This is a genomic window from Hymenobacter plasmatis, assembly GCF_020711255.1.
Taxonomy (GTDB): Bacteria; Bacteroidota; Bacteroidia; order Cytophagales; family Hymenobacteraceae; genus Hymenobacter.
The window spans coordinates 57,672-106,288 of the sequence record NZ_JAJFAW010000022.1; the positions used below are offsets into that span (position 1 = coordinate 57,672).

Genomic DNA, 48,617 nt, shown 5'->3' on the forward strand with positions numbered 1-48,617 from the left:
AGCTTCCACGAGGAGCACGACGTGAAGCTGCACTCCGGTGCCGGCGTGGGCATGGCCCGCGTGGCCCAGTTCATCCTCGGCCAGACCGACATCCGCGAGTGCGTGCCCTTCCTAATTAACCGTGACAACGTAATTTAAGGGAATCCTTAGCTGGTGCGCCAGCCGAACATCACCCGCAGCGGTCCTTGGGCAGTTGCGGGTGATAGTTCGTTTTTGTTATTTAAGAACAAGCTATGAAACTAGGCGCCATTACGTTACAAAATTCCGTGTGCTTGGCCGCCGCGCCCTGGGACCTCGACGGCCCGGGCTACGAGCAGCTGGGTGCCATTTTTACCAAGACCGTGACCATGGAGCCCCGCGCCGGCCTGCCCGGCGACGAAGGCATCCTGCAAGTGGCCGACCAAACCCTGCTCAACCGCACCGACCTCCGCACTGAGGGAGCCGAGGGGCTGGTGCAGGAGCACCTGCCGCGGCTGCGGCGCTTTGGCGTGCCCGTGTTTGTGAGCATTACGGCCCCGGGCGTGCCGGGCTTCCGCAAGATTGCGCGCTACCTGCAGCGCGAGGCCGGCGAGCAGCTGGCGGGCGTGGAAGTGTATATCACGGCCCCCAATTCGGGAGCCGGGGCCGACATCACTGCTCGCCACGTGCGCGAAGCCACCGAGGCCGTGCGCAACGAGCTGCGCGACGACGCGGCCGTGATTGTGAAGCTGCCGCCGTGGCCCGACCACATCCGGGGCCTGGCCCTGGGCGCCCAGGAAGGCGGTGCCACTGCTTTGGCCGCCACGAATACCTTGAAAGTGCTGCACCTGCCCGCTGACCCCAACGCCGCGCCGCTGGTGGGCGGGCTCTCGGGCGAGGCGCTGCGGCCACTGGCCCTGCGCTGCGTGTGGGAGTTGGCCAACGACGAGAAACTGCAGCTTCCCATCTTCGGAACGGGTGGCATTTTCACCCTTCGTGACGTGCAGGATTACCTGCGCGTGGGCGCCCAGGCCGTGCAAGTGGCCAGTGGCGAATGGTTGTCGCCTGGCCTCACAGCACGACTTGCTTCTGAGGTGGCTCAACTAGCATCTATTTCTCGCTAAACTCGCGCTTCTGTTTCATCAACTCTTCCCACCCATACCGATGCAAAAGCTCCTCGCCCGTGTTCAGACCGCCAATTCCCTGCTCTGCGTAGGCCTAGACCCTACCGGCGACGACGCCACGGCAACCCAGCGCCTCCAAGAAGTAGTAGCTCAAGCGGCGCCCTACGCCGCGGCGTTCAAACCCAACCTGGCGTTCTTTCTGAGCCGTGAAAACGGAGTGGCCCTGCTCCAGCAAACCGTGCGCAGCATCCCCACGGACATTCCGGTGATTCTGGACGGCAAATTCGGCGACATCGCCAACACCGCCGAGCAGTACGCGCGCTTCGCTTACGACATCGTGGGAGCCGACGGCGTGACGGTGAACCCCTACATGGGCGACGATACCATCCGGCCCTTTGCCCGGCCCGGCAAGCTAGTCTTTACATTGGCCAAAACCTCCAACAAGCCCCAGCACGGCCTGCAGGACGCGGCCATGACCCGCGGCGGCTCCATCAGCGACTGGGCGGCCCGCCTGGCCAAGCTCATGGACGAAGAGCTCACCGAGGCCACCATCGGCCTGGTGGTGGGCGCATCGGAGCCCGAGACGGTGGCCAAGCTGCGGGCCACGTGCCCGGACCAATGGTTCCTGGTGCCCGGCATCGGGGCGCAGGGCGGCGACTTATCGGCCACGCTGCGCGCCGGTCTGCGGGCCGACGGCAGCGGCTTGCTCATCAACTCCTCGCGGGGCATCTGGCAGGCCGCCGATGCCGGCGCCGCTGCCCGGGAATTGCAGGAAGAAATCAACCAATTCCGGACGGTAACCAGCCCCGCTCACACCTGACCAAAAAGCCGCTGTGAAGCGGCTTTTTGCATCTTAGATTTTCCGTAAGAAATGACTCCATCTCCCGAAATCCATTCTTCCGCCACGCTCGACGCCGGCTTGCTGGAACAGCAGTTGCGGCAGGAAGACGCGCTGCTGAGCGGGCACTTCCGGCTGTCGTCGGGCCTGCACTCCGATACCTACGTGCAGTGCGCCCGCTTCCTGCGCCGGCCCAATTTGGCCGCACCGGCCGCGGCTGCGCTGGCCGCTCAAATTCAGGAAGCCGGCCTGCAGCCCGACGTGGTGGTGGGCCCGGCCATGGGCGGCGTGGTGATAGGCTACGAGCTGGCCCGGCAGCTGGGCACGCCCGGCATTTTTACCGAGCGCGACACCGACGGCCAGATGACTTTGCGCCGCGGCTTCACTATTGAGCCGGGCGAGAAAGTCATCATCGCCGAAGACGTGGTGACGACCGGCAAAAGCACGCTGGAAGTCGCCCGGGTGCTGCGCGAGCTGGGCGCCGAAGTCCTGGCCGTAGCCTCCCTAATCGACCGGACAGGCGGAAAAGGTGGGCTGAATTTCCCGCATTTCGCCCTGCTTTCGGTCACAGCCGCGACCTTTGCGCCCGATACCTGCCCCTTGTGCGCCGCTGGCGTGCCGGTGGTGAAACCCGGCAGTCGGCCGGAAAAAGCGTTTTAGGCGTTGTGTGTTTGAGTCTTCAGAAAAGGAAAAAAGGTCGTCATGCTTCATCTAGCGTCCGCGAAGCCGAAGCATCTCTACCGCGAGAGTAATCCAATCGACTGAGTTAGTTGCGCGGTAGAGATGCTTCGGCTTCACTCAGCATGACAGACGAGTTGTTTTAGTTGCCAATTCACTAAATGACCGATACCCACACCATCCAGCTCACGCTGAAACCCGGCCAGCACGACGGCGACGGCCAGCGCGTGGCCGAGGCCGCCGCCCGCCACCTGGGCCTGGCCACCGGCCGCATGCGCAGCGCCGCGCTCTACACGGTGCGCTACCCGCTCACCGAAAATCAGCTCAACGACTTTGCCACCCGCTGCCTCGCCGACCCGGTGCTGCACGACGTGCGCCTGAACGAGCTGACCGCCGCACCCGGCTTTGCCACCTACATCCTCGTTGCTCGCCGCCCCGGCGTGACCGACGACGAAGGCACCTCCGCTCAAAACGCCCTGGCCGACCTGCTCAACGAGCCGCTGGATACCCACACCCAGCACATCTTTAGCAAGCGCCTCTTCCTGCTCGAAAATGACCTGCCGGCCGCCGACCTGCGCCGCATCGCGGAAGAGCTGCTCGGCAACAAGCTCATCAACTGGCTGGAAGTGGGCCGGGTGGCCGATGGCATCCGCGACTACACACCGCGCCCGGGCGGCGGCGCCGAAGCCATTACCGAAATCATTACCCTGACCGGCCGCAGCGATGCGGATTTGGTGCAGCTGTCGAAAGAGAATATCTACGCGCTGAACCTGGAGGAAATGCGGGCCGTGCGCGATTACTTCGCCGCCTCCCAAACCCAGGCCGAGCGCCAGACCGCCGGCCTGCCCGCCGACCCCACGGATTGCGAGCTGGAAATCATTGCGCAGACTTGGTCGGAGCACTGCAAGCACAAGGAGTTTTCGGCTCTCATCAACTACAAAGACCTGGAAACGGGCGAGGAGAAGCAGGTCGATTCGCTCTTCAAAACCTACATCAAAAACGCCACCTCCGAAGTAGACCGCCAGTTGCGCGCCAACGGCAACGACTGGCTGGTGAAAGTCTTCTCGGACAACGCCGGCGCCGTGCGCATCAACGCCGACTCGCTTTTTGTGTGGAAGGTGGAAACGCACAACTCGCCTTCGGCCATTGACCCCTACGGCGGGGCCATCACGGGCATTCTGGGCAACAACCGCGACCCGTTGGCCACCGGCATCGGCGGCGCGCAGCTACTGTTCAATACCAACGTGCTCTGCTTCGGCAATCCGGAGTATGACGGGCCGCTGCTCACCGGGCAGCTGCACCCGCGCCGCATTCTGGAAGGCGTGCGCAAGGGAATCGAAGACGGCGGCAACAAGTCAGGGGTACCCACGGTCAACGGCGCCATCGTCTTCGACGACCGGTACGCCGGCAAGCCGCTGGTGTACTGCGGCACCGGCGCCGTGATGCCCATGCAATTCGCGGGCAAAGACTCCTGGGAGAAAATCATCGACGCCGGCGACCGCATTATCATGGCCGGTGGCCGGGTGGGCAAAGACGGCATTCACGGCGCCACGTTCTCGTCTATTGAGCTGGACGAAACCGCACCCGCCACGGCCGTGCAAATCGGCTCGCCCATCACCCAAAAGCTGGCCATGGATTTCCTGCTGCTGGCGGCCCGCCGCGGCCTGCTCAAGTGCAGCACCGACAACGGCGCGGGCGGCCTCTCGTCGTCCGTAGGTGAGCTGGCCGGCATCAGCGGCGGCGCGGTAGTGGAGCTAGAGCGCGTGCCCCTGAAGTACCCCGGCCTGCGGCCTTGGGAGATTTTCGTGAGCGAATCGCAAGAGCGTTTTACGCTAGTGGTGGAGCCCGGCAAAATGACCGAGTTGCTGGCCCTAGGCCAGGAAATGGAAGTTGAGCTAACCGACATCGGCTACTTCACCGCCGATGGCTTTCTGGACGTGCGCTTCGATGGCGCGCCCGTGGCGCGGCTCAACATGGAGTTTCTGCACGAAGGCGTGCCGCGCAAAATTCTGGAAGCGGAGTGGACCAAACCCGCCGCTTCCGAGCCGGAAATTCCGGCCGCTGCGGACTACACCGCCACGCTGGGCAAGCTGCTGGGCTCGCTCAATATCTGCTCACGCGAGTCGGTCATTCGCCAGTACGACCACGAGGTAAAAGGCCGCACCATTGTGAAGCCCTTGATGGGCGCGACCGGCCAGGCGCCGCAGGACGCGGCCGTTGTGCGCTTCAATTTCGAGAGCTGGGAAGGCGTGGCCGTGAGCAACGGCATCCTGCCGCGCTATGGCGATTTGGACGCCTACCACATGTCGGCCGGCGCGTTCGACGAGGCGGTGCGGCAGATTATCGCGGTAGGAGGGAAGCTGCCCAACCTGACGCCCGGCGACGGGATTTTTTGGTCGGTGAACGACAACTTCTGCGTGCCTGATTCGGTGTACGACCCCGTCATCAACCCCGACGGCAAGCAGAAGCTGGCCAAGCTGGTGCGCATGTGCGAGGCCCTGCGCGACGCCACGGCGGCTTACTGCATCCCGCTCACCAGTGGGAAGGACAGCATGAAAAACGACTTCAAGGCCGACGGCGTGAAGATTTCGGTGCCGCCCACCGTGCTCTACTCGATGACGGCCAAGATGGAAGACGTGCGCCGCGCCATCACCTCGGACTTCAAGCAGGCCGACGACGTGGTGTACCTGCTCGGCGAAACCCACGACGAACTGGGCGGCTCCGAGTTCTACGCCCTGCACGGCCAGCTGGGCGCCAACGTGCCCAAGGTTGATTTCGAAAAGGCCAAAGCCCTTTATACCCTAGTGGGCCAGGCCAACGACCAGCACCTCATTCAATCCTGCCACGACCTGAGCGACGGCGGTCTGGCCGTGGCGCTGGCCGAATGCACCTTTGGCTACGACTGCGGGGCCACGGTTGAGCTGTCGGAAAGTGGCTTGCCGCTGCCGGTGCAGCTGTTTTCGGAGTCGCATTCCCGTTTCCTGGCCACGGTAGCGCCGGAAGACGTGGTGGCCTTTGAGCAGCTGCTTGGCAGCCTTGCCAACCGCCTGGGCACGGTGACCAAAGAGCCGCGCCTGGTGGTGCGCCACGGCGGCCGCGAGGTGATTTCGGCCGACTCCGATGTACTTCGGAGTATATGGACCAACGGGCCTGTAAATCAATTGCTCGGCGTTGGCGACGTGGCCAATGTTTCACACTCAACTTCACTGTAATGGCACAAGACTCATTTCCTCCGGCCCAAAAGCCCTTTGAGATGGTACAAGATGCCACTCGGGTAGCACATAAAGTTCAAATCGAGGCACAAGCTGGCGAGCCCCGGCGTGTGGGCGCCGTGCAGGCACTGATTCTGACCGGCTTCGGCATCAATTGCGAAGAAGAATTCGCGGCGGCTTATCGGCTGGCGGGCGCGCAGGCCACCATCGTGCACCTCAACCAGGTGCTGCATGGGCAGGTAAGCATCCACGATTTCGACATTCTGAACTTCCCCGGCGGCTTTTCCTTTGGCGACGACCTGGGCTCGGGCGTGGTGCTGGCCAACAAGCTGCGCTACCGCCAGACCGGGCCGGGCGGCCGCACCCTGCTCGACGACATCAAGGAGTTCATCGCTGCCGGCAAGTTTGTACTTGGCATCTGCAACGGTTTTCAGGTGCTGGTGAAATTGGGCTTGCTGCCCAACCTAAGCGGCCACGTCACGCCCGAAGTCACGCTGACCCACAACGCCAGCGGCCGCTACGAAGACCGGTGGGTGACGCTCCGCGTGAACCCCCTCGCCCAAACGCCCTTCCTGAAAGGCATCGACACGCTGGAAGTGCCCGTGCGCCACGGCGAAGGCCGGCTCGTGATTTCCGACCCTGCCATTCAGCAGCGCATTGAAGCCGCGGGGCTCAACTGCCTGAGCTACCTCGACGCCAACGGCGACGGCACCGGTGTGTACCCCTTCAACCCCAACGGCGCCGCCCTGAACTGCGCCGGCCTCACTGACCCCACCGGCCAGGTATTTGGCCTGATGCCGCACCCCGAAGCCTTTCTCTCGGCCTACAACCACCCGGACTGGGCCCGGCGCCGGCGCCAAAACCCCAGCGCCAGCGAGGAAGGCGAGGGGCTCCAGATTTTTAAGAACATCGTGGCGCACATTGCCCACTCGCGTACCGCCGCCACGGCGGCGGAAAATGAATTTGCCACTCGGAGCTAGTCTCCTGTACAGTCGCTAATGAACACGCTCACCCAGTTCGCTTCTCCCCAACTTCCTTTGCTGCACCGCGGCAAAGTCCGCGACAGCCTGCGCGCGCCTTCCGGCGACCGGCTCATCATCGTCACCGACCGCCTTTCGGCGTTTGATTCGGTGCTGGAAACGGCCATCCCGCACAAAGGCGCCGTGCTCAACGGCCTGGCCAATTTCTGGTTCGACAAAACCCAGCACATCATTCCGAACCACGTGCTCAAGCTCGTGGATGCCAACGCCATGCTGGTGAAGGAAGCCGAGCCCATCAAGGTGGAAATGGTAGTGCGACAGTACCTCACCGGCTCGATGTGGCGCGGCTACCAGGCCGGCCAGCGCACATTTTCGGGCGTAACGGTGCCCGACGGGCTGACCAAAAACCAGGCGTTTCCGCACTCCATCGTGACGCCCACGACCAAGGAAGAATCGGACCGCGAAATCACCCCCGAAAACCTGGTGAGTGAAGGCTGGGTGACCAAGGAGCTCTACGACCAGATGGCCGTGAAGTCCCAGATGCTGTTTGCCGTGGGCTCGCAGCTGCTGGCCGAAAAGGGCATTATCCTGGTGGATACCAAGTATGAGTTTGGTCTGCTGAACGGCAAACTAATTCTCATTGACGAGATGCACACGCCGGACTCGTCCCGGTTTTGGAGCGCCGAAGACTACGCCCGGAACCCCGAAACGGCCGAGCAGATGGACAAGGAGTATGTCCGCCAGTGGCTCATTGCCAACAAAAAAGACGGCCAGTACCCCCGCGCCCTCACCCCGGAAGTGGCCCAGGAGGCCAGCCGCCGCTACCTCGACATCTACCAGCGCATCACCGGCCAGGCCCTGCCCACCGTCGAAACCGAAGCCGCCGACGCGCCCCACACCGGCCGGCACGATGCCCGCGCCCGCCTGCTCGCCAACCTGGTGCAGGCTGGCCTGGTGAAGGACGCCTGGGTAAACATCGTGATGGCCTCGCCCGACGATAAGGAGCACTGCCTGAAAATCCGGGCGCAGTTTGAGGGCTACGGCATCTTCACGCAACTGCGCGTGACGTCGGCCCACAAAAACGGCGAAGTCATTGCCGACATGGCCGAAATCTGGAACAACAGCATCGAGCCCGGCGTCATCATCGCCGCAGCCGGTCTCTCCAACGGCCTCGGCGGCGCGCTGGCGGCCAACGTAAACGTGCCCGTCATCAGCTGCCCGCCGTGGAAGGATTACGCCGAGCTGGCCATGAACCTCAACTCGTCGGTCATCATGCCCAGCGGCACCCCCAACCTGACGGTGGTGCGCCCCGACAACGCCGCCCAGGCCGCCCTGCGAGCTCTGAATCTGCCCCGCCTGCGCGAACGGCTCAACCAGGACATCAAAGCCACCAAAGCCAAGCTGAAAGCCGACGACGCTGAACTGTGCGTGCTGTAATCTGCCCTCCGGAAACGCATGGAAACCACCGAGCCGAAACAGCTGATTGCCGTCTACATCGAAGCCTACAACCGCTTCGATGTGGAAGGCATGCTGGCGCCCTTGCACGAAGCTGTGGTGTTCCGAAACATTGCCAACGGCGAGGTAAACCTGACCACCACCGGCAAAGAAGCCTTCCGCCAACAAGCCGAGCAGGCCACGCAGTACTTCTCGCAGCGCGAACAGAGCATTACGGACTGGCAGGTGGACGGCAGCCGGGTTAAAGTCGCCATCGACTACACGGGAGTGGCGGCCATTGCGTTTCCCAACGGGCTGCAGCCGGGCGACACCCTGCGCCTGCAGGGCAAGTCCGTTTTCGGCTTCCAAGACGGCAAAATCATTTCCATCGAAGACATTAGTTAAGGCCTGACCTAGGCTCCTCTCTATTTTGACTACATCCCAAACCGTTTTGCTCCTGGGCTCCGGCGCACGCGAGCACGCGCTAGCCGAAAAGCTGACCCGCGACGGGGCCACGGTGCACGTGCTGCCTGGCAACGCCGGCATTCCGAACAGCCACCCCGACGTCAACCCGCTGGAATTTGAAGCGGTGCGAGCCTTTGCCCAAGCGCAAGAGGCCAAGCTAATTGTGGTGGGCCCCGAGGCGCCACTGGCGGCCGGCATCACCGACTTTTTTGCCGGCTCCGACATCAAGGTGTTTGGCCCAACCCGCGCCGCGGCCCGGCTGGAAAGCTCCAAGGTGTGGAGCAAGGACTTCATGCGCCGCCATGGCGTGGCCACGGCCCAGGCCTGGCAGTTTCGCAGCGACAACATCGCGGCGGCCCGCGCCAAAGCCGCCGAGCTCGGCGGGCACGTGGTGGTGAAGTACGACGGCCTGGCAGCCGGCAAAGGCGTGTACGTGTGCTCGTCGCTGGAAGAAGCCGAAACGGCCCTGAGCGAGCTGCAAACGCAGTTTACGGGCTGGTTCTCCTTCCTGCTGGAAGAGAAGCTGACCGGCCCCGAAATCAGCATCATTGGCCTCACCGATGGGCGCGAAATCAAGCTGCTGGCCACCTCGCAGGACCACAAGCAGCTGCTGGCCGGCGACCAGGGCCCCAACACCGGCGGCATGGGCGCTTACTGCCCCGTGCCCTTCGCCAACGACAACGTGCTGGCCGCCATTCGGCGCGACATCATCGACCCCACGCTACGCGGCCTGCAAAACGAGCAGTTTGCATTTCACGGCTTCCTGTATTTCGGCATCATGCTCACGCCCAACGGCCCCAAGCTGCTGGAATACAACGTGCGCCTCGGCGACCCCGAGGCCGAAGTATTGCTGCCCGCTCTGGATAGCAGCCTGCTCAAGTTGATTGAAGCCACGCTGGATGGCACGCTGGCCCTGCAAACCGTGCGGCAGCGCCCCGGCGCGTTTGTGGGCGTGGTGCTGGCCTCGGGCGGCTACCCGGCCGCGAAATTTCCTACCGGCTTCCCCATCACGGGCCTCGACCAATTGCCGGCGCACGTGCGGGCCTACCACGGCGCTACCCGGCTCGACGCCGAGGGTCGGCTCGTGACCAACGGTGGCCGCGTGCTGGTGCTCACCGCCCACGGCCCCGATTTGGAAACGGCCACCGCCCGCGCCTACGAGGCCTGCGCCAAGGTCACCTTCCAGGATGCCTACTACCGCCCCGACATTGCCCAGCGCCCGGCGCCCGTGCTAAGCGCCAGCGCCGTAAATTGAAGTTGAATACTCAACCATGAGCAGCCAAACTCCCGCCGAAGCGAATCATCAGGCACCCCACTTGTCGGGCGGCGCGGGCGTGGCGACGCTCGGCGAAGGGCCGCGGAAAGCCCGCTTGGTCATCCTGCTCTCGGGGCGCGGCTCCAACATGCTGTCATTGGTGCAAGCCACCAAAACCGGCGCGCTACACGGCCTGGCCGAAGTAGCCGTAGTGTTCAGCAACAAGCCCGACGCGCCCGGCCTGGCACTGGCCGCTTCCCAGGGCTGCCCGGTAGCCTCGCTGCCCAGCCAGGGCCGTAAGAGGGAGGCTTTTGATGCCGAAGCTGCGGCGCTGCTCCAGCAATATTCCCCCGATTTTGTGGTGCTGGCGGGCTACATGCGAATTCTCTCCCCGGCGTTTATTCAGCCGTTTGCAGGGCGCATTCTCAACATTCACCCCGCCGATACGCACCAACACCAGGGCCTGCACGCCTACGAGTGGGCCTTCGATAACAAGCTGGCCGAAACCAAAATAACCGTGCATTTGGTTGACGAAGGTCTCGACACTGGGCCCATTTTAGCTCAAGAACCAGTGGACTTGCGCGGGGCTGATACCCTCGCCGAAGTCGAGCGCCGCGGGCTGGCCGTGGAGCACCGGCTCTATGCTGAAACGCTGGCGGAATTAATCAAAAAAGCACATCATGCAGAGCGCAGCGAAGCATCTCGCATGCAGCAATAACCAAGTTAGCTCAACGAAGCGAGCAAGATGCTTCGCTGCGCCCTGCATGACATACAATATTTAGTAAGACTTAATACCCCAATCCAATGTGTGGAATAGTAGGTTTTCATGGCCCCGACGACGTCGTAGCTGATATGGTAGTTGGCCTCACCGCCCTGCAGCACCGGGGGCAGGACGCGGCCGGCATCGCCACGTTCGACGGCTCCTCGTTCCACCTCCACAAGGGCCAGGGCTTGGTGAATGACGTGTTTAAAAAGAAGCACGTGAAGAAGCTCAAGGGCAACAGCGGCATTGGCCACGTGCGCTACACTACGCAGGGCGCCAACGACTCGAATCTGGCCCAACCCTTCACCACGAGCTACCCGTTTGGCCTGGCGATGGTGCACAACGGCAACGTCATCAACTTTCGCGACGTGGCCAAGCGCCTGCACGAGAAGTACCACGTGCTGCCCAAAACCACCAACGACCTGGAGCTCATCATGTACACCTTCGCCTCGGAGCTGCGCGTGAAAGACCTCGACCACCTCTCGGTAGTCGACATTTTCGACGCCGTGGAGACCACCCAGGAGCTGGTAAAGGGCGCCTACGCCACCATCACGCTTATTGCCGGGCACGGCTTGCTGGCCTTCACCGACCCGCTGGCCATCCGGCCGCTGGTATTGGGCCGCCGCGATACGCCCGCCGGGCCAGTGTATGCCTTTGCGTCGGAGAGCACGTGCTTTGACTTTCTGGGCTTCGAGTTCATTGAGAACGTTGGCCCCGGCCAAGCCATCTTTATCGACAACAACTTTCAGGTTCACTACAAGAACCCGTACGAACTGCCCAAGAACTTCTGTGCCTTCGAGCAAATCTATTTTGCCCGCGAAGATTCCGTTATCCACGGCCGCTTGGTGGCCCGCGAGCGGGTGCGCTTGGGCAAGGTACTGGCCCGAAAAGTGGCCGATGCTGGCATCAAGCCGGACATGGTGATTGACGTGCCGTCGTCAGGCTACTTCGCGGCCTCCGGCCTGGCCGAGGCCATCGGCGTGCCCTACCGCCGCGCGCTGGTGAAGAACAACCACATGGGCCGTTCCTTCATCGTGGCCACTCAGGCCGGCCGCGAAGACGTGGTGAAGAAGAAGCTCAACCCCATCCGTGAGTTTGTAGTGGGCAAGAAAATCGCCGTGGTCGACGACAGCATCGTGCGCGGCACTACCTCGCGCCGCATCGTGCGTTTGTTGCGCGATGCCGGCGCCACCGAGGTGTACTTCATTTCCAGCGCGCCACCCATCGTGTCGCCCTGCATCTACGGCATCGACATGGCCATGAGCACCGAGCTGATTGCGGCCAACTACACCGAGGACGAAATCTGCCGGTACATCGAAGCCGACAAAGTCATTTACCAGGATTTGGAGGACTTGCAGGAGCTGTTTGCGGAAGAAAAAGGCCACGGCGGCAGCTGCTTCGCCTGCTTCTCGGGCAAGTACCCCACCGGCGACGTGACCCACTACCTGCGCCACGTGCAGGAAGAGCGCGCCAGCCACCGCCCCGAAAAAGGCAAGAAAAACCTATCGGTAAGCGCCAAAGCGCCCGAGCCGACGGAGCACTAGAAGAACGACAACTCCCCTCAGAGGAGGAGGGGATGTGGCCGCGAAGCGGACGCTGGGGTGGTTGAAGCCGTCCGCGCCGTTAGGGGCCGTTGTTGGTTCTGCTTCGTTCCGCCATCGTTCAACGAATTCAACCACCCCCGTTTGAGCCAAGGGCTCAAACATCCCCTCCTCGTCTGAGGGGAGTTGTCGTTCCAATACCATGTCCACCACCTCCGAAAACCCCGCCGGCTATTCCATCCAAGAAGGCAACGCCGCCTCGCGTAACGCTTACAACTGGTCGAAAAAAACCTTCCAGAACCGCAAAGGCAAGCCCGGCGAGCCCGCTCAGGACCTCGATGGCGGCTTCTCCAACGAAATCCGCTTCGGGGCCGAGCGCCTCGGCATCAGCTCCGACGGCATTGGGACCAAGATTGAAGTAGCCGAGCGCATGAACAAGTACGATACCCTCGGCTACGACCTCATCGCCATGACGGCCGACGACCTCATTGCCGCCGGCTTCGTGCCCACCAACCTCTCCAACATCATCGACGTGAACCACCTCGACTACGACGTGGTGGACCAGATGATGCGCGGCCTGCACGACGCCGCCAACTTTACGAAAATGGCCATCACGGGCGGCGAAATCGCCGAGTTGGGCAGCCGCATCGATGGCTGGCCGGGGGCCAAGATGAATTTCAACTGGTGCTCCACGGCCATCGGGGTGCTGCACCCCAGTTTGGCCCAGCCTCTGAGCGGCAAAACCGCCCAGGCCGGCCATGTGGTGGTGGCCCTGCGCTCGCCCTCGTTCCGTTCCAACGGCTACTCGCTGGCCCGTAAAACCCTGCACAAAGCCTTCGGCAAAGACTGGCACGAAGCCCCCTACGACGGCACTGATGGTGCCGAGTATCCCACCTGGGGCGACGCTATGCTTGCGCCTTCGCTCATTTACGCGCCCGGCGTGGCGGCCCTGCTCGATGCTGGCTTGCCGGTGCACGGCATCGCCCACATCACCGGTGGCGGCCTGGCCGACAACTTCAAGCGTGTGCTCAAAAACGGCCTCGGCGCGGTACTCGACAACCTGTTTCCGCCCCTGCCCGCCATGCAGCGCCTGATGGAAATCGGCCATCTCAGCCCCGAAACTGCCTATCTCTACTGGAACATGGGCACCGGCATGCTGCTAGTGACTGAAGAAGTATCAGCCGCTGCCGTAGTGGATTCGCTGCAAGCCAGTGGGTACGATGCCCAAGTGGCCGGCCACCTTACCGCTGAGAGTGGTGTGACGCTGCGCGTGGGTGCGGGAGAGCTGCGGTACGCGTAGGATTCAGAATACGAACGGGAATAGTACATCCCGCTCAGTGAAACCGAAGTGGTTCTACTGCAAGGATAATCTAAAGCGTCTGTCATGCTGACGAAGGAAGCATCTTATCACCGCTGAACGAATTGAGCTAACCTGATAAGATGCTTCGCTACGCTCTGCATGACAGACGATTTGTAAAGAAGCCAGAGAACTGAAATAGGAGAGATGCTGCTTCGCTCAGCAGAACACCCTGCTCTAGGTTCCGAATTACGCCCCGCGCACCGGCCGCTTCTCCAGAATCAGCTTGGTACGGTAGTCATTCAGCCCCATTTCCAGCCCAACGGGGAAGGTGTGGGGGTTGAGGAAGCGGCGGACGCTGGGGTCCAGGCTTTGCACTTCGCGCTGGGCGTGGGCGCGGCTTTCGACCAGGGTGGGCAGGTCCAATACCCGTTTGCCCTGGCGGAATACGGGCTCCAGCAGCTCGCGGAACTTGGTTTCGGGCTTAATGGCTAAGCGGCGGGTGATATCGGCCGGGTCGATGATGGTGAGCTGGTCGGGGAGGGGCTCGGCGGTGTTGTAGAGCATGTCGGCGCGGGGCTTGCCGTACTCGTTGAGGTAGCGGCGCACCTGCAGGATACCGGGGATACTGGTTTTGGCCACCTGCTCGGAGAGCTTGAGCGTGAAGTCCCAGCCCGAATCGTCGGCTTTGCGCAGGGCGGCCAGCTTGTACACGCCTCCCAGGGCCGCTTGGTTGTAGGCCGTCACGAGCTGGGTACCCACGCCCCAGGTGTCGATGCGGGCGCCTTGCTGCTTGAGGCTGGTGATGAGGGTTTCCTCCAAATCGTTGCTGGCCACGATGTGCGTTTCATTAAATCCGGCCTCGTCGAGCACGGCCCGGGCCTCGCGGCTGAGGTAGGCCAGGTCGCCCGAATCGAGCCTAATGCCGGCCAGCTCGTGGCCGTTGGCGCGCATCGCCCGGGCTACTTTGATGGCCTGGCGCACGCCCTCGATGGTGTCGTAGGTATCGACCAGAAACACGGAATCATCGGGGAAAGCCTGTGCGTAGGCCGAAAATGCCTGTGTCTCGTCGGCAAATGCTTGTACCCAGCTGTGGGCGTGGGTGCCGCGCACCGGAATGCCGTAGCGCTGCCCCGCCAGCAGGTTAGAAGTGGCATCGGCGCCGCCCAGGTAGGCCGCCCGGCTGGCCCCCAGGCCGCCATCGAAGCCCTGCGCGCGGCGCAGGCCAAACTCCAGCACCCGGTCGTTGGGGCCGGTGGCTTCGCGGATGCGGGCGGCTTTGGTGGCAATCAGGGTCTGGAAATTAATCAGTGTGAGCAGCGCCGTTTCCAGGAGTTGGGCTTGCAGTAGCGGGCCGCGCACCCGCAGCAGCGGCTCATTGCCAAACACCACGGTGCCTTCGGCCACGGCGTCGATGTCGCAGCTGAACTTCAGGTTGCGCAGGTACTCCAAAAATTCGGGCGGGAACAGCGCGGCGCCCTTGCTGCCGGTCAGGCTGCCCAGGTAAGCCAAATCCTTGTCGGAAAAATGAAGATTCTCGACCCAGTCGACGGCCAGCGCCAGGCCGGCTGCCACGGCGTAGCCGCCCGCGAACGGCGCTTTGCGGAAGTACAGGTGAAACACCGCCTCGCGGTCCTGCATGCCCTGCTGCCAATAGCCGTAGGCCATGGTGAGCTGGTACAGGTCGGTGACAAGGGCGAGCGAAGGAGCGTAAAGCCCGGATAGGGGAGCAGAATTCATGAGCGCGGCAAAGGGGGTAAGCGCTTGCTTACGGACAAAAACAACAATTGGCTCAACTCCAAACCGCAACTCAACGCCGGGTTCTGAGCGAGTGCCCTTGGCTAACGGTTGGGGTTTACCCGCTTACTTTGCCAGCCGTGCCACAACCCTCTGCTCTTTTTCGCTACACCCAACGCATAGGCCAGCTTTCGGCCACGTATCGGCTCCTGATTGGGCTGGGGCTGGGAGCCGCGGCCTGGTTTCTGGCTCCGCCGGATGCGGGCCCCATCAGCCGCTGGGTGGCGTCCTGGGATGTGTGCGCTACTGCCACGCTGCTGCTCATCGCGGCGGCCATGTTCACGGCTGATGCCGCCAGCATCCGCAAAGTGGCCAACAGCGAAGACCCAAGCCGGACGTTAGCTTTCGGGTTTGTGCTGGTGGCGGCCCTGGCCAGCTTGCTGGCCGTGGTCGCGTTGCTGGGTACCATGAAGTCGCTATCGGGCAGCATACTGGCCCGGCACATTGTCCTGAGTGCTGCGGCCGTGTTGGAGTCGTGGCTGCTGGTCCACACGGTGTTTACGCTGCACTACGCCCACATTTACTACGATGCCGACGATGCTCGGTCGGGTGCCGATACCGGCGGCCTGGGTTTCCCCGGCGAACCGCCCGAGCCCGATTACCTCGATTTTGCCTACTTCGCCTTCACCATCGGCATGGCCGCCCAAACGGCCGACGTTACCATTCCCGGCCGGCGGCAGCGCCGCACGGCCCTCCTGCACGCGCTCATCTCCTTCGGCTTCAACACCGCCATTGTAGCCCTGAGCATCAGCGCGCTGGGCAGCCTTCTATAGTCAATTAACAGTTGTCATTTAACAATTAACAGCCGTTACATCAGCTCAATTAGGGCAGATATAACGGCTGTTAATTGATAACTGTTAAATGATTAAGATATCAGGCCCCGGCTCACGGCGAGCTTGATGAGGGCGGCGGTGTTCTTGGCCTGGGTTTTGGCGATGATGTTCTGGCGGTGGGTTTCGATGGTGCGCTTGCTGGTGAAGAGCTTGTCGGAAATCTCGCCGTTGGTGAGGCCTTCGGCGATGAGCTTGAGCACTTCCAGCTCGCGAGCCGTGAGGTCGGCGCCGTGGTGGTCTCCGGATTCGTCGGTGTGGCCCGCGATATTAGGGGTAGAGGACTGGGCCACCGCTTTGTAGAGCATGCTCAGGCCGATTTCGGTGCACAAGAAGGGGTTGCCCTGCGCTACCGTGCGGATGGCGTAGGTGATTTCGCTGATGGCCGCATTCTTGAGCACGTAGCCCAATGCGCCGGCTTCCAGCATGCGGGTCACGTAGTTTTCGTGGTCGAGCATGGTGAGCACCAGCACCTTCACGTCGGGGAAGCGGCGGCGCAGCTCGGGCACCGTGGCAAAACCGTCGAGGACGGGCATCTGCACGTCCATCAGGACGACGTCGACGGGCGTGTTTTCGAGGATGGAAAGGACTTCGGCGCCGTTGCTGGCTTCGCCCACTACGTCAAGGTCGGCGTCGGCGGAGAGCAGCGCCCGGATGCCGTCGCGCAAAATGGTGTGGTCATCGGCTAGCAAAATACGGGTCATAGCGAATAAGATTTAGGAGCATCAAGAACGAATGGCAGCCCGCAAAGTTGGGCTAATCCCGGTATACGGCAAAGCCTTGTCCGTATTTATACTAGGATACTTATATTAGCCCCTGCTTTTGTAGGGATTAATACGGCTTTTACTGTGGAGCTCCCCGCTAAGATGGCCGGTGTCTTTAATTTTGGGGTGTTCAAAACCGATTTAATGGATAGCGACCAGTAAATTAATTAGGTTTCTCACCGGTCTGCTCCCTGTTTTATGATTCGCCTATTACTCACCGACGGCCACCCTCACGGGCGGGAGGCCCTGCGCATCGGGATGGAGCCGGCGGCCGAAATAAAGATAGTGGGCGAAGCAGGTACCGGCGACGAGCTGCTGGCCGAACTGGCCGCAGCCGCGCCCACCGTGGTGCTACTCGACCTAAACCTCCCCGGCCCCGATGCCTTTGCGCTGCTGCCGGCGCTGCGGCGCCAGTACCCCCAGCTGCGCGTGCTGGCCCGGGGCGAGCTGACCAATGAGCACTACGTGACGCGCGCTTTTGACCTGGGCGCGCACGGGTATGTCCTGAAAAGCTCGCGGCCCGCGGAGCTGGTGCAGGGCGTGAAAACCGTGGCCGCGGGCCGGCCTTTCCTGTGTTCGGCCATTGGCCTTGCTCTCCTGACCCGGCTGTTTGTCCACAGCCCGGTAGTTAGCGATGCAGCCCGCGAGGCCCTGGGCCTGAGCAAGCGCGAAATGGAGGTGCTGGGCTTGGTGGCCGAGGGGCTGACCAATGCCGAAATTGCCGATAAGCTCTTCACCAGCAAGCGCACCGTGGAAACCCACCGCCAGAACATCATCGCCAAAACCCAGGCCAAGAACACCGCCGCCCTCATCAAGCTCGCCGCCCGCCAGGGCCTGTTGCCGGAATAAAGAGTGACTGAGTGGGAGCGTGACTGAATGAATAGTTAGGACCTCACTCAGTCACGCTCCCACTCAGTCACTCTTTTCAGCAACTGCGTTATTGGGCTGGCTTACTGCTGCGCTGCAATGATGAATTCGGCCAGCTCGCGGAAGCAGCCGTGGCCGCCGGGCGTCTGGCAATGAAAGTCGACAACGGCACGGGCAAAGGAGGTGGCATCGCCGGGGCACGCCGACAGGCCCACCAGGCTCAGGATATCCAGGTCGTTGGTGTCGTCGCCGATAAAGGCTACTTCCTCGGCGGCCAAGCCGGTGCGGGCCAAGATGCTGTGCAGGCAGGCCGGCTTGTCTTTGATGCCCAGGTGGAGCTCTTCAATCTGAAGCTTGGCAGCCCGCGTACGCACCGAAGGCGAGGTTTCGCCGGTGACGATGCCCGTGGCAATGCCGAACTCGCGCAGGCGCACCACGCCCATGCCGTCGCGGATGCTAAAGCGCTTCATTTCTTCGCCCCGCTCCGAGTAGTACACGCCGCCGTCGGTGAGCACCCCGTCGCAGTCGGTAAGTACCAGGCGAATGCGGCGGGCGCGGGCGGTGAGGTCGGCTAGTTTCATAATAACAGTAAAGGCAAAACGGGGAAGCCGCCGAAACCGGCCGGCAAGGTTCAATTCGGCCGCAAGAACGGCACTGCGGCGCACATGTAGATTTTGTGGTAATTGTGATTATCCCGGAAAGCGTATATTGGCATAGCGAAACTATTAGACTAGTATCTTATGAAGAATCATTTTACTATCGGGGCATTTGTTGCCTCATTGCTACCCTTTAATTCCCAGGCGCAAGCGCCGCACGCCGCCGTAGTGGCCGCCGAAACCGCTTTTGCGGCGCAGGCCATGCAGGAGAGCACGCCGGCCGCCTTTCTGGCCAATAGCGCCCCCAAAGCCTGGGTGACCGAAAACGGCAAATGGGCCAATGCCCAAGACGTGTGGCGGTCTCGCCCGGCCCGGCCGGGCAGCCGCCTTACGTGGTACCCAGTGCTGGCCGATGCCGCCCAATCCGGTGACCTGGGCTACACCACCGGCCCCTGGACGGCCCTGCTGAACGACAAGCCGCAGGCCTCCGGCGAGTACGTAACGGTGTGGCGCAAGCAGCCCGATGGCAAGTGGAAATTTGTGGTGGACATGGGCGTGGAGCGCATTGGCACTGCCCCCGCCAAGGCAGCTACCGTGCCCCAGCCGCGCCTGCTCGCGGCGGCGGCCACGCCCAGCACGGCCCCGTCCAACATCGTGCTCGAAGTGGACCGCAAGTTTGCCGCCGCCCAGCTACTCAAGCCCGGCGCCGCCTACCAGCAACACCTCAGCACCGAGGCCCGGCTCTACCGCCCCGGCCTCTCGATGATGCAAGGCGCCGCCGCGGCCGCCAACATGAAAAACCTGGACGGCGGCTACCAGTTTGTGCCCGTGGATGGCTACCTGGCCGCCGCCGGCGACTTGGGCTACGTGGTGGGCACCCTGCAGCGCTCCAGGGGCGCCAAGCACCCCGAGGAAAACGGCAGCTACCTGCGCATCTGGCGGCGCGAAGCTGTGGACGGCTGGCGCCTGGTGCTGGAGGTCTTCAACTTTGCACCCAGCCCAACTGCCGCGGCCGCGGCACCCGCAGTGACTCCCGCCGCTGATGGCGCTGCGGGCGCTACCAGCAAGCGCCCGCAGTAGTTCGGGCGCTGATTGTGGCTTCGCCATTGGTTTTGGAACGGCCCCGGCTACTGTTAGCCGGGGCTTTTTTTGCTCAATAAAATTGAGCTAACTTGATGGGGGCTTGGCGGGTAGTTCAGCAGAGTTGCCCCACGTGTAAGGGGGTGATGCGGGGGCCGTCTGCCGCTTTACCTATTGGTTTTGCCAACTTCTTCGCCCACCCTATGAAAAACGCTGTTCTGCTGACGTTGCCGCTCCTTGGTGCCATGGCCGTACTGGCCCTGGCCCAGCCTACTGCCGTAAATCCAGGCGGTCCCGCGGCTCGGGTGCCGGTGGTAGTGGAGCTGTTCACCTCGGAAGGGTGTTCGAGCTGCCCGGCTGCCGATGCGGCCCTGCGGCAGCTGGAAACAGCTCAATCCGTGCCCGGCGTGGAAGTTATTGCCCTCGGCGAACACGTCGACTACTGGAACCGCTTGGGCTGGAAAGACGGCTTTTCCTCCGCCGCTTTTACTGCGCGCCAGCGGCAGTATGCATCGGGCTTTGGCTCGGGCGCCTACACGCCGCAAGCGGTGGTGAATGGCCGCTACGAATTTGTGGGCAGCCACGCCGCCGAGTTGGCCCAAACCGTGGCCAAAGCCGCCACGACCCCGCGGGCCACGGTCACGCTTACCACCGCGGGCAATGCCGCCCGCGTACAGGTGGCCAATGTGCCGGCCGGCACCGCGGCGGCCGAGGTGCTGCTCGTCGTTACCGAAAGTGGGCTGGCCTCGCAGGTGGGCGGGGGCGAGAATTCGGGGCGCCTGCTGCGTCACGCCCCCGTGGTGCGCCAGCTCATTTCGTTGGGCAAAATGGGGCCGGCGGGCACCTTCAGCGGTGCCACCGAGCTGAAACTGAATGCCGGCTGGAAGCGGCCCAACCTGCGGGCCGTGGCCCTGGTGCAGGAAACGGCTTCGCACCGGATTGTGGGAGTGGCCACCGCGGCGCTGTAACCTGGTCAAAACAAGCGCCTCCTGTTTGATTGTTTACACTTACCTGCTGCCGACGTAATCTTGCGGTGCGACCTTTTCTGGCTTAGCTCCCGTCCCGCATGATTTCCACCACCCCAGTGCCGGCGCAGTGGCCCGACCGCTACGGCGACGAGCTGTACCGCTTTGCCTTGAGCCGCGTTTCCGATGCAGATGCGGCCGAGGAACTGGTGCAAGACACGTTTCTGAGCGCCCTCAGCGGGTTGGCCACGTTCAGGGCCGAGGCGTCGGAGCGCACGTGGCTGTTTGTTATTCTGCGTCGCAAAATCATCGACTACTACCGCCGGCAGGCGCGGACCAACCACGTCAGCCTCGACGAGCTAGGCGAAGCCGGCCCCACCGAGGCCGATTTCTTTAACCCCGAAAACGGCCACTGGAACGCGCAGCAAGCCCCCGTGAGCTGGCTCAATGCCGATGCCGCCCTGGAGCAGCAAGAGCTCCATGACATCCTGCAACGGTGCCAGCAACGGCTGCCCACGCAGCAACATGCGGTATTTACCCTGCGATTCGTGGAGGAATTATCAGCCGAGGAAATTTGTCAGGAGCTCGGCTTGAGCTCTGCTAATTATTGGGTTATCGTGCACCGAGCCAAGCTGCAGCTGCGCCGCTGCCTGGAAAAGCACGGCTTAGGCAAAAATTAATTATCCGCTATGCTTCGTCTTATTACCTGCCAAACCGCTACGATGCTCCTGGACCAGCAGGCCGACCAGCCCGTGCCCAAAGAAGCCCGCACCAGCCTGTGGCTGCACCTACGCTACTGCCCCTATTGCAACCGGTACGCAAAGCAAACGGTGAAAATAGCGGAGTGGGCCAAGGCTGCGGCCGCCGCCCGCGCCAGCGCCGGGCCAGCATTGCCCGAGGCCGCAAAAGAGCGGATGCGGGAGCGGTTGGCAGCAGCGGGATAATAAATTGAGCTGTCATTGCGAGCGCAGCGCGGCAATCCTTCCTATGCCTGCGACCAGCCCTGAGAAGTAATGAAGCCTTTTATAGAAAAAGCCCCGGCACTGCGCAGTGCCGGGGCTTTTTACAGTATTAGGCTGGTCGCTGAGACCAGGACAGATTGGGTCGTCCTGCGTCCTCGCAATGACAGATGGTTACGCGCCGGTGGGAGCGAGGCGGACCACTAGGCCATCGGTTTGAGGGGTGAGGCGAATCTGGCAGCTGAGCCGGCTTCCGGGGTGTACTACGGGCAGGGTTTCGAGCATGTCCAGTTCGTCATCGTTTGGCTCAAACAGGGCGGGGCCGGCCAGCACTTCCACGTGGCAGGTGGCGCACAGGGCCATGCCGCCGCAAGTCGCCATGATGTCGTAGCCGCTGGCTTTCAGCACTTCCATCAAACTCAGGCCCATGTCGGTGGGGGCGATAATTTCGCGGCGCTGGCCGGGCGCTTCTTCGACGTAAATGCGGATATCTTCTTCCATAGGTTGAGTTGAAAGGACAAAGAAAGAGGAATGAAGAATAAGCGACGAGCTAATTCTTCATTCCTCCCTTTTTTATTCCCGGATTTTACAGCGTGGGTACCCCGTTGACGGTGGTGTACTTCAGGGTGTACTTTTTGTCGGGGTAGATGTATTTGAACGCGCCCTGGCACATGAGCGCGGCCTCGTGGAAGCCGCAGAGGATGAGCTTGAGCTTGCCGGGGTAGGTGTTGATGTCGCCGATGGCAAACACGCCGGGCAGCGAAGTGCTGTAGTCCAGGGTGTCGACCACGATGGCGTCGTCGGTTAGCTCCAGGCCCCACTCGCCGATGGGGCCGAGCTTGGGTGTGAGGCCAAACAGCGGGATGAAGTGGTCGAGCGGCATAGTCTCGGCGGTGCCGTCGTTGCCGGTGATGGTCACTTCGGCCAGCTTGCCGTTGCCGTGCAGGTGCGTCACGTTGGAGCTGAGCACGAGCTTGATTTTGCCGGCTTCGGCCAGCGTTTTCACTTTCTCGGCTGAGTCGGCGGCACCGCGGAAGGTGGTGCCGCGGTGCACCAGCGTCACGTCGGCCGCCACGTTGGCGAGGAAGTTGGTCCAGTCCAGGGCCGAGTCGCCGCCGCCGGCGATGACGATTTTCTGGTCGCGGAAATGCTCGGGGTCGCGCACCATGTAGTGCACGCCTTTGCCGCCCTCAAACTGCTCGAGATTTTCGACAGCCGGCTTGCGCGGCTCAAACGAGCCCAGGCCGCCGGCAATGGCCACGGCTTTGCACTGAATCTCGGTGCCGTCGGTGGTGTAGAGCTGAAAAGAGCCGTCGTCGAGCTTGGCAAACCGCTCCACCCGCTCGCCCAGCGTGAAGGTGGGGTGGAAGGGCTCAATCTGCTTCATCAGGTTGGTGACGAGGTCACCAGCCAGGATTTCGGGAAAGCCCGGAATGTCGTAAATCGGCTTCTTGGGGTAAATCTCGGAGAGCTGGCCGCCGGGCTGGGGCAGGGCATCCACCACGTGGCAGCGGAGCTTGAGCAAACCGGCTTCAAAAACCGCAAACAGACCAACCGGGCCGGCCCCGACAATACAGATATCCGTGGAAATTACGTTGGGCATAATAGCAATAAGTGCCTGAATAGGCACCTGGTGAAAAGCGGCCGCAAAGGTACGGCCCGCAGCCGGGGCCGCCAACGGCAGCCCGTTTTATAACAACGGGACCGCCCAAAACGTTGGCCGAGGCCGGCCGGTTACCCCCAAAATTCTATAAGCCGGACGCGCCCGGCGCAAGCTCCGGCGTGAGGTCGTCGAGGAACTGCTCGGCTTCCCAGATGTTCAAAAACTGCCGCACGGGCATGGCCTGGCTGGTGGTTATTTCGTCGGTGCAGCGGCGGGTGGGCAGGCCGGGTACGTGCACTTCGGCCACCATGCTCACGCCGCGCTGCACAATGAGCTGCTCAACGGCTTGAAATTCGGCCAGCAGGTCTTGGTTGACCTGGTTCACGACCTGCATGTCGCTTAGAATGCTGAACCCCGGCCGCACCTGCAGCAGCGCCGCAGCCCAATCCTCGCGGTAGTTGGGCAAGTTGGTAGCCTGCTGCATCTGCCCAAAATTTTGGTAGAAAAGCCGGTTTTTCTCGTCTTCAACAGTAAGCTGGTATTCAGGTCGGAAAGCAATAAGACGCATAGGGCAAATAACTCATAGCAAAGCGAGTCCGGATAAATACGTAGGGCTCGGAAGGGTTACAATATTAATACGTAGCCGGTTTCTATTGCTAATCCCGGCAACTTAAAACGAAAGCGCGAGGCTCGACGTGAGGTTGCCGTAGCTGTCGGCTGTGGGGTCATCGGCGCGTTCAAACACCGGGGCGCGGCCGCGCAGGTAGCGGCCTTCCAGCCGCAGCAGCACATTGGTAGCGGGCGCATAGTCGAGGTTGAGCGAGCCACCGCCTGCCCGGAAGTCGGGGCTCCCGGGGTTCGGCGTAATGCCGTGGATGACGACACCCCGCTCGGCGTAATAATATTCGGCGCGGGCCGTGGCCGTCCAGCGGTCGGCCAGTTGGTAGCGCACAAAGGCCGCGCCAGTGTGCCACGTGTCGTACTTGCCGTACACGGCGGTTTCCTGCTTGCCCACATCGAAAACGCCGGCCACGCTCAGCCGGTCAGTCGCGGCATAGGTTAGGTAGAAGTCGTGAAAATAGCGGCGGTACTGGGCAGTGCCCGTGGGCCCCTCTATTCCATAAAACGTGCTGCTGTTGAGGAGTAGCTTGGGGCTGAGTTTCCACTGAATCTGGGTGCCGAGGGCCTTATTTCCGTTGGTTTCGCGGATAATCTGCCAGCCATTGAGCACCAGCGCCGTGAGAGTCAGCTTGGGGTCAAGCTCGTACGTGAAGCGGGCGCCGGTCTCGTAGTAGGGCGAGTTTTCGGCCATAATGGAGCGGGTCAGCGTCCAGTTGTCTTTGCTGATGGCCGATTCAAACCCGATGTGCGAGGTGAAAATGCCCGCGTCGAGCCAGGCTTTTTTGAAAGGCCGGAAGCCGGCGTATGCCTCGTAGAGGTGGCGCATGGTCAGGTCTTCGCTGGCGTAGTTAGCTTCTACATAGGAGCCGGCGTGCAGGCCGATGGCGCCGCGCACCTGGTCGTTGTTGTAGCGCACGCCCACCACCGCCTGGTTCACACTGAACTCGTTTTGGCGGTTGTGGGAGTACAGGAAATTGGGCCGAAAATTGGAGCCGTCATTCCCAAAGTCGTAGCCGTAATACGCATCCACGGCGCCATAATAGCTCAACGGATTGGGCGCTGCCGCAGCGGGCATCTGGGTGGGTGTGGTGCGGGCCGTGTCGGGCGTGGGGGAGGTTTGGCCCTGGGCCGCTGCTGCCAATGCCAGTAGAAAAGGGAGTAGAACGTGTTTCATGCGGCGACAAAGGTGGCAGGTTTTACGTGCTACTTATTCGCCGGCATCCCGCCAAACATTACAAGCAAAAATATGCGGCCGGGGGAGCCGGGTTTGTACTAGAAGCCGCAGCGGTGCGTTTAGCGTTTAGGTTTTCGGCCGTGGGGCATTTCGCTGCGTAATGCCTATACTTCGCCCCAAAACCTTGCCTAGCGCTTTACCTATGCCGATATCCGTTTCCGTGGGGCTGCCCGCTTCACGTTTTTTTCGATGCTTCCGGCTCGCCGGAGTGCTTTTTGGGACGATTTCGCTGCTGAGCAGCTGTAGCTCGGAGCCCACCGAAACCAAATCGGCTAGTTCCACCAAAGGAACCAAACCCGTGGCCACGACCCCGGCAGCTACCGAAGCGGCTCCGTTGCGGGTCAGCGTTTTTCTGGAGTATTCGGGCGGCATGAAGGGCTTTGTGCCCCGCGGTGGGGCCGATAAGCCGCCCACGGAATTTCAGCAGCGCATCGGCGCGCTCATCACCGAAACCCAGGTGAGCGGCGCCATCGCCGACCGCAAGTACTACCTCTGCGAAAACGCCGCACCCAAGGCCGTTCCCTTCCAGCAGTTGCGCGACGTGGTGCAAGGCGAAGTCAATCAGGCTGCCCTCGGCACCGAGCTGCCGCAGATGCTCGAAGGCATACTCAACATGCCACAGGCCACCCAGCAGGTGAGCGTGGTGATTTCCGACTTCATCTACGGCCCGGCCCGCAAATCCGACTTTTCGCAGCTGCCCAACCTGATTCGCACGTCCATTGCGCCGGTGAGCCAGAAGCAGCTGGCGGTGGCGGTGTTCGGGGAGGCTTCCCGCTTCTACGGCAGCTATTTCCCGGCCGTGAAGACGCCCGTGCAGAAGCGCACGCTCAACGGCGAGAAGGTGCCCTACTACGTGTGGGTAATCGGGCCGCCCGCGCTGGTGGCCCGCTACACGGCCGAGGTGTTTAAGAACGCGCCGGCCCAACAGGCCTTTTATGGGCTGAAAACCGATACCCCAGCCTTCGCGCCTCTGCTCACCAAGCTCACAGAACCTAAAATGAAGCCCAGCGGCAGCGTGTATGGCGAAGGCAACGGCCTCACCATGAACGTGTCGGACGACACGGCGGAGTTTACGGTGGGGCTTAATTTGAAAGAATTGCCGGCTGCCTGGCAGAAACCGGAGTTTTTGGCCCAACATGTGCGGGTACGCCTGCCCAACGGTCAAGCTTCTTTGCTGCCCAACTCGGTGCGCCTGCTCACCGACGACGAGCAGAGCGGCCAGCCGGTGCTGGCCCCCTTCACCCACGTAATGCGGCTGCGGGTGAGCAAACTGGCGGCGCCCACCGCCACGCTCAGCCTCGTGCTGCCCGCCCCGGAAACGCCGGAATGGGTGGCCGCCTGGTCGACCACCAACGACAACACCCCGGCACCGCGCACCTTCGGCCTCGACCAAATCCTGGCCGGCGTTCGCCAATCGTATCCAACTCCGCTACCGCCCGTATTCACGGTTCAGCTTCCGCTCAAAAACGACAAATAACCCGCTTGCTCTTCTATGCAAACTTTCTTCACCAGCCTGTACTCGTCCCTGATTTCCATCTTCCAAAGCCAGCGTCCGGCCGACTATGGCTTGTATAAAACCGATTTGTTTTCGCTCGTGGGCTGGAGCACTTTGGGCGTGGCTTTGTTGTTGGTAGTAGCGTTTTATTATCTGTTCAATTCGGCCCTGCGCACGGGCATGTTCCGCACCACGCACTGGGTGCTCACCCTGGCCCTGGCGGCCGGTCTGGGCACCCTGCTGGCCAACACGCTCAGCAAAAGCCACGGCGCCGAAAGCAGCAGCTACTTGGGCTACTTTATGGTGGTAAACATGGTGGTGGCTTCGCTGTGGTTCCTGCTGTTTTCGGTGCTGCTCAAGCGCTGGAGCACCTACGCCCGCACTACCCCGTTTGTGGGGCCGTTTTAATATCCTTTTGTTCCGCCTGTCATCCTGAGCGGAGCGAAGGACCTTATCATGTACATGCAGTTAGGTTTTACTGCACTTTGTTCTGGCCTGATAAGGTCCTTCGCTCCGCTCAGGATGACAGACGTTAGAAACATGTGTTTCTCCAATAGCTAGAAAACTATGTCCAAACTATTCATTTTTGCCGTGGGCGGCACCGGGGCCCGCGTGCTGCGCTCGCTCACCATGCTGCTGGCCTCGGGGGTGCGCATCCCCAATTGCGACCAGGTGGTGCCCGTCCTCATCGACCCCGACACCCAGAACGGCGACGTGACCCGCACCGTGGCCCTGCTCAAGCGCTACGCCCGCATTCACGAAGCCCTGTACGGCGATGGCCAGAAAGAGAAAACCGGTTTCTTCAGCCAGCCCATGAATACGCTGGCCCACCTGAACACCGGTGGCTCAGAGGAACTGCGCGACTCGTTCGTGTACGACTTCGGCGGCATCAGCCAGCCCTTCCGCGACTACCTGAAGTACAATGACCTCTCGGTGGAAAGCCAGGGTCTGGTTGATTTGCTGTTCACCCAAGACAGCCTCGCGGCCAACCTCGACGTAGGCTTCCGCGGCTCGCCCAACGTGGGCTCGGTGGTGCTCAACGCCGTGGTGCAGTCCAAGGAAATGCGCTACCTTGCCCAGAGCCTGCAAGAGGGCGACCGGGCCTTCTTCATCAGCTCAATTTTCGGGGGCACCGGCGCCGCCGGCTTCCCGCTGCTGGTGAAAAACCTGCGCGATTCTAACTCCGCACTGGCCCATCCCGAAGTGCGCCGCCGCATGAAAGCCGGCGCCTTGGTGATGCTGCCCTACTTCAAGCTGCAGGAGCCTTCGCAGGATGAAAAAGCCGCCGGCCAGGACTTCATCGATTCGAATACCTTCATCACGAAGACCAAAACGGCCCTCTCGTACTACGCCGACAACCTGCAGGGCCTGGAGGCCATGTACTACCTCGGCGACCAGCCCGGCCAGCCGCTGGCCAACCACCCCGGCCGCGCCGAGCAGCGCAACCAGGCCCACTTGCTGGAAATGCTGGGTGCCCTCTCCGTAGTGCACTTCATGGAAGTGCCCGACAACCAACTCGACAGCGGGCAGCCGCTCTACCACGAGTTTGGCCTGAAGTCGGATGCCCCCGAAGTGGACTTCGGCCAACTGCCCACCGACATGCGCCAGGAGGTGGCCCGCCCGCTCATTCAGCTCCACTACTTCGCCCGCTACTTCCTCAAGCACACGCCCGAGGATGCGAAGGCCCCTTACTACGAAGCCGGCAACCTCTCGGCTCAACTGCGCAACAACCGCGCCCTACGCGAGCTGAACGACTTCTTTGGCGAATACAACGAATGGATTCGGGAGCTGGGCGTAAACCAGCGCCGCTACACGGCCATCCGTCCCGAGGAAATGGACTTCAACAAAATGGTGGCCGACAAAACAGTCGAAACCGGCATTTTCAACAAAGGCATCACCCCCGGCTACTTCCGCGACGAGCTGACCAAGGCCGTGGGCAAAGCCACCCTGACGAACCCGACCGAAAACGAGGCCCTTCGCTGGGTTGTAAAGGCCTTTGAAGAGGCTACGAGCGAGATTCTGGACAAGAAACTCCAGTATTCGTAGCCCCGGAACCTCACCCCCGGCCCCTCTCCATAAGAGAGGGGTGCCACGGCGGTATTTTGCTTTAAACAAACTTGAAACGACAATAGAGGTCATTCGCAGCCAATCGAGATTCCTCTCGGCTCCCCTCTCTTATGGAGAGGGGCCGGGGGTGAGGTTCTCCCTGCACCGTGCTTCTCTCAATCCAAAAAATGGCTAAAATCCTGCGTTTGCACGATACCGGTTCCAGCACCCACGAGGGTTGGGGCCCGACTGGTAAAATTGGCCCCCACGAAGTGGAGCGCCTGCTGGACCCGCAAGGCGGCCGCGCCGCTAAGGTGGCCGTCTCCATTCCTTCTCCGTTTGCCCGTATGCACCTGGTCGAAACCGCGCTGCGCTTTGTGGGGCAGGGTGGGGGCCACCAAGATTCGGTGTACCACCAGCTCGTGAGCCATTTCTGGGACGTGTGGGAAATGGTTTTCAACTACCATCAGCGCAAGCTGGCCAGCCAGCGCCTCCAAATCCGGGCCTGGCGCAAGGACGAGGAACTGGCCAAGCTGCGCGCCAACCCCGGCACCCGGCCCTTGGCCGACGTGCTGAGCCTGTACCTCGACGGCCGCTTCGCCAAGCTCACGGAGATGCACCTCATCTACTTCCCGGGGGCCAATGGCGTGCCGCAGCTCATTGGCGGCACCTCGCCGCTCACGCTGTTTTTCCCGGCGCCCAATGTGCGGCCTCTGCCGGTGCAGCGGCCCCAGGGCGGTGGCTATTATTTTGATAACCAGTACGTGTCGCTGGCCAACCGCGAGGCCGCGTTCCGCGACTTCGTGTACCAGCAGTTTGTGGGCGACCCGGTCCTGATGGCGCTCGCCCCGCTGGTGCGCGACACGCTCGACCGCAGTATCCTGCAGAAGTGGGCCATGGAAGGCAGCGCCAATCTGAGCAACTTCCCGGTGCTCACCGACGGCTCCAACAACCAGATTGACGTGGCCGGCGTGCTGCTGCGCGTGCGCCCCGACGAGGGCACCGTGCGCAATTCCGACTTGTTCATCCGGCCCAGCAAGCCCGGCGTGGCGGGCCCGCTGCCCATCGTGCTGCGCCCCGGCCTGAAGGCGGTGGGCAAGCGCTACTTCAACGAAACGATGTTTGCCGACAGCGGCGCCATTATCCCGGCGGCCGACCCTCGCCCCCTGAAGGAGCGCACGCTGCCCGGCCCGGAGCTGCCATACCCGTACCTCACGGTGAACGACCTGCTGGAAGAAACGCTGCTCACCGTGCCCTATGAGGTCGATGATACGCGCTTCTACTGCGGCAATCTGAAAGTTGCACCGGGCTTCAAGCCCAGTACTTGGCCGCTGCTGCCCATCAAGCCAGCCTATTTCGACTACTTCACGTCGCACGACCTGGCCGAGCACCTGAGCCTGGAGCTCGACCCGGCCTGCGTGCGGGTGCGGCTGCGTGTGCCGGTGAGCGGCGGTGATTATGTGGATTTCGAGCGCGCGTACTACCCCAACCCGCAGGGCGACAACATCGGCCGCCTGCTGGTGACCAACGTGGCACTGTCGGTGTTCCCCTTCGTGAAGGTGGCCGACGCGCCGCTGTACAACGACTTTTACAAAGTCATGCTGGTGGATGCCAACAACATCGACCCGAGCATGGTGACCAAGAAAGTTGACCTGAAATTCTGGGTTGACGGCCGTTCGCTGGGCGAATCCGGCACCGGCCAGAGCGCCACCCGCTACGAGCGCACCCCCAAGACGGGGCAGGACGAAGGCAGCACCTACTACGAGGTGCGCGGCACCCATTTCGATTACCTGGAAGTAATCAACCCGGCCCCGGCCGCTGGCTCGGCTCTGGTTATTCCGCGCTGGCCCGAGGTGCGGCAGGGCACCAAGGAATACCGCTTTGCCATAGACTTTGGCACCACGAACACCCACGTGGCCATGCAGGACAGCCCCGGCCAGGAGCCCAAGCCCTTCAGCTTTGGCCTGACCGATACGCCCGTGGTGCTGCTCAAGAAATCGACCAGCGAGCCCGACCGCAGCGCCTACGAGCGCCTGTACCGCGGCATCGACGACGACCCGGCCAACTTCGTGCAAATCAAGCGCTGGCAGCAGTACCAGGAGCGCGAATTCGTGCCGCCCATCATCGGGCAGGACGGCTCGCCGTATGCCTTCCCGGCGCGCACGGCCACCTATGAAGCCGCCAACTACGCCACCCAGGAACTAAGCGTGTTGGGCAACATCAACGTGGCCTTCGGCATCATCACCGAAGAGCAGCGCCGGCCCAACTACCACACCAACCTGAAGTGGGACAACAGCCTGAACCAGGCCAGCACCAACCGCGTGCGCGCCTTCTTCCAGGAAATCCTGCTATTGTGCCGCGCCAAAGTAGCCCTGAACGGCGGCAACCTCGCGGCCACGCAAATCACCTGGTTTGCCCCGTTGAGCTTCTCCACCTATCAGCGCAACTTGTACCAGCGCGAGTGGGACACGCTGTTTCATAGCATCTTCCACACTTCCAACTCCATGCCCTGCATGGTGGAAAGTACGGCACCGTACTACTACCTCACCCGCCGCAACATCGTGACACTAGGACCGGGGGAGAATGCGGCCTTCATCGACATTGGCGGCGGTACTACCGACGTGCTGCTGTATGCCGACCGCAAGCCGGTGCTGAGCACCTCGTTCCGTTTTGCCGGCAACGACCTGTGGGGCGACGGCGGCGCCGAAGTGCGCGGCTCGAAAGACAACGGCCTGGTGCGTTTTGGCGTGGCCGGCGTACAGAGCGCGGTGCTCTCGCCGGCCGCCCGGCGAGCCCGCGAATATGTGCTGGTAGCCGAAGGAACCGACAATTTTGGCTCTGAGGACGTGGCCAGCTTCCTGTTCAACTACGACCAACTGCTGGGCTTCAGCGAGCGGCTGCTGCGGGCCGAGCACCTGCGTGTGCTGTTCTACCTGCACTTCGGCACCCTGATTTACCACGTGGCGCAGGTGACGGTGGCCAACGGCCAGCAGTTGCCGCGCTACCTCTGCTTCACGGGCCGCGGCAGCCTCTACGTGCGCCTGCTGGCCGCCGGCGCCAACCTGCAGCCGGTGGAGAAGCTGGCCCGCCTCATCATGGAAAAAGCCACCGGCCAATCCGTACCGACGGACTTCCGCATCAAGCTGGCCGACGACCCCAAGCAAACCACCGCCAACGGCGGCGTGCTGGCCACCGGCCAGATTCCGCAAGACCCGCCGCTGGTGCGCCCCGTGGGCATTCTGCCCGATGCTGAAATGCCTCAGGCCGACAAAGGCGAGCACCACTTGGAAGCCTCGGGCGTGACCGACGAAATCAAGCAGGCCGTGCTGGCCAACGCCCGCGCCTGCCTGAAGCTGCTGCTGGAAGACCCGGAGCTGAAGCGTGTGCAAACCGACCTGGGCGTGAAAAACGACCCCGGCCTGGTAATGGCCACCTTGGACCGCCACCTCGGCGACTCGTTCAACCTGTACCGGCAGCAGTACGCCGACGTGCTGCGCGATGGCGACACCATTCCCGAAACGCTGTTCTTCCTGCCGTTCAAAAACGCCCTGTATGAGCTATCCAAGGTGCTTTATGACGCGCAGCCGCTTAACTAGTCGGATTGGGCTGGGCGCCCTGCTGCTCTTGCTGGCCCTTGGAGGCGAGCAGGCGGCCCGTGCCCAGCCCACTGCCGATTCGCTGCGGGAAGGGCCCGTAGCCTCGGTGCCGCAGCCAGATTCGACCGCGGCGGCCAGCACTAGTGCCCCGGCCGCAGCGCCTTCCTCCAACTGGCCGTGGATACTGGGCGTGCTGGGGGGCATTGCGCTGGGCGTGCTTGGGGCACGTATGTGGGCGCGGTCGTCCCGGCCGGCGGCCGATGGCCGCGAAGACCGCGCCGCGCCGACGCCCGAACCCGAACCTGTGCGAAAGAAGCCCGCCGAAAACGTGGCCCGCACGCCCGTGGTGCAGTCATTGCGCCAAGTGCAAGGCAGCCCGCCCACCTCGCCACCCGCGCCCAAGCCGGCGCCCAAGCCCGCTGGAACCGGGGCAAAGTCAAAAAACAAACCCAAGCCCAACCAGCCCTCCGGACGCGCGTCGTCCTGGCCGGCTGTTCCTCCCCGTCCTGCCATGAATCAAACTCCGCCACCGGTGCCTCCCACGGATGCCGACCCGCAGCCCCTGGAAACCGGCCAAACCATTGAGTGGACCACGCCGCCTTACATTCAGGAGTTAATCGAAACCACGGGCAACGAGGCACCTGAGGCCCCAGCCGCTCCAGCCCAGGCCGCGGCGCCCACGCCGGCTGCTTCGAATGGCCCCGTACACTACTACGCCCCGGCCCCCGACGTGCCCAGCATCGAACACCGCAAGCTCAGCCCCAATCCGCTGCCACAAATGCCGCTGCTCATCACTCTCACCCACGCGGAGGCCACCATTGCCCAATTTTCGTTTAGCCCGCAGGCCGACCAGTCGCGCATCATCGGCAACGGCGTTCGGGAGCTGAAAGAGTTCTTTGCCTTCGAGCTGCCCCCCACGGAGCAGTTTACTACCATTAAGAACCTGGCCGACGGAAAGCTGGAACGCCGCGACGATGCCTGGCACGTGGTGCAAAAAGCTGGGATTGCATTGAGCTAACTTCGGCAATTATTTGACGAAGCGGTTATGCTCTTAATTGAAATTGTATTGGTGCTGGCGCTGGTCGCCTGGCAGGCCTTCGTGTTCTGGCGCAACCGCCAGCTCACCGAGCGGGTGCAGGCCATGTACCCCGTGGCGGGCGCGGTAGCTGTACAGCCCATTCCCTTCACGGCCGCTCAGCCGGAGAAGAACTTTGCGGTGCAATACGATGCCCTCATTACCCGCGGCGCCTCGCCGGAGTTTGGCCAAATCATCACCGATACCAACGAATACCTTCTTAATAACCGTGGCGCGGCGGCCGATTTCGGCATTTTGAAAGACATCTCCGAGCGCCACGCTGAGGCACTGGACGAGGAGATTCAGGCCCAGATTGCCACACCGCTGTATCTGGGCTTGCTGGGTACTTTCACGGGAGCCATTCTGGGCTTGGTAGCGCTGGTGGGCAACCCGTTTTCGGAGGTTTCGGATAACCCGCATACGGATACGTCGTTCAGCAACGGCGACGTACAGCACTTCCTTGGGGGCGTGCTCATTGCCATGATTGGCAGCCTGTTTGGCCTGGCTTTTACGCTGGCCGGCAACCAGCTCCTGAAGCAGGCGCGTGCCGTGCGCGACCGCCACAAAAACGCCTACTACACCTTCCTGCAGAAGGCCCTGCTGCCCAAGCTCAACTCGGACATGCAGGCCGGCATGAGCAATTTGAAGTCGGTGCTGGATACGTTCAATACCGAATTCTTCAGCCAAATTCAGAACGACTTTTTCAGCAAAATCCACGAGTTTACGCCGCTTATTGCCAGCATAACGGAAAATGTGAGCGTGCAGAAGCGCTTCCTGGAGCAGCTGGAGAAAATTGGCTATTCGGAACTGGCCAACGCCACCATCAAGGTCTTTGATAGGGTAGACGAAAGCGCCCAGACCTTCGAGAAATTCCTGGGCTACCAGCAGGCGCTGAACACCACCGTGACGCACAGCAACGAAGCTGCCCAGACCATTGGCGCGCTGCTCAACCGCCTCACCGCTCTGGAGCAAGGCCTGGCCAGTGTGCCGCAGTACCTGCAGCAGCACGACGACGCCCTACGCCAGCAAGTGGCATTCTTCAGTCAGCACGGCAAGCTATTGGCCGATATCGGTTCGCAAATCCGTCAGGGCGTGAGCGAGGGCGTGCACCGCATGGACCAGGAACTCGACGGCCGCCTGCAGGAGCTGCAGCAGGAAGCCACCGAAGCCCATGAGCAGTGGCAGCGTCACTTCCGCGAGCTGAACAACAACAACATCTACCAGAAAATCACGGAGTACCTCAATCCCTTCACCCAACTGCCAGCCCAACAGAAAGACCTGAACGTGCTGCAGGAGCGCCAGGCCGCTCTGGCAGCGCAAGCCATGCAGCGCATGGAAGCCCGCCTGCTGGCCGACGCGCAGCTGCAGCAGCAACTCCTGCAGCAAGTAGACCGCACCAACAAAGTGCTCGAGGAACTCACCAAGCCCAACTGGTTTCAGCGCACAGTATTGGGCAAAAAGTAGCGCGGACTCTGTAGTCCGCGTCCCCGACGGAACCCTGAGCGATACCCCAATTGTGCGGGGACGCGGACTACAGAGTCCGCGCTACTGCCCGACCTCCTTACCCAACAACCCACCCCATGAAAGAAAGCAAGGACTTCTTCTGGCCCAGCTACGTGGACCTTATGACGGCCTTGTTCCTGACCATGCTCGTCATGTTCGTGCTCAGCTACAAGCTGTTCAAAGACAAGGCACGCGACAACGACAAGCTTATCTACGACCTGAAGGTGCAGGTGCAGGAAAAGCGCAAGCTCGACGAGATAAAAGCGGCCCTAAAGCGCCTTGAAAGCAGTTATTTCGAATATAACCCTACATACAAGCGCTACGAGCTGAAATTCCCTGTCACGTTTGCGCCCAAAAGCGACGTGCTGCCCTACGAAGCCCAGGCGCCCCTGGTGAAAGCAGGCCGCTTCCTGCTCAACCAGATGCAGTCCATCAAAAACGACGAAAACGTGCAGTACCTCATCGTGGTGGAGGGCCGTGCTGCTAAAGACCTCCGCTATCCTGCCAATGACCCGCACAACCTCGACGGCCCTGCCGTGCGCCAGCTCAGCTACAGCCGCGCCCTGGCCGTAATCCGGCTGTGGGAACAGGCCGGGCTGCGCTTCCCCAATAACCTGGAAGTGGTGGCCGCTGGCAGCGGCTTCCGCGGCGCCGGACGCTACACCGGCAGCCAGGAGGCGCTGAATAAGCGGTTTATCATCCAGATTCAGCCCAAGATTGGCTCAATTGGGAAATAAGAGTTATGAGTAATACAGAGCGTCATGCTCCGTGGAACCTCACCCCCGGCCCCTCTCCAAAAGAGAGGGGAGCCACGGGACAAGTTTTTAGCTCAATTCCTGATAATAGAAAGCCCCAGCTCAATATTGAGCTGGGGCTTTCTGTTTGATTGATTACCGTTAGGCTCCCCTCTCTTTTGGAGAGGGGCCGGGGGTGAGGTTCCACGAAGCGGTAAAGATGCTTCGCTGCGCTCTGCATGACGGTCAGGTTTACTCGTTCTACCCCTGCAAAATCAGCTCAATCGCCGCCAGTTCCTCCGGGCTGAATGCCAGATTCTCTAAGCAGCGGAGCGAGTCGTCGAGTTGCTCGGGTTTGCTGGCGCCGATGAGCACAGAAGTGACCCGGTCATCTTTTAGCAGCCACGAAAGGGCCATTTGGGCCAGGCTTTGCTGGCGGGTGAGGGCGAGGGCGTTGAGGCGGCGGATTTTGTCGAGGCGCTCGGGCGTGAGGTTGTTTTCGGTCAGGAAGCCGACGCCTTTGGCCACGCGTGAATCGTCTGGAATGCCGCGCAGGTACTTGTCGGTGAGCAGGCCCTGGGCCAGCGGCGAGAACGGGATGCAGCCCACGCCTTCCTGCTCTAAGAGGTCGAGCAGGCCGCCTTCTACCCAGCGCTCAAACATCGAATACTTGGGCTGGTGGATAAGGCAGGGCGTGCCGAGCTCGCGCAGCAAGCGGAAGGCCTCGGCCGCTTCGGTGGGCTGGTAATTGCTCAGGCCGACGTACAGGGCCTTGCCTTGGCGCACGATGAGGTCGAGCGCGGCCATGGTTTCGGCCAGAGGCGTGTCGGGGTCGGGGCGGTGGTGGTAGAAGATGTCGACGTACTCCAGGCCCATGCGCTTTAGGCTCTGGTCGAGGCTCGATACGAGGTATTTCTTCGAGCCCCACTCGCCGTAGCGGCCGGGCCACATGAGGTAGCCGGCTTTGGTGGAAATAATCAGTTCATCGCGGTAGCCCGCAAAATCTTCGCGCAGCACGCGGCCAAAGTTCTCCTCGGCCGAGCCGGGCGGCGGGCCGTAGTTGTTGGCCAGATCGAAGTGGGTGATGCCGTTATCAAAGGCCCGGCGCAGGATGGCGCGGCCGTTGGCCAGCGAGTCCACGTCGCCGAAATTGTGCCACAAGCCCAGCGACAATGCCGGCAATTTCAGGCCGCTGTGCCCGCAGCGGCGGTATGTCATGTGCTGGTAGCGAGTGGGGTGGGGGAGGTAGGGCATGGTGGTGGGGGCGGGCCGTGGAGTGTAACCAAGTCAATATAGCGAGGCAATAATAAGCCCCGGCACTTTGTGGGCGCCGGGGCTTATTGCATGTTCACACCAGAAGGCCGGTTAGTAGCGGCGGTTGATGCAGTTCAGGTCCTCAAATGCCTGCTTGAGGCGTGCCACGAAGGTTTCTTCGCCTTTGCGCAGCCACACGCGGGGGTCGTAGTACTTCTTGTTGGGCGAGTCGGCGCCGCTGGGGTTGCCAATCTGGCCCTGCAGGAAGCCTTCGTTCTTCACGTAGTAGTCCTTGATGCCTTCCCACAGTGCCCACTGCAGGTCGGTGTCGATGTTCATCTTGATGGCGCCGTAGCTGATGGCCTCGCGGATTTCCTCCTGGCTCGAGCCCGAGCCGCCGTGAAACACGAAGTCGATGGGCAGCGCCTCGGTGATGTTGTGCTTTTGGCGCAGGTGCTCCTGCGAGTTGTGCAGAATCTTGGGCTGCAGCTTCACGTTGCCGGGCTTGTATACCCCGTGCACGTTGCCGAACGCAGCAGCGATGGTGAAACGCGGGCTGATTTCGCTCAGTTGCTCGTAGGCGTAGGCCACTTCCTCGGGCTGGGTGTAAAGCTTGGAGCTGTCCACGTCGGAGTTGTCCACGCCGTCTTCTTCGCCGCCGGTCACGCCCAGCTCAATTTCCAGCGTCATGCCGATTTTGGCCATGCGCTCGAGGTAACGCTTGCAGATTTCGATGTTCTCCTCAATCGGCTCTTCCGATAGGTCGAGCATGTGCGAACTGAACAGCGGCTGGCCGTGCTGGGCGTAGTATTTCTCGCCGGCGTCGAGCAGGCCGTCAATCCAGGGCAGGAGCTTTTTGGCGGCGTGGTCGGTGTGCAGCACCACGGGCACGTCGTAGAGGTCGGCCATCAGGTGCACGTGGTGGGCGCCCGAGATGCCGCCCGCAATGCTGGCGCGCTGGCCGTCGTTGCTCACCGACTTGCCGGCATAGAACTGGGCGCCGCCGTTCGAGAACTGAATCATAACCGGCGAGTTCACTGCCTTGGCGGCTTCCAGCACGCCGTTCACGGTGTTGGTGCCGGTCACGTTCACGGCCGGAAGGGCAAAGCCGTTGGCCTTGGCGTATTGAAACAGAGCCTGGACTTCGTCGCCGTGCAGGACGCCCGCCCGCAGGCCGGTAAGGGTTTGGTCAGCCATAAAAATGAATTAAGCGGCAGCGCCGCAGTGAATAAAGAAAGCAGGCAAACCCCGGCCGCCCAAAAAGCGCCGGGACAGCAAAGTACGGTCGGCGGTGCCTAACCTGAAAGGGCCGGGCCCACCGATTGGCGGTGGGGGGCGGCTCGAGCCAAACCCAAGCCTGCTGAAATTACCATAAAAAAGGGGCTGACCGTTGCAGCGGTCAGCCCCTGGCTTCACTCACCTCTCCTTCACTTCCGTTTTCTAGCCGGCCGTCATCGTCTTAGACTGCCGGTACACGCCGTAGCTGTTGGTTACTTGCAATTGATACACATACTGGCCGGCGGCCAAGCCCAGGCCGCTCAGATTCAAGGGGATGGCATGCTCGCCGGCGAGCATGCCCTTGCGGTTGATGCCGGCTACCTTGCGCCCCGCCAGGTCGAACAGGTCCAAGCGGACGTCGCCGCCGTTGGTGAGCGTAAAGGGCACCGTGGTTTCGCCCAAGTAAGGATTGGGATGGTTTTGGCCCAACACAAACTGCCCGCCGGTCTCCCGGTCCAGGACGCGCGGGAGCGGGGGCGCTGCCGCCCGTTTGGGCGCTACCTCGGGCTCCGGGGAGCTACGGGCCGCGGGGGCGTACGCCAGGGCGGCGGAAAGGGCCCCGGACTCGCCCGCTACCACCGCGCCGACAGGCAAAGTAGCCTCGGCGGTTTGGTAGGTCGGACTCAACAAATCACTCAGCGTATTGGTGGGGGCCACGGGCAAATCGAAATGGAATTGAGCTGGTCTCATCTGCCTGATAATTACCTGCAACTGCGCAGGTAAAAACGAAAGATGCGACCAGCATAATGAAGCGCAATGTCTCCGGCACGGCCGCCGTAGATATTTCAAATATCATTATTCTATTGTTGAAAACCTACTCAGGCCCTATACTTTACTTTAAAATATTGGCTAATGAAAAAAAAGCGGTTTGCAGCGGCGTCGTTAAGGGCCAAACTCAGCAGTTAGGGGCACATTGCCACGTCTAAAAATCCACCGGAAATATCGCATCCGGAGGCCCGCAAAAACATCGGGAATTCATTTCGGCTTAACTTTTCAATTGCTACCTTGCAGGACTCATAAGCCACGCCATGCCAGACTTCTTTGATACCGACGGCCGCCCTGAGTCTGCCGGTGGCGCCAGCACCGAAGCCGAGCGTAAGCTGAAGGTGTGGGCCGTGCTCAATGCTGTGGACCAAGGCTTGATGAGCACCGAAGAAGCGTGTGCCGCCTACGGCATTAGCGCCGTGGAAATGGAGCAGCACCGCGCCGGCTGGCTCGATTTCGAGGCCGGCAGCCGCTAGCAGCCCACTCCTATATATTGGGACGAAAGCGCCCGTTCCATTGCCCTGTGCCAACCAGCTCCACTCGCTGTTTTTGGGCTTCTCAAGCGCCGACGTAGCATTTGGGCTGGCATCAGATTGAGCCAAATAGCCTGCCGGTTGGGATATAAGGAACTAAAGTGCATTGCTGTGCTTTAACTTTGGCTTAACCTATGCCCTCCTTCATGCAAGAGTATAACTCGTCGGTTGCCCCCGCATTGCCCCAACTCCCCAAAGCCTTAACGGGTATTGAGGGCCTTGATGAAATAACCGATGGCGGCTTGCCGCTGGGGCGCCCCACCCTGATTTGCGGCAGCGCGGGCTGCGGCAAAACCTTGATGGGTATTGAGTTTCTGGTGCGCGGCATTCAGGAATACAACGAGCCCGGCGTGCTCATGGCCTTCGAGGAAACGGGGGAGGAACTGGCCGCCAACGTGGCTTCCCTGGGCTTCGACCTAAAGGCCCTGCAAGACAGCAAAATGCTGCGCCTCGACCACGTACACGTCGACCGGTCGGAGATTGAAGAAACCGGCGAATACGACCTCGAAGGGCTGTTCATTCGCCTGGGCTACGCCATCGATTCCATTGGAGCCAAGCGCGTGGTGCTCGATACCATCGAAGCGCTGTTTTCGGGCTTTCCCAATCAGGCCGTGCTGCGCTCGGAAATCCGCCGGCTGTTCCGCTGGCTCAAGGACAAGGGCGTAACCACCGTGATTACGGCCGAGCGCGGCGACGGCACCCTCACCCGCCAAGGATTGGAAGAGTATGTGTCGGACTGCGTGATTCTGCTCGACAACCGGGTGATTGACCAGATTACCACCCGCCGCCTGCGCATTGTAAAGTACCGCGGCAGCACCCACGGCACCAACGAGTACCCCTACCTCATCACGGAAGACGGCATTTCGGTGCTGCCCGTGACGTCGCTGCGGCTCGACCACCAGGTGTCGAATAACATCATGTCGTCGGGCGTGCCCGCGCTCGACGACATGTTTGGCATGGGCGGATTTTACCAGGGCAGCAGCGTGCTGATTACCGGCACGGCCGGCACTGCCAAAACTACCCTGGCCGCCTCCTTTGCCGAGAAAACCTGCGTGCAGGGGCAGCGCTGCCTGTTTTTTGCTTTCGAAGAATCGCCGCAGCAGCTGCTGCGCAACATGAAGTCGGTAAGCGTCGACTTGAAATCGCACGTGGATGCCGGCCTGTTGCGCATCGAAGCATCGCGGCCCACCATCAACGGCCTAGAGCAGCACCTCGTCACGCTGCACCGGTTGGTGAAGGAGTTCAAGCCCGATGCAGTGATTATCGACCCCATCACCAACCTCATCACGGTGGGCAACATTGCCGAGGTGCGCAGCATGCTCACCCGCCTCATCGACTTTCTGAAGGTGAGCGGCATCACGGCCTACTTCACGGCCCTGGTGAGCGGGCGCGGGCAGCAGCAGGAAATGACCGACGAGGGCGTGTCGTCGCTGGTTGATACCTGGATTAGCGTACGCGACCTCGAAGGCATTGGCGAGCGCAACCGCGGCCTGAGCATCCTCAAATCGCGCGGCATGGCCCATTCCAACCAGGTGCGCGAGTTCCTTGTGACCGACCGTGGCGTGGAGCTGCTAGAGGTGGTGGTGGGCCCCACCGGCATCGTGACCGGCGCCAGCCGCCTCACCCAGCAGCTGCAGGAGCACGCCCAAACCTTGGCCGCTCAGCAGGAAGCCGACCGCCGCGACCGCGAGCTGGAGCGCCGCCGCCGCGTGCTCGAAGCCAACATTGCCAACCTGCGCACCGAGTTTGAGTCGGTGGAGGAGGAGCTGCGCCAAATCAATTCTCACGAACAAACGCGCCAGCAAACGCTCGCCAGCGGCAATCAGCGCATTGCCGCTGCCAACCCGCCGCGGCGCAATGCCCCCACCGACGGCGAAAACGACCGGTAGTTCGTACATCCAAGTTGCCGCTGGCATTTGCTCCCCCCACCCTTTCCATGGCTGAAGAAAACGACGAAGAAACCTGGGAGTTGCGCCTATACGTGGCCGGCCAAACCCCCAAATCTGTAACGGCCCTGGCCAACCTCAAGAAACACTGCGAGCAGCACCTCAAAGGCCGCTATAAGATAGAAGTCATCGACCTGCTGGTGAACCCGCAGCTGGCCGAGGGCGACCAGATACTGGCCATTCCGACGCTGGTGCGCAAAGTGCCCGAGCCCATTCGCAAAATCATCGGCGACCTCTCCAACGAAGAGCGGGTGCTGGTGGGCTTGGACGTGCGTCCCCTCATTAAGAAATAGTCTGTTCGATGGAACCACTACTGGACCCCACGGACAATCCGGAAGAGCCTACCGGCCCCGAGTATTTGCTGCACCTGTACATCACGGGTGCTACCACCAACTCCACGCGCGCCGTGCGCAACATCAAGGAAATCTGCGAAGAGCACCTGAAAGGGCGCTACGAACTGCTGATAGTAGACGTGTACCAGCAGCCGGAGCTGGCCCAGGAAAAAGACCTGATTGGCGTGCCCACGCTCATCAAGCTGCGCCCCGGCCTGGTGCGCCGCATGGTGGGCGACTTCTCGGACCGCGAACGGGTGCTGAAAGCCTTGGGCGTGATTCCGCCCGCCAGTATTATTGGCAATGAGTGAGCCGCTGCCCACCGTGGTTGACCTGACTCGGGAGAACGAGGAGCTGCGCTACCAGCTGGAGGAAGCGCAGGAGCTGATTCATGCCATCCGGACCGGGGCCATCGATGCGCTGGCGGTGCAAAGCGCCCAGGGGCCGCGCATCTTCACGCTGCAAGGCGCCGACCAAGGCTACCGCACCCTGATTGAGCAGATGAACGAGGGCGCCTTGCTGCTCAGCGAAGACGCCACCGTGCTCTACTGCAACGCCTGCCTGGCCGGCCTGCTGGGCCACGCCCTGGGCGAGCTGATGGGCAGCTCCTTCGATGCGTTTGTGCCCGTGGTGTTCCAGGACTATTGGGCCAGCCTGATGCTGCGGGGCTGGGCGGGCAAAAGCAAGGGCGAGCTGCCCCTGCAAACCAAAGCGGGCGCACTGGTGCCATTTTCGGTGTCGATGAACGTGCTGATGTTCAACGAGACGCCCACGCTGGCCGTGATTGTGACCGATTTGTCGGCGCAGCGCGAAATCACCGCCATTCAGGCCCAGGTACTGGAACAAAACGCCCTGCTCGACCGCAAAACCGAGGAGCTCAAGCGCGAAGAAGCCGGCCGCCTGGTGGGCGAGCGCGCCGCCGCCGAAGCCAGCCGCCTGCTCGAAGGCATCTCCCAGATTGCCTGGACCACCAACGCGCTGGGCGACCACACCTACCGCAACCGCCGCTGGTACGACTACATTGGGCAGGGCCAGGGCCAGGGCGCTCCCGCCAGCCGCTCCTGGCGCGAGCGCCTGCACCCAGACGATGTGGCGCCCACGCTGGCACACTGGCAGCACAGCCTGCACACCGGCCAGCCCTACGAGGTGGAGTGCCGCATCCGGAACCACGCCGGGGCCTACCGGTGGATGCTGGGCCGGGCGCTGCCCTCGCGCAACGAGCAGGGCGAGATTATCCAGTGGATTGGCACCTACACCGACATCCACGAGCACAAGCTGGCGCTCGAGCGCATCGACCAGGGCCAGCGCGAGCTGCGCGACAACAACGAGCAGCTTACCCGCGTCAACGTCGACCTCGACAACTTCATCTACACGGCTTCGCACGACCTCAAGGCGCCCATCTCCAATATCGAAGGCCTGCTCCATGCCCTGCTGGTGGAGCTCCCCGCCGATACCGTGCAGGCCGACCCGGTGCAGCCCATTCTGGAGCTGATGCAGGACTCGGTGAACCGCTTCAAGCGCACCATCGAGCACCTCACCGACGTGAGCAAGCTGCAGAAAGAGCACGGCCTCCCCACGGAAGCGGTGGACCTGGCCACCGTGGTCCAGGACGTGGTTCTGGATTTGGAGCCGCTTATTCAAGCGGCCGACGCCCGGCTGGAAGTGGACGTGCAGGCCGCCCCCTCCGTGTCCTTTTCCGAGAAGAACCTGCGCAGCGTGGTGTTCAACCTGCTCAGCAATGCCCTCAAGTACCGCGCCCCCGACCGCCCGCCGCACGTGCGCCTCCGGGCCCGGCCCGAGGAGAGCGGCGTGGTGCTCGAAGTGCAGGACAACGGCCTGGGACTGGACGCGGCCAGCGAACAGAAAATGTTCGGCATGTTCCAGCGCTTTCACGACCACGTCGAGGGCTCAGGCATTGGCCTTTACATGGTGAAAAAGATGGTGGAAAACGCCGGGGGGCGCATCGCCGTGCGCTCGGAACTGGGCGTGGGCTCCACGTTTTTGGTTTACTTTAGCCGGTAATACGCGCTAAACAGTGTCCTGCTCAGGGGCAAAATTTGCCGCCGGCCCCTCCATGCAAAAGTTAACCTGCGTAATGCTGGTCGACGACGACCAGACGACCAATTACCTCAACCAATTGCTGCTGAAGCGCCTCGGCGTGACGGATAAGCTGCTCGTGGCCCTCAACGGGCAGGAAGCCCTGGAGCTGGTACAAAGCCACTGCCACGAAGCCACCCCCGAGAACCCGGCCCTGATTCTGCTGGACGTGAAGATGCCCGTCATGGACGGCTTCGCGTTTCTGGCGGCCTACGAAAAGCTGCAGATTGAGCGGAAGTACGCCATCATCATCGTGATGCTGACTACCTCGCTGCACCCCCAGGATGTGGAGCGGGTCAAGCAACTCAATATTTCCGGTTTCCTGAATAAGCCACTGACCGAAGAGAAGCTCAACCAGGTGTTGAAAAGCTACTTCGACCGCCAGCTGCCCGAAAACTAGTGTTCTATAACGACTTGTTGGGCCAAGCTTTCTGAGCAAGGTGAAGCTTTGCGTTTCAGCTCAATATTGCCGCCGCGTGTCTTGGTTTGGGTGCCGGGTAGGGCAGCGGGATTAGGGCAAAGACATTTACCTTGGGGCCATGTCCGATTTCCGCCTTCGCGTGTTCCAGGCCGTGGCCCAGCACCTGAGCTTTACCAAAGCCGCTCAGGGGCTGTTTATCACGCAGCCGGCCGTAACCAAGCACATCCGCGAGCTGGAGCGCCAGTACGGGCAGCGGCTGCTGGAGCGCCGCGGCAACCGCGTATCCCTCACCGAAGCCGGCAGCCTGCTGCTCTCCCACGCCGAGGCGGTAGCCCGCTCGCACCAGCAGCTGGAAGACCAACTCCACGCCCTGCACGACCCCGAAGAAGCCGCCGGCCGCCTGCGCCTGGGGGCCAGCACCACGCTGGCTCAATACGTGCTGCCCGGGCTACTGCCCGCTTTCCAGGCCCGCTACCCCAACGTGCAGCTCACCCTGCTCAACGCTAATTCCGAGCAGATTGCCGAGGCCCTGTTGCGCGGTGAGCTGGATTTGGGCTTTGTGGAAGGCCGCTCCAAAAGCCGCGACCTGCACTACGAGCTGCTGCTGACTGATGAGCTGGTGGCCGTGCGAGGAGCTACCGCGGCCGGCCCGCCCCCGCAGCCCGTGCCGCTGGTCGATGCGCTGTCTTGCCCGCTGGTGCTGCGCGAGCGGGGCTCCGGCACGCTGGAGGTGCTGGAGTTTGCGTTGCGGGGGCTCAAGGTCCGGCTCAGTAGCTTGCCGGTGGCTTTTTACTTCGACAACACCGAAGCCATCAAGTCTTACCTGGAAGCAGCGCCCGAGGCCCTGGGCTTCGTTTCGCGCCGCGCCCTGGCCCGCGAGCTGTCGGCTGGGCTGTTGGAAGTCGTGCCCATTGCGGGGCTGCACCTGCCCCGGCAGTTTGAGGCTGTGTGGGTGCAAGGGCAGCCACTGTCCCGCCCGGCGCAGCGGTTTTTGAGCTTTGCGCACAGCCACCTGAAGGAGACTGCATAACCAAAAGTAATTTCAAATAACTATTTGGAAGTATCCGCTGGTTGGGGGGCGCCGTAAATTTGCGGCAGGAAGTTCGTCCTGTCCCATGCCACATCCAGTTCTAAATCCGGCCAAACCCAACACTAGCTCAAGCCAAGACCGAGGCGCTACCAAGGCTCGCGAAATGGCTGCTGGGCCCGGCTCAACTACAGCTGAATCCACGGGTTTTTTGCGGCATTTTCAGGCCACCCACACGGTTTTCGGCTTCGGGTTCACGCTTCGGGAAGTGGTCTTTGGCTTACTGCTTGTTTATTGCCTCACGCCCTGGGCTTCGCCACCTATTGCCTTGGCGCTGGGGCTGGCACTGGCCCAAACCCTGGGCAACCCCTTTGCCCGCCAAACCAAATTGGCCACGGCCAAGCTGCTGCAGTACTCGGTTATTGGGCTGGGTTTTGGCATGAATGCCCACGCGGCGGTACAGGCTGGTAAAACCGGCATCGTGTTCACAGTCGTTTCCATATTAGGTACGCTGGTGCTGGGCTACGTTGCCGGACGCTGGCTGGGGCTCACGCGCCACGTTACGCACCTGATTTCGTGCGGCACTGCCATCTGTGGCGGCAGCGCCATTGCGGCCGTTGGGCCAGTGCTGCGGGCCAAAGACGAAGAAATGTCGGTGGCGCTGGGCACGGTGTTCGTGCTCAACGCCATTGCGCTATTCGCCTTTCCGCCCATCGGCCACGCCCTGGCCATGACGCAGAACCAGTTCGGCCTCTGGTGCGCCATTGCCATCCACGATACTTCGTCGGTAGTAGGTGCCGCCACAGCCTATGGCGACCAGGCCCTGCAAGTGGCCACCACCGTGAAGCTGGCCCGCGCCCTTTGGATTATCCCCGTGTCGATAGGAACCGCCTTGCTCTTCAAGCAGAAAGGCGTAAAAATCAAAATTCCCTACTTCATTTTGGGCTTCATCGTCGCCATGCTCATCAATACGTTTTTGCCCGCCGCCAAGCCCGTGGGCTCGGTACTGGTAGGCGCCGCCAAAATTGGGCTAACCGTGACGCTCTTCTTCATCGGCGCAGGACTGTCGGGCAAGGTGCTCAAGGCCGTGGGCGCGCGGCCGTTTGTGCTGGGCGTGCTGCTGTGGGCCGTGATTTCTACGGCTTCGCTTTACGTGATTCTGCACACCGTGTAAGCGGGTTTTTGGTCCAGGGGCCTCATTTTAGTTGGCTTGCCCAAGATTATAAGCCGGGGCTGGGACTAGCGTAATAACCTTCCGCAAAACGCAAGTTGCCGGGCGCGCAATCCATTTGTAGGATTACGCACCCGGCAACATTAACAACTCGGCTATTGTGAGCTAACCGGCTTACTTGGCAATGCGCTGGCTCAACGGTCCACTGCTTGTGAGCAGTCGCACGATGTAGATGCCAGCGGGTAGCGTGTGGAGGTCCAGGGTCCAGCGCCCTGGCAGGGCAGCATCAGCAACACAAGGCACGGGCTGCATCCGCCCCAGGGCATCAAATACCTGTACTGCCTTTCCCTTTAACAGGGTTTCCGCTGGCAGGGTACTGCTAATTACCCACTCTTGGGCAGTGCGGCCCGGGTAAACCTCCAAGCTATTCCCCTGGATACCATCCGGGGCCACAACTCTTACCAAGGAGTATGTTGAAGCGCCGTCGAAATCGTTTTGGCGCAGGCGGTAGTAGCCGGTTCCAGACATCGGATGCTCGTCTGCTAGCTCGTAATTGGTTCTGGCTTGCGTATTACCGGCACCGGGTACCGTACGGATGGTGCTAAAGGTCTTACCATCTGCCGAACGCTCCACGGTGAAGCTGGCATTGTTCTTCTCCGAAGCCGTTGCCCAGCGCAATAGCACGGTCTGACGGTTGGTAGGCAAGGCAACAAACGAAATAAGCTCCACGGGCAGGGGGCGGCAGGCTGCTGTGTTAGTGAGTCTATTATCGGGAGCAGCGCATGCTACGCCAAATACAGAGCCCGGACAAGGAAACACGTTGTTTTGCGCTACACATATTTTCGGGGAGGCTGGGCTTCCGCATGTTGCTGCTAACTGGTTTATTGAGCCTGGGCTAGCGAAAGCACAGCCCCTTACGGTAAGCAGCCCCGAACCGCAATCGGCAACATTGCCACCTGGAAAGAGGTCAAGGTTACCATTAACCAATATGGTCCCATTGTTTTGTAAAACAGTATTTTTTAATATCAAATTACACTTTGTAGTAATACTAGCCCCAACGCCAACTGTCACAGTGGCCTTATCTACGTTGAGCTGATCTACTTGCACACTACTGGGCAATGGCACATTGCTGGCTGCAAGCGGGCCATTAACAATTAGATTAGTAGCTCTAAAGTTGTCTCGCCCATTCCCTAGCTGGATGTTGCCGCCAATAATAAAACCGCCTGCGTCGATGGTAATGCCACCTCTACTGTCTACTTCCAGCGAGTTGCCTGCACCATTTATAGTCCCACCCGCGGAAACATATAAGTCTCCGTTTTCGCCCACATTTACTCCCCCTCCTTGGAGTATATTAAGGGTAGCCCCATTTCTAATAGTTAATGACCCACCATTTGTTATAATGATAGAGCGGCCTGCTACTAAATCATAGCTACCAGAACTGCCGTCGAGATACATGGCAATGCCATCGATTATAATGTTTTGAGCGGTTGTGATCGAAGGGCCAGAAGGGGGACAAAAGGTATTGGAGGTAACATTGAAATTAGCAGGTTCGGTAATAGACCCGGTCTGTGCGGCTGTATGTACGGCTGTATAGGTGTACACGCATTGTGCCGCGGAACCTAAGGGAAGGAAGCTAGCAAGTGCAACCAACAGTAGACAAGAGAGTATTAGATTTTTCATATATTATATGGGTTTTTAGTGTTGGGGTTATGCGTGTGTAATAGTTGAATTTAAAAGGAAAACCATTTACTTTCAAATAATTGTTAGATACATACAAATTATAAGGTGTGTTGGCTCAGGCCTATCCCTTTAAAATCACTGACTATCAATTCAAGGCGATTTCGACTTTTTTATTAGTTACATAAGTGTTTATCACTGACTTGGTGATTATTACCAGCAACTTCATCTGCCCATATAGCCAGCTCTATATATTCGAGCTGAGAGGGGTAAAATGAAAAACCGCGCTGCTCCTAAGCGGGGCAGCGCGGTTTCTTTAGATTGATAAAAACAAGGGGCAAGAGTGTATTAACCCAAAGCCCTACAGAGCAGGCAAAATTTCGTGGCTGGTGCGGTAAGCCGTGCCTTTGAACATAGCCAGCAGGGTGCCGTGCTGATTGGTGACGCGCAGCTGGTACACGCCGATTTTGTGCTTGAGGCTTTCTTCCCGCGCTTCCACCGTTATCACGTCGCCTAGCTGGCCGGCCTCCATGTAGTCCATCGTCGCGCTGAGGCCCACGCTTTGGCGGCCGTGGCTGTTGCAGGCAAACGCAAAGGCCGAATCGGCGGCAGAAAACGTGACTCCGCCGTGCAACACCCGAAAGCCGTTGAGCATGTCGGGCCGCACCGTGAAATGCAGCCGGCAATAGCCCGGCCCCACTTCCTCCACCTGCAGCCCCAGCAGCTTACTTGAGGTGGTCTAGGCAAGACGGACAGAAGAAGGACGTATATTTCTTCTGTTATGACAGCCAAAAAAAGCGGGTCGT

45 protein-coding genes (1 of these 45 only partly in view) are annotated in these 48,617 nt (G+C 61.4%); 33 read left to right on the forward strand and 12 right to left on the reverse strand.

All coding sequences use genetic code 11. The features are described 5' to 3' along the window. The 12 genes from LJ738_RS15525 to LJ738_RS15580 form a co-directional block, all read left to right on the forward strand. A protein-coding gene (locus LJ738_RS15525; protein WP_227787308.1) for an amino acid--tRNA ligase-related protein crosses the window boundary here: on the forward strand, positions 1–138 show its final stretch. The gene continues 906 nt to the left of window position 1, outside the view; 138 of the gene's 1,044 nt are visible here — the last part of the coding sequence; its start codon lies beyond the left edge, outside the window; it ends in the stop codon at positions 136–138. A gap of 95 nt (positions 139–233) precedes the next feature. Continuing rightward, positions 234–1,082, forward strand: coding sequence for a dihydroorotate dehydrogenase (locus LJ738_RS15530; RefSeq protein ID WP_227787309.1), 849 nt, complete (start codon positions 234–236; stop codon positions 1,080–1,082). A gap of 40 nt (positions 1,083–1,122) precedes the next feature. Continuing rightward, a complete protein-coding gene (gene pyrF, locus LJ738_RS15535) occupies positions 1,123–1,902 on the forward strand; it encodes an orotidine-5'-phosphate decarboxylase (RefSeq protein WP_227787310.1) in 780 nt (259 codons plus the stop codon). 51 nt (positions 1,903–1,953) lie between these two features. After that, entirely contained in the window at positions 1,954–2,580 is a 627-nt protein-coding gene (gene pyrE / locus LJ738_RS15540) for an orotate phosphoribosyltransferase (RefSeq protein ID WP_227787311.1), read from the forward strand. A 179-nt stretch (positions 2,581–2,759) separates the two neighbouring features. Next, a complete protein-coding gene (locus LJ738_RS15545; RefSeq protein WP_227787312.1) occupies positions 2,760–5,810 on the forward strand; it encodes a phosphoribosylformylglycinamidine synthase subunit PurL in 3,051 nt (1,016 codons plus the stop codon). Continuing rightward, a complete protein-coding gene (locus LJ738_RS15550) occupies positions 5,810–6,790 on the forward strand; it encodes a phosphoribosylformylglycinamidine synthase subunit PurQ (RefSeq protein WP_227787313.1) in 981 nt (326 codons plus the stop codon). Before LJ738_RS15545 ends, LJ738_RS15550 begins: the two co-directional genes overlap by 1 nt. Before the next feature lie 18 nt (positions 6,791–6,808). Further along, positions 6,809–8,227, forward strand: a complete 1,419-nt coding sequence (locus LJ738_RS15555) for a phosphoribosylaminoimidazolesuccinocarboxamide synthase (protein ID WP_227787314.1) — start codon at positions 6,809–6,811, stop codon at positions 8,225–8,227. Between the two features lie 18 nt (positions 8,228–8,245). Next, positions 8,246–8,629 (forward strand): nuclear transport factor 2 family protein, encoded by a 384-nt coding sequence (locus LJ738_RS15560; RefSeq protein ID WP_227787315.1) that lies wholly within the window; start codon positions 8,246–8,248, stop codon positions 8,627–8,629. A 25-nt stretch (positions 8,630–8,654) separates the two neighbouring features. Next, positions 8,655–9,944: a phosphoribosylamine--glycine ligase gene (gene purD / locus LJ738_RS15565; RefSeq protein WP_227787316.1), complete on the forward strand. Its 1,290-nt coding sequence runs from the start codon at positions 8,655–8,657 to the stop codon at positions 9,942–9,944. 16 nt (positions 9,945–9,960) lie between these two features. Then, entirely contained in the window at positions 9,961–10,662 is a 702-nt protein-coding gene (purN, locus tag LJ738_RS15570) for a phosphoribosylglycinamide formyltransferase (protein WP_227787317.1), read from the forward strand. A gap of 86 nt (positions 10,663–10,748) precedes the next feature. Continuing rightward, the gene (purF, locus tag LJ738_RS15575) at positions 10,749–12,251 is read left to right on the forward strand and encodes an amidophosphoribosyltransferase (protein ID WP_227787318.1); all 1,503 of its coding nucleotides are present in this window, start codon (positions 10,749–10,751) and stop codon (positions 12,249–12,251) included. A 199-nt stretch (positions 12,252–12,450) separates the two neighbouring features. Further along, positions 12,451–13,548: an AIR synthase-related protein gene (locus LJ738_RS15580; protein ID WP_227787319.1), complete on the forward strand. Its 1,098-nt coding sequence runs from the start codon at positions 12,451–12,453 to the stop codon at positions 13,546–13,548. A gap of 246 nt (positions 13,549–13,794) precedes the next feature. On the opposite strand, the gene LJ738_RS15585 is transcribed toward LJ738_RS15580, so the two are convergent. Continuing rightward, complete coding sequence (locus LJ738_RS15585; protein ID WP_227787320.1) at positions 13,795–15,285, reverse strand: nicotinate phosphoribosyltransferase; 1,491 nt, start codon at positions 15,283–15,285, stop codon at positions 13,795–13,797. Between the two features lie 137 nt (positions 15,286–15,422). On the opposite strand from LJ738_RS15585, the gene LJ738_RS15590 reads away from it, so the two are divergent. Continuing rightward, complete coding sequence (locus LJ738_RS15590) at positions 15,423–16,115, forward strand: DUF1345 domain-containing protein (protein ID WP_227787321.1); 693 nt, start codon at positions 15,423–15,425, stop codon at positions 16,113–16,115. 92 nt (positions 16,116–16,207) lie between these two features. On the opposite strand, the gene LJ738_RS15595 is transcribed toward LJ738_RS15590, so the two are convergent. Beyond that, the gene (locus LJ738_RS15595) at positions 16,208–16,876 is read right to left on the reverse strand and encodes a response regulator (protein WP_227787322.1); all 669 of its coding nucleotides are present in this window, start codon (positions 16,874–16,876) and stop codon (positions 16,208–16,210) included. A gap of 258 nt (positions 16,877–17,134) precedes the next feature. On the opposite strand from LJ738_RS15595, the gene LJ738_RS15600 reads away from it, so the two are divergent. Next, entirely contained in the window at positions 17,135–17,785 is a 651-nt protein-coding gene (locus tag LJ738_RS15600) for a LuxR C-terminal-related transcriptional regulator (protein WP_227787323.1), read from the forward strand. Between the two features lie 101 nt (positions 17,786–17,886). On the opposite strand, the gene LJ738_RS15605 is transcribed toward LJ738_RS15600, so the two are convergent. Beyond that, positions 17,887–18,384, reverse strand: a complete 498-nt coding sequence (locus tag LJ738_RS15605; RefSeq protein WP_227787324.1) for a KdsC family phosphatase — start codon at positions 18,382–18,384, stop codon at positions 17,887–17,889. Positions 18,385–18,543: 159 nt separating this feature from the next. Here LJ738_RS15605 and LJ738_RS15610 point away from each other — a divergent pair, with 159 nt between their 5' ends. From LJ738_RS15610 to LJ738_RS15625, 4 genes are all read left to right on the forward strand, one after another. Beyond that, positions 18,544–19,479: a nuclear transport factor 2 family protein gene (locus LJ738_RS15610; RefSeq protein ID WP_227787325.1), complete on the forward strand. Its 936-nt coding sequence runs from the start codon at positions 18,544–18,546 to the stop codon at positions 19,477–19,479. Between the two features lie 203 nt (positions 19,480–19,682). After that, the gene (locus LJ738_RS15615; protein WP_227787326.1) at positions 19,683–20,447 is read left to right on the forward strand and encodes a DUF1223 domain-containing protein; all 765 of its coding nucleotides are present in this window, start codon (positions 19,683–19,685) and stop codon (positions 20,445–20,447) included. A 98-nt stretch (positions 20,448–20,545) separates the two neighbouring features. Continuing rightward, on the forward strand, positions 20,546–21,124 hold the full coding sequence (locus LJ738_RS15620) for a sigma-70 family RNA polymerase sigma factor (protein WP_227787327.1): 579 nt from the start codon (positions 20,546–20,548) through the stop codon (positions 21,122–21,124). A gap of 9 nt (positions 21,125–21,133) precedes the next feature. Beyond that, the gene (locus LJ738_RS15625) at positions 21,134–21,388 is read left to right on the forward strand and encodes an anti-sigma factor family protein (RefSeq protein WP_227787328.1); all 255 of its coding nucleotides are present in this window, start codon (positions 21,134–21,136) and stop codon (positions 21,386–21,388) included. Positions 21,389–21,577: 189 nt separating this feature from the next. Here the strand turns inward: LJ738_RS15625 and LJ738_RS15630 are convergent, their stop codons facing one another. The 4 genes from LJ738_RS15630 to LJ738_RS15645 all read right to left on the reverse strand — a co-directional run bounded on the left by LJ738_RS15630 (position 21,578) and on the right by LJ738_RS15645 (position 24,801). Continuing rightward, positions 21,578–21,904, reverse strand: a complete 327-nt coding sequence (locus LJ738_RS15630) for a 2Fe-2S iron-sulfur cluster-binding protein (protein WP_227787329.1) — start codon at positions 21,902–21,904, stop codon at positions 21,578–21,580. Positions 21,905–21,989: 85 nt separating this feature from the next. Next, positions 21,990–23,006, reverse strand: a complete 1,017-nt coding sequence (locus LJ738_RS15635; protein WP_227787330.1) for an NAD(P)/FAD-dependent oxidoreductase — start codon at positions 23,004–23,006, stop codon at positions 21,990–21,992. Positions 23,007–23,151: 145 nt separating this feature from the next. Next, a complete protein-coding gene (locus LJ738_RS15640) occupies positions 23,152–23,574 on the reverse strand; it encodes a hypothetical protein (RefSeq protein ID WP_227787331.1) in 423 nt (140 codons plus the stop codon). A 102-nt stretch (positions 23,575–23,676) separates the two neighbouring features. Further along, entirely contained in the window at positions 23,677–24,801 is a 1,125-nt protein-coding gene (locus tag LJ738_RS15645) for a porin (RefSeq protein ID WP_227787332.1), read from the reverse strand. Between the two features lie 268 nt (positions 24,802–25,069). Between LJ738_RS15645 and LJ738_RS15650 the strand changes: the two genes are divergently transcribed. From LJ738_RS15650 to LJ738_RS15680, 7 genes are all read left to right on the forward strand, one after another. After that, positions 25,070–26,338 (forward strand): hypothetical protein, encoded by a 1,269-nt coding sequence (locus tag LJ738_RS15650; RefSeq protein ID WP_227787333.1) that lies wholly within the window; start codon positions 25,070–25,072, stop codon positions 26,336–26,338. Between the two features lie 15 nt (positions 26,339–26,353). After that, on the forward strand, positions 26,354–26,764 hold the full coding sequence (locus LJ738_RS15655) for a hypothetical protein (protein WP_068192029.1): 411 nt from the start codon (positions 26,354–26,356) through the stop codon (positions 26,762–26,764). Positions 26,765–26,923: 159 nt separating this feature from the next. Next, positions 26,924–28,402, forward strand: a complete 1,479-nt coding sequence (locus tag LJ738_RS15660; RefSeq protein WP_227787334.1) for a hypothetical protein — start codon at positions 26,924–26,926, stop codon at positions 28,400–28,402. Positions 28,403–28,590: 188 nt separating this feature from the next. Then, on the forward strand, positions 28,591–31,998 hold the full coding sequence (locus tag LJ738_RS15665) for an acetate and sugar kinases/Hsc70/actin family protein (protein WP_227787335.1): 3,408 nt from the start codon (positions 28,591–28,593) through the stop codon (positions 31,996–31,998). Continuing rightward, positions 31,976–33,016, forward strand: coding sequence for a hypothetical protein (locus tag LJ738_RS15670; protein ID WP_227787336.1), 1,041 nt, complete (start codon positions 31,976–31,978; stop codon positions 33,014–33,016). The genes LJ738_RS15665 and LJ738_RS15670 overlap by 23 nt, the downstream gene beginning before the upstream one ends. 27 nt (positions 33,017–33,043) lie before the next feature. After that, the gene (locus tag LJ738_RS15675; protein ID WP_227787337.1) at positions 33,044–34,537 is read left to right on the forward strand and encodes a hypothetical protein; all 1,494 of its coding nucleotides are present in this window, start codon (positions 33,044–33,046) and stop codon (positions 34,535–34,537) included. Between the two features lie 116 nt (positions 34,538–34,653). Next, entirely contained in the window at positions 34,654–35,313 is a 660-nt protein-coding gene (locus LJ738_RS15680; protein ID WP_227787338.1) for a hypothetical protein, read from the forward strand. Between the two features lie 258 nt (positions 35,314–35,571). Here LJ738_RS15680 and mgrA read toward each other — a convergent pair whose 3' ends face one another. The 3 genes from mgrA to LJ738_RS15695 form a co-directional block, all read right to left on the reverse strand. Beyond that, complete coding sequence (mgrA, locus tag LJ738_RS15685; RefSeq protein ID WP_227787339.1) at positions 35,572–36,564, reverse strand: L-glyceraldehyde 3-phosphate reductase; 993 nt, start codon at positions 36,562–36,564, stop codon at positions 35,572–35,574. A gap of 111 nt (positions 36,565–36,675) precedes the next feature. Then, positions 36,676–37,761: a class II fructose-bisphosphate aldolase gene (gene fbaA, locus LJ738_RS15690; protein ID WP_068192042.1), complete on the reverse strand. Its 1,086-nt coding sequence runs from the start codon at positions 37,759–37,761 to the stop codon at positions 36,676–36,678. Between the two features lie 243 nt (positions 37,762–38,004). Beyond that, on the reverse strand, positions 38,005–38,532 hold the full coding sequence (locus LJ738_RS15695; protein ID WP_227787340.1) for a hypothetical protein: 528 nt from the start codon (positions 38,530–38,532) through the stop codon (positions 38,005–38,007). 338 nt (positions 38,533–38,870) lie between these two features. Here LJ738_RS15695 and LJ738_RS15700 point away from each other — a divergent pair, with 338 nt between their 5' ends. The 8 genes from LJ738_RS15700 (at position 38,871) to LJ738_RS15735 (ending at position 46,137) form a co-directional block, all read left to right on the forward strand. After that, complete coding sequence (locus tag LJ738_RS15700; protein ID WP_227787341.1) at positions 38,871–39,083, forward strand: DUF1153 domain-containing protein; 213 nt, start codon at positions 38,871–38,873, stop codon at positions 39,081–39,083. Between the two features lie 191 nt (positions 39,084–39,274). Then, on the forward strand, positions 39,275–41,029 hold the full coding sequence (kaiC, locus tag LJ738_RS15705) for a circadian clock protein KaiC (RefSeq protein ID WP_227787342.1): 1,755 nt from the start codon (positions 39,275–39,277) through the stop codon (positions 41,027–41,029). Positions 41,030–41,076: 47 nt separating this feature from the next. Then, positions 41,077–41,379, forward strand: a complete 303-nt coding sequence (kaiB, locus tag LJ738_RS15710; RefSeq protein WP_227787343.1) for a circadian clock protein KaiB — start codon at positions 41,077–41,079, stop codon at positions 41,377–41,379. 8 nt (positions 41,380–41,387) lie between these two features. Next, positions 41,388–41,729, forward strand: coding sequence for a circadian clock KaiB family protein (locus LJ738_RS15715; RefSeq protein WP_227787344.1), 342 nt, complete (start codon positions 41,388–41,390; stop codon positions 41,727–41,729). After that, the gene (locus LJ738_RS15720; RefSeq protein ID WP_227787345.1) at positions 41,722–43,440 is read left to right on the forward strand and encodes a PAS domain-containing sensor histidine kinase; all 1,719 of its coding nucleotides are present in this window, start codon (positions 41,722–41,724) and stop codon (positions 43,438–43,440) included. Before LJ738_RS15715 ends, LJ738_RS15720 begins: the two co-directional genes overlap by 8 nt. A 52-nt stretch (positions 43,441–43,492) precedes the next feature. Then, a complete protein-coding gene (locus LJ738_RS15725; protein WP_227787346.1) occupies positions 43,493–43,915 on the forward strand; it encodes a response regulator in 423 nt (140 codons plus the stop codon). Between the two features lie 139 nt (positions 43,916–44,054). After that, positions 44,055–44,966: a LysR substrate-binding domain-containing protein gene (locus tag LJ738_RS15730; RefSeq protein WP_227787347.1), complete on the forward strand. Its 912-nt coding sequence runs from the start codon at positions 44,055–44,057 to the stop codon at positions 44,964–44,966. A 163-nt stretch (positions 44,967–45,129) separates the two neighbouring features. After that, entirely contained in the window at positions 45,130–46,137 is a 1,008-nt protein-coding gene (locus LJ738_RS15735; RefSeq protein WP_227787348.1) for a YeiH family protein, read from the forward strand. A gap of 171 nt (positions 46,138–46,308) precedes the next feature. Here LJ738_RS15735 and LJ738_RS15740 read toward each other — a convergent pair whose 3' ends face one another. Both LJ738_RS15740 and paaI read right to left on the reverse strand, forming a co-directional pair. Next, complete coding sequence (locus tag LJ738_RS15740; protein ID WP_227787349.1) at positions 46,309–47,814, reverse strand: T9SS type A sorting domain-containing protein; 1,506 nt, start codon at positions 47,812–47,814, stop codon at positions 46,309–46,311. Positions 47,815–48,172: 358 nt separating this feature from the next. Beyond that, on the reverse strand, positions 48,173–48,535 hold the full coding sequence (paaI, locus tag LJ738_RS15745; RefSeq protein ID WP_227787350.1) for a hydroxyphenylacetyl-CoA thioesterase PaaI: 363 nt from the start codon (positions 48,533–48,535) through the stop codon (positions 48,173–48,175). Between the last annotated feature and the right edge of the window lie 82 nt (positions 48,536–48,617).

What these genes read in the sequence shown, in the direction of transcription:
- LJ738_RS15695 (WP_227787340.1), bottom strand. Translation starts at nt 38,532, where the DNA reads ATGAGACCAGCTCAATTCCATTTCGATTTGCCCGTGGCCCCCACCAAT.
- kaiC (WP_227787342.1), top strand. Translation starts at nt 39,275, where the DNA reads ATGCCCTCCTTCATGCAAGAGTATAACTCGTCGGTTGCCCCCGCATTG.
- LJ738_RS15560 (WP_227787315.1), top strand. Translation starts at nt 8,246, where the DNA reads ATGGAAACCACCGAGCCGAAACAGCTGATTGCCGTCTACATCGAAGCC.
- LJ738_RS15555 (WP_227787314.1), top strand. Translation starts at nt 6,809, where the DNA reads ATGAACACGCTCACCCAGTTCGCTTCTCCCCAACTTCCTTTGCTGCAC.
- pyrF (WP_227787310.1), top strand. Translation starts at nt 1,123, where the DNA reads ATGCAAAAGCTCCTCGCCCGTGTTCAGACCGCCAATTCCCTGCTCTGC.
- LJ738_RS15670 (WP_227787336.1), top strand. Translation starts at nt 31,976, where the DNA reads ATGACGCGCAGCCGCTTAACTAGTCGGATTGGGCTGGGCGCCCTGCTG.
- LJ738_RS15665 (WP_227787335.1), top strand. Translation starts at nt 28,591, where the DNA reads ATGGCTAAAATCCTGCGTTTGCACGATACCGGTTCCAGCACCCACGAG.
- purF (WP_227787318.1), top strand. Translation starts at nt 10,749, where the DNA reads ATGTGTGGAATAGTAGGTTTTCATGGCCCCGACGACGTCGTAGCTGAT.
- LJ738_RS15640 (WP_227787331.1), bottom strand. Translation starts at nt 23,574, where the DNA reads ATGCGTCTTATTGCTTTCCGACCTGAATACCAGCTTACTGTTGAAGAC.
- LJ738_RS15530 (WP_227787309.1), top strand. Translation starts at nt 234, where the DNA reads ATGAAACTAGGCGCCATTACGTTACAAAATTCCGTGTGCTTGGCCGCC.
- LJ738_RS15655 (WP_068192029.1), top strand. Translation starts at nt 26,354, where the DNA reads ATGCAAACTTTCTTCACCAGCCTGTACTCGTCCCTGATTTCCATCTTC.
- purN (WP_227787317.1), top strand. Translation starts at nt 9,961, where the DNA reads ATGAGCAGCCAAACTCCCGCCGAAGCGAATCATCAGGCACCCCACTTG.
- LJ738_RS15580 (WP_227787319.1), top strand. Translation starts at nt 12,451, where the DNA reads ATGTCCACCACCTCCGAAAACCCCGCCGGCTATTCCATCCAAGAAGGC.
- LJ738_RS15610 (WP_227787325.1), top strand. Translation starts at nt 18,544, where the DNA reads ATGAAGAATCATTTTACTATCGGGGCATTTGTTGCCTCATTGCTACCC.
- LJ738_RS15635 (WP_227787330.1), bottom strand. Translation starts at nt 23,006, where the DNA reads ATGCCCAACGTAATTTCCACGGATATCTGTATTGTCGGGGCCGGCCCG.
- LJ738_RS15630 (WP_227787329.1), bottom strand. Translation starts at nt 21,904, where the DNA reads ATGGAAGAAGATATCCGCATTTACGTCGAAGAAGCGCCCGGCCAGCGC.
- LJ738_RS15600 (WP_227787323.1), top strand. Translation starts at nt 17,135, where the DNA reads ATGATTCGCCTATTACTCACCGACGGCCACCCTCACGGGCGGGAGGCC.
- LJ738_RS15725 (WP_227787346.1), top strand. Translation starts at nt 43,493, where the DNA reads ATGCAAAAGTTAACCTGCGTAATGCTGGTCGACGACGACCAGACGACC.
- LJ738_RS15550 (WP_227787313.1), top strand. Translation starts at nt 5,810, where the DNA reads ATGGCACAAGACTCATTTCCTCCGGCCCAAAAGCCCTTTGAGATGGTA.
- LJ738_RS15735 (WP_227787348.1), top strand. Translation starts at nt 45,130, where the DNA reads ATGGCTGCTGGGCCCGGCTCAACTACAGCTGAATCCACGGGTTTTTTG.
- fbaA (WP_068192042.1), bottom strand. Translation starts at nt 37,761, where the DNA reads ATGGCTGACCAAACCCTTACCGGCCTGCGGGCGGGCGTCCTGCACGGC.
- LJ738_RS15660 (WP_227787334.1), top strand. Translation starts at nt 26,924, where the DNA reads ATGTCCAAACTATTCATTTTTGCCGTGGGCGGCACCGGGGCCCGCGTG.
- pyrE (WP_227787311.1), top strand. Translation starts at nt 1,954, where the DNA reads ATGACTCCATCTCCCGAAATCCATTCTTCCGCCACGCTCGACGCCGGC.
- LJ738_RS15720 (WP_227787345.1), top strand. Translation starts at nt 41,722, where the DNA reads ATGAGTGAGCCGCTGCCCACCGTGGTTGACCTGACTCGGGAGAACGAG.
- LJ738_RS15675 (WP_227787337.1), top strand. Translation starts at nt 33,044, where the DNA reads ATGCTCTTAATTGAAATTGTATTGGTGCTGGCGCTGGTCGCCTGGCAG.
- kaiB (WP_227787343.1), top strand. Translation starts at nt 41,077, where the DNA reads ATGGCTGAAGAAAACGACGAAGAAACCTGGGAGTTGCGCCTATACGTG.
- LJ738_RS15615 (WP_227787326.1), top strand. Translation starts at nt 19,683, where the DNA reads ATGAAAAACGCTGTTCTGCTGACGTTGCCGCTCCTTGGTGCCATGGCC.
- LJ738_RS15680 (WP_227787338.1), top strand. Translation starts at nt 34,654, where the DNA reads ATGAAAGAAAGCAAGGACTTCTTCTGGCCCAGCTACGTGGACCTTATG.
- LJ738_RS15545 (WP_227787312.1), top strand. Translation starts at nt 2,760, where the DNA reads ATGACCGATACCCACACCATCCAGCTCACGCTGAAACCCGGCCAGCAC.
- LJ738_RS15740 (WP_227787349.1), bottom strand. Translation starts at nt 47,814, where the DNA reads ATGAAAAATCTAATACTCTCTTGTCTACTGTTGGTTGCACTTGCTAGC.
- LJ738_RS15700 (WP_227787341.1), top strand. Translation starts at nt 38,871, where the DNA reads ATGCCAGACTTCTTTGATACCGACGGCCGCCCTGAGTCTGCCGGTGGC.
- LJ738_RS15595 (WP_227787322.1), bottom strand. Translation starts at nt 16,876, where the DNA reads ATGACCCGTATTTTGCTAGCCGATGACCACACCATTTTGCGCGACGGC.
- LJ738_RS15625 (WP_227787328.1), top strand. Translation starts at nt 21,134, where the DNA reads ATGCTTCGTCTTATTACCTGCCAAACCGCTACGATGCTCCTGGACCAG.
- LJ738_RS15730 (WP_227787347.1), top strand. Translation starts at nt 44,055, where the DNA reads ATGTCCGATTTCCGCCTTCGCGTGTTCCAGGCCGTGGCCCAGCACCTG.
- LJ738_RS15715 (WP_227787344.1), top strand. Translation starts at nt 41,388, where the DNA reads ATGGAACCACTACTGGACCCCACGGACAATCCGGAAGAGCCTACCGGC.
- mgrA (WP_227787339.1), bottom strand. Translation starts at nt 36,564, where the DNA reads ATGCCCTACCTCCCCCACCCCACTCGCTACCAGCACATGACATACCGC.
- LJ738_RS15620 (WP_227787327.1), top strand. Translation starts at nt 20,546, where the DNA reads ATGATTTCCACCACCCCAGTGCCGGCGCAGTGGCCCGACCGCTACGGC.
- LJ738_RS15645 (WP_227787332.1), bottom strand. Translation starts at nt 24,801, where the DNA reads ATGAAACACGTTCTACTCCCTTTTCTACTGGCATTGGCAGCAGCGGCC.
- LJ738_RS15605 (WP_227787324.1), bottom strand. Translation starts at nt 18,384, where the DNA reads ATGAAACTAGCCGACCTCACCGCCCGCGCCCGCCGCATTCGCCTGGTA.
- LJ738_RS15585 (WP_227787320.1), bottom strand. Translation starts at nt 15,285, where the DNA reads ATGAATTCTGCTCCCCTATCCGGGCTTTACGCTCCTTCGCTCGCCCTT.